At 49.8% G+C, this 54,961-nt stretch carries 63 protein-coding genes, 2 tRNA genes and 1 pseudogene (2 of these 66 only partly in view); 39 read left to right on the top strand and 27 right to left on the bottom strand.

Annotated elements, in window-relative coordinates; translation table 11 throughout:
- From EOS97_RS23245 to pagD, 5 genes are all read right to left on the bottom strand, one after another.
- Positions 1-445, bottom strand: the 5' portion of a protein-coding gene (locus EOS97_RS23245) for a hypothetical protein (protein ID WP_001033393.1). It extends 344 nt beyond the left edge of the window; the window shows 445 of its 789 coding nt (coding positions 1-445); its start codon is at positions 443-445; its stop codon lies beyond the left edge, outside the window.
- A 486-nt stretch (positions 446-931) separates the two neighbouring features.
- Positions 932-1,171, bottom strand: coding sequence for a virulence protein MsgA (gene msgA / locus EOS97_RS23240; protein WP_000497457.1), 240 nt, complete (start codon positions 1,169-1,171; stop codon positions 932-934).
- A 180-nt stretch (positions 1,172-1,351) separates the two neighbouring features.
- Positions 1,352-1,873: an RICIN domain-containing protein gene (locus EOS97_RS23235; RefSeq protein ID WP_001805124.1), complete on the bottom strand. Its 522-nt coding sequence runs from the start codon at positions 1,871-1,873 to the stop codon at positions 1,352-1,354.
- Between the two features lie 415 nt (positions 1,874-2,288).
- On the bottom strand, positions 2,289-2,501 hold the full coding sequence (gene cspF / locus EOS97_RS23230; protein WP_001537306.1) for a cold shock-like protein CspF: 213 nt from the start codon (positions 2,499-2,501) through the stop codon (positions 2,289-2,291).
- Positions 2,502-2,632: 131 nt separating this feature from the next.
- Complete coding sequence (gene pagD, locus EOS97_RS23225) at positions 2,633-2,896, bottom strand: virulence protein PagD (RefSeq protein WP_001805125.1); 264 nt, start codon at positions 2,894-2,896, stop codon at positions 2,633-2,635.
- A gap of 298 nt (positions 2,897-3,194) precedes the next feature.
- Here pagD and EOS97_RS27400 point away from each other — a divergent pair, with 298 nt between their 5' ends.
- From EOS97_RS27400 to EOS97_RS23205, 3 genes are all read left to right on the top strand, one after another.
- A complete protein-coding gene (locus EOS97_RS27400; RefSeq protein WP_001805126.1) occupies positions 3,195-3,323 on the top strand; it encodes a hypothetical protein in 129 nt (42 codons plus the stop codon).
- 379 nt (positions 3,324-3,702) lie between these two features.
- On the top strand, positions 3,703-4,260 hold the full coding sequence (gene pagC, locus EOS97_RS23210) for a virulence membrane protein PagC (RefSeq protein ID WP_000789472.1): 558 nt from the start codon (positions 3,703-3,705) through the stop codon (positions 4,258-4,260).
- Positions 4,261-4,665: 405 nt separating this feature from the next.
- Positions 4,666-4,742: transfer RNA gene (locus tag EOS97_RS23205), tRNA-Arg, on the top strand.
- A 754-nt stretch (positions 4,743-5,496) separates the two neighbouring features.
- Here EOS97_RS23205 and EOS97_RS23195 read toward each other — a convergent pair.
- On the bottom strand, positions 5,497-5,841 hold the full coding sequence (locus EOS97_RS23195) for a c-type lysozyme inhibitor (protein ID WP_000977728.1): 345 nt from the start codon (positions 5,839-5,841) through the stop codon (positions 5,497-5,499).
- A 702-nt stretch (positions 5,842-6,543) separates the two neighbouring features.
- Between EOS97_RS23195 and EOS97_RS23185 the strand changes: the two genes are divergently transcribed.
- From EOS97_RS23185 to EOS97_RS23170, 3 genes are all read left to right on the top strand, one after another.
- The gene (locus tag EOS97_RS23185; RefSeq protein ID WP_077677844.1) at positions 6,544-6,768 is read left to right on the top strand and encodes a hypothetical protein; all 225 of its coding nucleotides are present in this window, start codon (positions 6,544-6,546) and stop codon (positions 6,766-6,768) included.
- A gap of 200 nt (positions 6,769-6,968) precedes the next feature.
- Entirely contained in the window at positions 6,969-7,436 is a 468-nt protein-coding gene (locus tag EOS97_RS23180) for an Hsp20 family protein (RefSeq protein ID WP_001218118.1), read from the top strand.
- Positions 7,437-7,774: 338 nt separating this feature from the next.
- The gene (locus EOS97_RS23170) at positions 7,775-8,818 is read left to right on the top strand and encodes an exo-alpha-sialidase (protein WP_000761752.1); all 1,044 of its coding nucleotides are present in this window, start codon (positions 7,775-7,777) and stop codon (positions 8,816-8,818) included.
- An 82-nt stretch (positions 8,819-8,900) separates the two neighbouring features.
- Here the strand turns inward: EOS97_RS23170 and EOS97_RS23165 are convergent, their stop codons facing one another.
- Positions 8,901-9,431 (bottom strand): cytochrome b, encoded by a 531-nt coding sequence (locus EOS97_RS23165; protein ID WP_000929974.1) that lies wholly within the window; start codon positions 9,429-9,431, stop codon positions 8,901-8,903.
- Between the two features lie 148 nt (positions 9,432-9,579).
- Positions 9,580-9,894, bottom strand: coding sequence for a TRL-like family protein (locus EOS97_RS23160; RefSeq protein WP_000182479.1), 315 nt, complete (start codon positions 9,892-9,894; stop codon positions 9,580-9,582).
- Positions 9,895-10,574: 680 nt separating this feature from the next.
- Here EOS97_RS23160 and EOS97_RS23155 point away from each other — a divergent pair.
- The 5 genes from EOS97_RS23155 to EOS97_RS23135 are packed head-to-tail and all read left to right on the top strand — an operon-like array spanning position 10,575 to position 15,360.
- Positions 10,575-12,209, top strand: coding sequence for an ABC transporter substrate-binding protein (locus EOS97_RS23155; RefSeq protein ID WP_000946091.1), 1,635 nt, complete (start codon positions 10,575-10,577; stop codon positions 12,207-12,209).
- Positions 12,209-13,183 carry an ABC transporter permease gene (locus EOS97_RS23150; protein ID WP_001805128.1) on the top strand — a complete coding sequence of 325 codons (975 nt, stop codon included), beginning with the start codon at positions 12,209-12,211 and terminating at the stop codon, positions 13,181-13,183. Before EOS97_RS23155 ends, EOS97_RS23150 begins: the two co-directional genes overlap by 1 nt.
- On the top strand, positions 13,173-13,985 hold the full coding sequence (locus EOS97_RS23145) for an ABC transporter permease (protein WP_000966636.1): 813 nt from the start codon (positions 13,173-13,175) through the stop codon (positions 13,983-13,985). Before EOS97_RS23150 ends, EOS97_RS23145 begins: the two co-directional genes overlap by 11 nt.
- The gene (locus tag EOS97_RS23140) at positions 13,979-14,776 is read left to right on the top strand and encodes an ATP-binding cassette domain-containing protein (RefSeq protein ID WP_000950205.1); all 798 of its coding nucleotides are present in this window, start codon (positions 13,979-13,981) and stop codon (positions 14,774-14,776) included. Before EOS97_RS23145 ends, EOS97_RS23140 begins: the two co-directional genes overlap by 7 nt.
- Positions 14,770-15,360: an ATP-binding cassette domain-containing protein gene (locus EOS97_RS23135; protein ID WP_058799984.1), complete on the top strand. Its 591-nt coding sequence runs from the start codon at positions 14,770-14,772 to the stop codon at positions 15,358-15,360. The genes EOS97_RS23140 and EOS97_RS23135 overlap by 7 nt, the downstream gene beginning before the upstream one ends.
- An 81-nt stretch (positions 15,361-15,441) precedes the next feature.
- On the opposite strand, the gene EOS97_RS23130 is transcribed toward EOS97_RS23135, so the two are convergent.
- Positions 15,442-16,575 carry a mechanosensitive ion channel family protein gene (locus EOS97_RS23130; protein ID WP_000456075.1) on the bottom strand — a complete coding sequence of 378 codons (1,134 nt, stop codon included), beginning with the start codon at positions 16,573-16,575 and terminating at the stop codon, positions 15,442-15,444.
- Between the two features lie 193 nt (positions 16,576-16,768).
- Between EOS97_RS23130 and EOS97_RS23125 the strand changes: the two genes are divergently transcribed.
- The 6 genes from EOS97_RS23125 to EOS97_RS23100 all read left to right on the top strand — a co-directional run bounded on the left by EOS97_RS23125 (position 16,769) and on the right by EOS97_RS23100 (position 20,491).
- Positions 16,769-17,095, top strand: a complete 327-nt coding sequence (locus EOS97_RS23125) for a four-helix bundle copper-binding protein (protein ID WP_001183699.1) — start codon at positions 16,769-16,771, stop codon at positions 17,093-17,095.
- An 8-nt stretch (positions 17,096-17,103) separates the two neighbouring features.
- A tRNA-Arg gene (locus EOS97_RS23120) sits at positions 17,104-17,180 on the top strand.
- Positions 17,181-17,291: 111 nt separating this feature from the next.
- On the top strand, positions 17,292-17,939 hold the full coding sequence (gene zinT / locus EOS97_RS23115; protein ID WP_001537483.1) for a metal-binding protein ZinT: 648 nt from the start codon (positions 17,292-17,294) through the stop codon (positions 17,937-17,939).
- A 108-nt stretch (positions 17,940-18,047) separates the two neighbouring features.
- Positions 18,048-18,836, top strand: a complete 789-nt coding sequence (gene aadA / locus EOS97_RS23110; protein ID WP_000175804.1) for a cryptic aminoglycoside nucleotidyltransferase ANT(3'')/ANT(9) — start codon at positions 18,048-18,050, stop codon at positions 18,834-18,836.
- Positions 18,837-18,980: 144 nt separating this feature from the next.
- Positions 18,981-19,574: a helix-turn-helix transcriptional regulator gene (locus EOS97_RS23105; protein ID WP_023204994.1), complete on the top strand. Its 594-nt coding sequence runs from the start codon at positions 18,981-18,983 to the stop codon at positions 19,572-19,574.
- Between the two features lie 68 nt (positions 19,575-19,642).
- Positions 19,643-20,491, top strand: coding sequence for a MerR family transcriptional regulator (locus EOS97_RS23100; protein WP_000190263.1), 849 nt, complete (start codon positions 19,643-19,645; stop codon positions 20,489-20,491).
- 254 nt (positions 20,492-20,745) lie between these two features.
- Here the strand turns inward: EOS97_RS23100 and EOS97_RS23095 are convergent, their stop codons facing one another.
- Positions 20,746-20,994: a biofilm/acid-resistance regulator YmgB/AriR gene (locus EOS97_RS23095; protein ID WP_000208086.1), complete on the bottom strand. Its 249-nt coding sequence runs from the start codon at positions 20,992-20,994 to the stop codon at positions 20,746-20,748.
- A gap of 78 nt (positions 20,995-21,072) precedes the next feature.
- Positions 21,073-21,227, bottom strand: a pseudogene (locus EOS97_RS27305) (hypothetical protein).
- A gap of 82 nt (positions 21,228-21,309) precedes the next feature.
- On the opposite strand from EOS97_RS27305, the gene EOS97_RS23090 reads away from it, so the two are divergent.
- The 6 genes from EOS97_RS23090 (at position 21,310) to EOS97_RS23060 (ending at position 24,845) form a co-directional block, all read left to right on the top strand.
- Entirely contained in the window at positions 21,310-21,855 is a 546-nt protein-coding gene (locus EOS97_RS23090) for a chorismate mutase (protein ID WP_000617988.1), read from the top strand.
- A 197-nt stretch (positions 21,856-22,052) separates the two neighbouring features.
- Positions 22,053-22,691, top strand: coding sequence for a leucine efflux protein LeuE (gene leuE / locus EOS97_RS23085; RefSeq protein ID WP_000457190.1), 639 nt, complete (start codon positions 22,053-22,055; stop codon positions 22,689-22,691).
- Positions 22,692-22,864: 173 nt separating this feature from the next.
- Complete coding sequence (yeaR, locus tag EOS97_RS23075) at positions 22,865-23,227, top strand: DUF1971 domain-containing protein YeaR (protein ID WP_001248993.1); 363 nt, start codon at positions 22,865-22,867, stop codon at positions 23,225-23,227.
- A gap of 2 nt (positions 23,228-23,229) precedes the next feature.
- Positions 23,230-23,412: a DUF1869 domain-containing protein gene (locus EOS97_RS23070; protein WP_000513733.1), complete on the top strand. Its 183-nt coding sequence runs from the start codon at positions 23,230-23,232 to the stop codon at positions 23,410-23,412.
- Positions 23,413-23,641: 229 nt separating this feature from the next.
- Positions 23,642-24,283, top strand: coding sequence for a hypothetical protein (locus EOS97_RS23065; protein WP_001669273.1), 642 nt, complete (start codon positions 23,642-23,644; stop codon positions 24,281-24,283).
- Positions 24,284-24,596: 313 nt separating this feature from the next.
- Complete coding sequence (locus EOS97_RS23060; protein ID WP_000512149.1) at positions 24,597-24,845, top strand: GlsB/YeaQ/YmgE family stress response membrane protein; 249 nt, start codon at positions 24,597-24,599, stop codon at positions 24,843-24,845.
- 138 nt (positions 24,846-24,983) lie between these two features.
- On the opposite strand, the gene EOS97_RS23055 is transcribed toward EOS97_RS23060, so the two are convergent.
- On the bottom strand, positions 24,984-25,082 hold the full coding sequence (locus EOS97_RS23055; RefSeq protein WP_001589065.1) for a YoaK family small membrane protein: 99 nt from the start codon (positions 25,080-25,082) through the stop codon (positions 24,984-24,986).
- Positions 25,083-25,277: 195 nt separating this feature from the next.
- On the opposite strand from EOS97_RS23055, the gene EOS97_RS23050 reads away from it, so the two are divergent.
- Complete coding sequence (locus EOS97_RS23050) at positions 25,278-25,529, top strand: DUF333 domain-containing protein (protein ID WP_000673492.1); 252 nt, start codon at positions 25,278-25,280, stop codon at positions 25,527-25,529.
- Between the two features lie 68 nt (positions 25,530-25,597).
- Positions 25,598-25,909, top strand: a complete 312-nt coding sequence (locus EOS97_RS23045; protein WP_000487131.1) for a hypothetical protein — start codon at positions 25,598-25,600, stop codon at positions 25,907-25,909.
- On the opposite strand, the gene EOS97_RS23040 is transcribed toward EOS97_RS23045, so the two are convergent.
- Positions 25,895-26,242, bottom strand: a complete 348-nt coding sequence (locus EOS97_RS23040) for a DUF488 domain-containing protein (protein ID WP_001222532.1) — start codon at positions 26,240-26,242, stop codon at positions 25,895-25,897. The two genes, EOS97_RS23045 and EOS97_RS23040, sit on opposite strands and share 15 nt — an antisense overlap.
- A 118-nt stretch (positions 26,243-26,360) precedes the next feature.
- Entirely contained in the window at positions 26,361-27,545 is a 1,185-nt protein-coding gene (locus EOS97_RS23035) for a CynX/NimT family MFS transporter (RefSeq protein ID WP_000205342.1), read from the bottom strand.
- Positions 27,546-27,645: 100 nt separating this feature from the next.
- Here EOS97_RS23035 and EOS97_RS23030 point away from each other — a divergent pair, with 100 nt between their 5' ends.
- Entirely contained in the window at positions 27,646-28,440 is a 795-nt protein-coding gene (locus tag EOS97_RS23030) for a helix-turn-helix transcriptional regulator (RefSeq protein WP_000579798.1), read from the top strand.
- Here EOS97_RS23030 and EOS97_RS23025 read toward each other — a convergent pair.
- Complete coding sequence (locus EOS97_RS23025) at positions 28,420-28,866, bottom strand: DUF441 domain-containing protein (protein WP_000460698.1); 447 nt, start codon at positions 28,864-28,866, stop codon at positions 28,420-28,422. The genes EOS97_RS23030 and EOS97_RS23025 overlap by 21 nt on opposite strands.
- 205 nt (positions 28,867-29,071) lie before the next feature.
- Between EOS97_RS23025 and yoaI the strand changes: the two genes are divergently transcribed.
- Positions 29,072-29,179, top strand: a complete 108-nt coding sequence (gene yoaI / locus EOS97_RS23020; protein WP_000272239.1) for a small membrane protein YoaI — start codon at positions 29,072-29,074, stop codon at positions 29,177-29,179.
- Here yoaI and EOS97_RS23015 read toward each other — a convergent pair.
- On the bottom strand, positions 29,176-29,694 hold the full coding sequence (locus tag EOS97_RS23015; protein WP_162491924.1) for a YbaK/prolyl-tRNA synthetase associated domain-containing protein: 519 nt from the start codon (positions 29,692-29,694) through the stop codon (positions 29,176-29,178). The genes yoaI and EOS97_RS23015 overlap by 4 nt on opposite strands.
- A gap of 49 nt (positions 29,695-29,743) precedes the next feature.
- Positions 29,744-31,237 (bottom strand): diguanylate cyclase DgcJ, encoded by a 1,494-nt coding sequence (dgcJ, locus tag EOS97_RS23010; protein WP_001048655.1) that lies wholly within the window; start codon positions 31,235-31,237, stop codon positions 29,744-29,746.
- 293 nt (positions 31,238-31,530) lie between these two features.
- Here dgcJ and EOS97_RS23005 point away from each other — a divergent pair, with 293 nt between their 5' ends.
- On the top strand, positions 31,531-31,728 hold the full coding sequence (locus EOS97_RS23005; RefSeq protein ID WP_001805136.1) for a hypothetical protein: 198 nt from the start codon (positions 31,531-31,533) through the stop codon (positions 31,726-31,728).
- A 149-nt stretch (positions 31,729-31,877) separates the two neighbouring features.
- Here the strand turns inward: EOS97_RS23005 and EOS97_RS23000 are convergent, their stop codons facing one another.
- On the bottom strand, positions 31,878-33,164 hold the full coding sequence (locus tag EOS97_RS23000; RefSeq protein ID WP_000219714.1) for a YeaH/YhbH family protein: 1,287 nt from the start codon (positions 33,162-33,164) through the stop codon (positions 31,878-31,880).
- A gap of 122 nt (positions 33,165-33,286) precedes the next feature.
- Positions 33,287-35,221, bottom strand: a complete 1,935-nt coding sequence (gene yeaG, locus EOS97_RS22995) for a protein kinase YeaG (protein WP_001518010.1) — start codon at positions 35,219-35,221, stop codon at positions 33,287-33,289.
- Between the two features lie 426 nt (positions 35,222-35,647).
- On the opposite strand from yeaG, the gene EOS97_RS22990 reads away from it, so the two are divergent.
- From EOS97_RS22990 to EOS97_RS22980, 3 genes are all read left to right on the top strand, one after another.
- Entirely contained in the window at positions 35,648-36,394 is a 747-nt protein-coding gene (locus EOS97_RS22990) for a MipA/OmpV family protein (protein ID WP_127836207.1), read from the top strand.
- Between the two features lie 289 nt (positions 36,395-36,683).
- Complete coding sequence (locus EOS97_RS22985; protein WP_000029236.1) at positions 36,684-37,880, top strand: anaerobic sulfatase maturase; 1,197 nt, start codon at positions 36,684-36,686, stop codon at positions 37,878-37,880.
- A 96-nt stretch (positions 37,881-37,976) separates the two neighbouring features.
- Positions 37,977-38,834 (top strand): aldo/keto reductase, encoded by an 858-nt coding sequence (locus EOS97_RS22980; RefSeq protein WP_000843751.1) that lies wholly within the window; start codon positions 37,977-37,979, stop codon positions 38,832-38,834.
- A gap of 98 nt (positions 38,835-38,932) precedes the next feature.
- Here the strand turns inward: EOS97_RS22980 and EOS97_RS22975 are convergent, their stop codons facing one another.
- A complete protein-coding gene (locus EOS97_RS22975) occupies positions 38,933-39,817 on the bottom strand; it encodes a D-hexose-6-phosphate mutarotase (protein ID WP_000608657.1) in 885 nt (294 codons plus the stop codon).
- Positions 39,818-40,151: 334 nt separating this feature from the next.
- Complete coding sequence (gapA, locus tag EOS97_RS22965; protein WP_000153505.1) at positions 40,152-41,147, bottom strand: glyceraldehyde-3-phosphate dehydrogenase; 996 nt, start codon at positions 41,145-41,147, stop codon at positions 40,152-40,154.
- Between the two features lie 341 nt (positions 41,148-41,488).
- On the opposite strand from gapA, the gene msrB reads away from it, so the two are divergent.
- Both msrB and EOS97_RS22955 read left to right on the top strand, forming a co-directional pair.
- Positions 41,489-41,902: a peptide-methionine (R)-S-oxide reductase MsrB gene (gene msrB / locus EOS97_RS22960; RefSeq protein WP_001537757.1), complete on the top strand. Its 414-nt coding sequence runs from the start codon at positions 41,489-41,491 to the stop codon at positions 41,900-41,902.
- Between the two features lie 41 nt (positions 41,903-41,943).
- Positions 41,944-42,222 carry a YeaC family protein gene (locus EOS97_RS22955; protein WP_001046864.1) on the top strand — a complete coding sequence of 93 codons (279 nt, stop codon included), beginning with the start codon at positions 41,944-41,946 and terminating at the stop codon, positions 42,220-42,222.
- A 352-nt stretch (positions 42,223-42,574) separates the two neighbouring features.
- Here EOS97_RS22955 and pncA read toward each other — a convergent pair whose 3' ends face one another.
- The 3 genes from pncA to sppA form a co-directional block, all read right to left on the bottom strand.
- The gene (gene pncA, locus EOS97_RS22950) at positions 42,575-43,231 is read right to left on the bottom strand and encodes a bifunctional nicotinamidase/pyrazinamidase (protein WP_000184697.1); all 657 of its coding nucleotides are present in this window, start codon (positions 43,229-43,231) and stop codon (positions 42,575-42,577) included.
- Positions 43,232-43,257: 26 nt separating this feature from the next.
- On the bottom strand, positions 43,258-44,274 hold the full coding sequence (ansA, locus tag EOS97_RS22945) for an asparaginase (RefSeq protein ID WP_001170134.1): 1,017 nt from the start codon (positions 44,272-44,274) through the stop codon (positions 43,258-43,260).
- 95 nt (positions 44,275-44,369) lie between these two features.
- Positions 44,370-46,226 (bottom strand): signal peptide peptidase SppA, encoded by a 1,857-nt coding sequence (gene sppA, locus EOS97_RS22940; protein WP_001259884.1) that lies wholly within the window; start codon positions 46,224-46,226, stop codon positions 44,370-44,372.
- 173 nt (positions 46,227-46,399) lie between these two features.
- On the opposite strand from sppA, the gene EOS97_RS22935 reads away from it, so the two are divergent.
- The 3 genes from EOS97_RS22935 to topB all read left to right on the top strand — a co-directional run bounded on the left by EOS97_RS22935 (position 46,400) and on the right by topB (position 50,066).
- Complete coding sequence (locus tag EOS97_RS22935) at positions 46,400-46,951, top strand: NAD(P)H nitroreductase (RefSeq protein ID WP_000339313.1); 552 nt, start codon at positions 46,400-46,402, stop codon at positions 46,949-46,951.
- A gap of 117 nt (positions 46,952-47,068) precedes the next feature.
- On the top strand, positions 47,069-48,112 hold the full coding sequence (gene selD, locus EOS97_RS22930) for a selenide, water dikinase SelD (RefSeq protein ID WP_001294888.1): 1,044 nt from the start codon (positions 47,069-47,071) through the stop codon (positions 48,110-48,112).
- A gap of 4 nt (positions 48,113-48,116) precedes the next feature.
- Positions 48,117-50,066 (top strand): DNA topoisomerase III, encoded by a 1,950-nt coding sequence (gene topB / locus EOS97_RS22925; RefSeq protein WP_001235877.1) that lies wholly within the window; start codon positions 48,117-48,119, stop codon positions 50,064-50,066.
- Between the two features lie 29 nt (positions 50,067-50,095).
- Here the strand turns inward: topB and gdhA are convergent, their stop codons facing one another.
- Positions 50,096-51,439: an NADP-specific glutamate dehydrogenase gene (gdhA, locus tag EOS97_RS22920; RefSeq protein WP_000372865.1), complete on the bottom strand. Its 1,344-nt coding sequence runs from the start codon at positions 51,437-51,439 to the stop codon at positions 50,096-50,098.
- Between the two features lie 238 nt (positions 51,440-51,677).
- Between gdhA and EOS97_RS22915 the strand changes: the two genes are divergently transcribed.
- Positions 51,678-51,953 (top strand): YnjH family protein, encoded by a 276-nt coding sequence (locus tag EOS97_RS22915; protein WP_000336846.1) that lies wholly within the window; start codon positions 51,678-51,680, stop codon positions 51,951-51,953.
- Here the strand turns inward: EOS97_RS22915 and EOS97_RS22910 are convergent.
- Both EOS97_RS22910 and xthA read right to left on the bottom strand, forming a co-directional pair.
- Positions 51,913-52,329, bottom strand: coding sequence for a pyrimidine (deoxy)nucleoside triphosphate diphosphatase (locus EOS97_RS22910; RefSeq protein WP_000592136.1), 417 nt, complete (start codon positions 52,327-52,329; stop codon positions 51,913-51,915). The two genes, EOS97_RS22915 and EOS97_RS22910, sit on opposite strands and share 41 nt — an antisense overlap.
- A gap of 72 nt (positions 52,330-52,401) precedes the next feature.
- Positions 52,402-53,208 carry an exodeoxyribonuclease III gene (xthA, locus tag EOS97_RS22905; RefSeq protein WP_000673951.1) on the bottom strand — a complete coding sequence of 269 codons (807 nt, stop codon included), beginning with the start codon at positions 53,206-53,208 and terminating at the stop codon, positions 52,402-52,404.
- A gap of 445 nt (positions 53,209-53,653) precedes the next feature.
- Between xthA and EOS97_RS22900 the strand changes: the two genes are divergently transcribed.
- On the top strand, positions 53,654-54,880 hold the full coding sequence (locus EOS97_RS22900; RefSeq protein ID WP_000059488.1) for an aspartate aminotransferase family protein: 1,227 nt from the start codon (positions 53,654-53,656) through the stop codon (positions 54,878-54,880).
- On the top strand, positions 54,871-54,961 hold the 5' end (the start) of the coding sequence (astA, locus tag EOS97_RS22895; protein WP_001263890.1) for an arginine N-succinyltransferase. 944 nt of this gene lie beyond the right edge of the window; 91 of the gene's 1,035 nt are visible here — the first part of the coding sequence; it begins with the start codon at positions 54,871-54,873; the stop codon falls past the right edge of the window. The genes EOS97_RS22900 and astA overlap by 10 nt, the downstream gene beginning before the upstream one ends.

Raw genomic sequence — 54,961 nt, 5'->3', positions numbered from 1 at the left:
AATTGATCGAGTCGAATTTGAATAAAGCTTCTTTTAGTGCTTCTTGTTTTTGCTCCTCTGTTATAGTGCCAAAGATGGTTAAGTTGACAGGCGAAGGTCCCCCCCAGTAGCCGTTGTTAAATTTAAACATCTCTACTTTAGCAGGGGTGTTAACACTCTGTCGAATGAATGAATACCCTCCCTTGAAGAAACGGACTTCAATAATCGCAAGATTGGCTCCACCTTTTGCGTTGATATTGGCAATAGCTTTTTGCATTTTGGCTTTGTCGTAAAAGAACATTGATTGCTGGTGCTCTTTTTGCTGGATTTCTTGCATGTATTTCTCTTGATTTTTTTCAGCTTCCGCCATGGCATCTTTATCGTTATCACAGGCGCTAATTAGAGTTGCCGCGATGAAGGTAATCGGAAGTAAGAGATTTTTATATGTAACATGTATTTTATTCATGTGAAGTATTTCCCTTTTTTATATAAAATAGATGCCTTGACTGGTCGAGACTATCCTGGAAACATAGTAATAATGCGTGTGCATATCTGCAGTAAGTTTTAGTTATGCTGGTTTTATTTCGGATTTTTACCTGTTACTTTTTGTTCGTAAATAGGTATTTTACGTATTGATGATAAGTTTAGAACCTATCCCAGTAGGCGTAATCGTTAAAGCCAGTTTGGCGAATAAAAGAGTCTAATGGGATAGGCTCTTAATAAACAAAAAACCAAACGTTCTTTCAGAGTTCAGGCTGGAATGCGCATAGCTGATTGTTGATAAGGGCTACTCATACAGACAGGCCAGTGAAGCGATGAATGTCGGTTCCACATACCGGTCTGAGGTATCAACAACGACATGTTCTGAGTGGTGGCGTTTGCGTTATATCGTACAGACAGCGCCTCAGGGCGCTGTTTTCGATCGGACATGTCGCTTTCGCAGGAGGGGACGTTATTCGGCGATCAGCCACATATCAGCCTCTTCAAACATCTCTTCCAGCATACGGTGCAGCCGTTCTCTCTCGGTTTTTGTACAGTCACTGTTTAATGCGTTCGCCTGCATTGGCTTAACTTTCACTTGCGCGTCGGGAAAAAGTTGATGTACGCGTTTTGTGAGTTCATTGGGGATGATTTCGCGTGCGCCTGGCAAACCTTCAACATTTCGCTTGTCATAAACGAGTTCGACGAACATCGCCATTTCCTTTTTACTGGTTGGATGACCAGTATTTAAGCTGGGTATATAACTGGTGTCAAGGTTTAGCCGCCGTTTTGTCATCCTGACGTTGCGGACGTGACCGCACGTGGAAGTAAAGGTCGCTAACCTGTTGTTGTGTCATGAGGTTAGCGGCCCTCTCTTCACAGCGATGTCCTGCTACCTGATGGTAAATTCCAGGGCGCGACTAAAATCGCAATCGGCCAACACAACAGGGTCGCCTTTTCTGACAATAATGCTATTTGTGCCCAGGCATTTTCGGCTCTGTTTCCCCTTAATTTTGTTATCATCAGTGAGCCAGCGCTGGTTATCATTACCCGTGCATGAATAAAGAATGATTGGTGTGCCTTCTTTTGTACCTTGTCCTGCGGCATCCAGACATTTCTCACCCTGCGTGATTCTGTCTCGGTGAAATGAGAAAAGCTGAGATTGCACATGCTTACACTCCCGCAGCGTCAAACGATTCTGTTGATCTGAGCCTGTATCAAGGCACAGACCATCAGTTGTCCGAATTTGTTCCGCGTCATTTATGTAATAACCACCGGAATTAATTTGGTTTTGTGTAATGACCGGGAACGACAAATTAATACTATAAGGTGCGGGTAAGCCGTTCGCCGTACATCCACATAAAATAGAGGAGAGGCAGAGAACCAGTGTGGTTTTTCCTGAAAGCAAAGTCATTCAATTATTACCCTAAAAATAAATAGCGTTACAACTATATTGGCGATTTATACCCACTGAATATGACGTAGCATTGAGCGACAATAGAGATAATTCCGATAGAATCACATAAATACTTCGGTTAATGCGCGCAGCCAGCCACTCCTGTGACGATGGGTATATAGCGTTAAATACTTTTGCAATATTAGATGCTATCACAGTGAAAAACGGCTGTACATTTCTTCACGTTAAACAAATTGAGAAGGGGGGGGACACACGATATATGATAAAAAAGGTCACAGGAGTCATTAGCAAAATAAATCCTTTAGATTTTCGCTACTGAAAACATTCTGCAGCCTTTCAGGCAAAGCCTCATAGCAGGCTGCGGAGGTATACGTACTCGCTAAATTTTTCTGAAAAAATGCCGAGTGACGAATTATGAAAGATAAACGTTGGCGGCGGTAGGTCCGCGGAGGCCATTAATACGACAAAACTCAACGCGTATACCGGGGATAAGCGCTTCTGTTTCGTGTTGGCGACATGCTGAAATGTGGACCTGAACATCTTTGCGTCCATCGGAGGGGGTGATGAGACCTTTACCGCTCTTACAATCAAAGGTTTTGACAATTCCTGTCATTTTACGAGACAAACAAATTCCTTAATGGGGATAACGAGGCGCACTATACACGTCAGGAAAAATAATGCCAGCTATATTTGATGGCAATCAAGATTTCCGGATGGCTAAAAGTAGTCGTTCGGCACCATTGTAGATAAATAACATTATGTTCTGGAGAAAGTATTCCCTTTCCTGGCGTCGTTGGTTGGTGCGGACATCATGGGTTTTGTCGTCGGGCAGGATGGTGAACCAACCTGCCTGGCTTGCTTTTTATCAGTATTTGTAGGTGGTTGCGGGGTTTTACTACCAAAATCGTAGATAAAAATATCCCATGATGCCTGTTGTAAACCAGGATAATGGCCTGAACTGGCCAAAACATGGGATGAAAAAATAAGTAATGACCAAAGCATAAAAGCATGATGTTTCATAGCACCTCCTGTTATATGTAATGACTTGTGAAGTTCATCTAATGAATTATGGAACGTCATTGGCATTTTTTATTCAACGAAGAGTTAACCACTCTTAATAATAATGGATTTTATAGCGAAATAGACTTTTTTATTGCGTGTTCAATATTTGCGTCTGTTATTATTTTTCTGGAATGTAAATTTTCTCTCAACACGGGTGATATTTATGTTGGTATTGTGGTGTTGATTCTATTCTTATAACAAGAAATGTTGTAACTGATAGACATATTAAAAGATTAAATCGGAGCGGGAATAAATCGTGCTAAGCATCATGGTGAATATGATTACAGCGCCTGCGATGGCATATAACGGTATTGTGGCTGAAGCGTCACGTGAGGACTGTGAAGCACAATGCGATATGTTCTGGTTATATGGTGAGTTTGCTTAATGACATGGTTTTAGCCGATCGGCGTCAGGTTTCTTAATGTGGTTGTGAGATTTTCTCTTTAAATATCAAATGGTTGTATAGATTGTTTGTTGTTCTATAGTGGCTAAACACTTTATGGTTTCTGTTAAATATATATGCGTGAGAAAAATTAGCATTCAAATCTATAAAAGTTAGATGACATTGTAGAACCGGTTACCTTAATGAGCGATAGAGCGCTTTGGTAGTAAAAATATCTTTCAGGAAGTAAACGCATCAGGAGCGATAGCGGTGAATTATTCGTGGTTTTGTCGATTCGGCATAGTGGCGATAACTGAATGCCGGATCGGTACTGCAGGTGTTTAAACACACCGTAAATAATAAGTAGTATTAAGGAGTTGTTATGAAAAATATTATTTTATCCACTTTAGTTATTACTACAAGCGTTTTGGTTGTAAATGTTGCACAGGCCGATACTAACGCCTTTTCCGTGGGGTATGCACAAAGTAAAGTTCAGGATTTCAAAAATATCCGAGGGGTAAATGTGAAATACCGTTATGAGGATGACTCTCCGGTAAGTTTTATTTCCTCGCTAAGTTACTTATATGGAGACAGCCAGGCTTCCGGGTCTATTGAGCCTGAAGGTATTCATTACCATGACAAGTTTGAGGTGAAGTACGGCTCTTTTATGGTTGGGCCAGCCTATCGATTGTCTGACAATTTTTCGTTATACGCGCTGGCAGGTGTCGGCACGGTAAAGGCGACATTTAAAGAACATTCCACTCAGGATGGCGATTCTTTTTCTAACAAAATTTCCTCAAGGAAAACGGGATTTGCCTGGGGCGCGGGTGTACAGATGAATCCGCTGGAGAATATTGTCGTTGATGTTGGGTATGAAGGAAGCAACATCTCCTCTACAAAAATAAACGGCTTCAACGTCGGGGTTGGATACCGTTTCTGAAAAGCATAAGCTATGCGGAAGGTTCGCCTTCCGCACCGCCAGTCAATAAAACAGGGCTTCTTTACCAGTGACACGTACCTGCCTGTTTTTTCTCTCTTCGCCATACTCTCTTCGTCATAGTGACGCTGTACATAACATCTCACCAGCATAAGCACAGATAAAGGATTGTGGTAAGCAATCAAGGTTGCTCAGGTAGGTGATAAGCAGGAAGGAAAATCTGGTGTAAATAACGCCAGATCTCACAAGATTCACTCTGAAAAATTTTCCTGGAATTAATCACAATGTCATCAAGATTTTGTGACCGCCTTCGCATATTGTACCTGCCGCTGAACGACTACTGAAAAGTAGCAAGGTATGTATTTTATCCAGGAGAGCACCTTTTTTGCGCCTGGCAGAAGTCCCCAGCCGCCACTAGCTCAGCTGGATAGAGCATCAACCTCCTAAGTTGATGGTGCGAGGTTCGAGGCCTCGGTGGCGGTCCAATGTGGTTATCGTATAATGTTATTACCTCAGTGTCAGGCTGATGATGTGGGTTCGACTCCCACTAACCACTTCAGTTTTGAATAAGTATTGTCTCGCAACCCTGTTACAGAATAATTTCATTTATTACGTGACAAGATAGTCATTTATAAAAAATGCACAAAAATGTTATTGTCTTTTATTACTTGTGAGTTGTAGATTTTTCTTATGCGGTGAATCCCCCTTTGCGGCGGGGCGTCCAGTCAAATAGTTAATGTTCCTCGCGAACCATATTGACTGTGGTATGGTTCACCGGGAGGCACCCGGCACCGCAATTTTTTATAAAATGAAATTCACACCCTATGGTTCAGAGCGGTGTCTTTTTACATCAGGTGGGCAAGCATAATGCAGGTTAACGTGAAAGATACGAGAAATAGCAGAGACCAGTGATTTCGTTTATGGCCTGGGGATTTAACCGCGCCAGAGCGTATGCAAGACCCTGGCGCGGTTGGCCGGTGATCGTTCAATAGTGCGAATATGAATGGTTACCAGCCGCTGCGAATTCTACCTGGGTCACTTAATAAAGCAAAACATTTAAACGCTCAACAACGACAATTCAGACAGTTCGAACTTTTCTTTAAAAATAGGATTAACCATGTTCAAAAGTGGTTACTAATTAGCCATTATACTATGGTAGTGATTCACATATTCTTTAACGTTACGTTACAGAAAGGTTGAAGTGGAAATGCCTGATGAGCCTTCAGGCATTTCTTAAGGTTAGTTAGCTAAGGAACAGTTACTGAGAACAGGTTTATCATCACCTTCCACCAGTTCAGCCGTTTTGCCTTTGGTATAAAGTTTATAAGTATAATTTTTGTCTATGGCTTCGTAATTTGCTCCGGAGGCCATTTTCATTAACCGCATCGGGATCATCTCGTTTACCTGACTGATAATCGCATAGGCGTTTCCAGCCTCGGTGTTGACGTAAATCACCTCCATAACCTGGTTATCATTACAGGTGTATATAGATTTAGAAATCTCCTGCGAAGCTGCTATAGATGTGGAACTGGCGCTAAGTGTCGCGAGAAAGAGGGTAAATGGGATCAATTTACGTTTCATCATTAGTATCCTTTGTGCATAAAATTGTCGTTAATTCCCTGAAGAACGGGAGATAAGGCGGCATCAATACGATGAATGCTGTAGTATTCCTGTTTACTGACGAAAAGTGCGCCAGAAAAGCGTATTATAATTTATCCATCACTGGCATATGTGATGAGTAGACAAATCTTAAAATCATAAACTATAGGCTGCAAATCATTATGGTGCGATAGAAAATGATTGTCACCACTGCTCAATACTATGGCATAAAAATCGAAGAAAACGGTACTGTTCACTGTCTCGTTTCATACGGTATCTGTCAGTGAAACTATTTCTTCAAATGATGGTCTTTTTATTATCGATCAGATAATGGCATCAACAGGGGTTATTCAGGAGTATATGTGAAAAAGTGGCTTATAGGAGGGATATTGATCGCAAGTTTTCTGACCGGTTGTCTGATGTGGCACAACATTGATAAATGGTTTAATAAAGATATCGAATTTTTCTACGTCGGAGACGATAGCTAAAATTCCAGTCAGTTGGCAACGGGAGTCATATCTTCAGGTATGGCACCCGGAGTAGCCGGGCGCAAATTGTAGGTGTATAAATGTCATTTCATTAAAATTTTAGCGACAACATGGACAGTCACTACCGCGTGCTAGCGGCCCTCTGAAGTCACAAGATGAATAAGCCAGTTTTTTGTTTCAGCGGTGACTGAAACATATTTTGCTCCTGGTGGGCTTACCGCCAGTTGCTGAAAAAGACAACGATGATGTAACTGTTGCAGAGACTGACGAATACGACGACCGTGAATTTTATTTTTGGCGACCATATTTCCTCCCAAAAGGCCGCCCGAAGGCGGCGCTGGGTTTGATAATGGAGAAGGGCGTTGGTCACTGCCATAACCAACCTGTATACACTAATGCAATTGATAATCATTATCAATTGTGATGGTGAAGAAAAATTGTAAAGATGAAGGGACAGCGGAAATGGCAATGAACGGGATGAGACTTTTCGTTAACTACTTAAATTCGTGACTAAAAAAAGGCTTTTATAGACTTGAAAATGTTTTTTCCGTCCCTATGTAGTCAGTGGACAAGCAATGCTTGCCTTGATGTTGAACTTTTGAATAGTGATTCAGGAGGTTAATGATGGCACTCAGAACCTTGTCAGCACTTCCCGTGTTTGCTGATTCTCTTTTCTCTGACCGTTTCAACCGTATTGATAGACTTTTCAGTCAATTAACAGGAGATACGCCAGTCGCTGCGACGCCAGCTTACGATCTGCAAAAGCGCGATGCGAATAACTATCTGCTTACCGTGAGCGTTCCTGGCTGGAAAGAGGAAGAGCTTGAAATTGAGACGGTTGGCGGCAACCTGAATATTACGGGTAAACACACTGAAGAGACGGTAGAGGATCAGACGCACTGGATTTATCGTGGTATTCGTAAGGCGGACTTCCAGTTGAGTTTTTCTTTGCCTGAACATGCTAAGGTGAATAATGCGAAACTGGAACAGGGCCTCTTGTTGGTCGAGATTTACCAGGAGATCCCTGAAAGCGAGAAACCGAAAAAAATTGCCATAGAAAGCAAACCAAAGGCGATTGAACACAAATCATAATCGCGTTAATGAAGGCCCGTTTAGACGGGCCTTCATTGCCTGTAGCGAAAAGTATCCCGTCATGCTTGTAGGCACAGATCGCTAAATATTATAGCCCTGACCTCTATATTATCCCGTGCCACTGACCTCGTCGCCATTGGACGGCGGTAAGTTGGAATTATCCGCGAGGTCAGTCCAATTTTTGTCCACTCTCGACATTCTGCCTGTTATGGGCGCGATATCTGAACATAAATTCGTATAGCGGTTCATCGTTTTCACCGCGTTGATGCTATTTCTGCTAACACTACTTTCATACATAAAAAAGCTGATGCTTTTTACCTTATTTAATAGAGGCAGGTATGAAATTAGCGCTCGTCAATCGGCAGGTCATTTTACCGGAAAGCAGAACCGAGTCCTTCCAGTGCCATGCCTCTACGCTTGTTCGCTTACCGTGCGGTACGCTCGTGGCCGCATGGTTCGCGGGGTTGCGCGAAGGAAGCGAAGATACAGCCATCTGGCTATCTCGCTATGAACATAATATCTGGACAACACCGCAGCGAGTGGCGGCACGCGAGGGGGAAGCGCACTGGAATCCGGTGTTATTTTACCCGTCGGATAAATTGTGGTTATTTTATAAAGTAGGCAGCGACGTACACGTGTGGAAAACCTGGTTTATCACCTCCAGCGATCGAGGATTTACCTGGAGTACGCCAGCTCCGTTGGTTAACGATGATATTTTGCCGCGCGGTCCCGTAAAAAATAAACTCCTGCTGGCATCAAATGGCGCCTGGATTGCGCCAGGGTCGATTGAAAGTCCTGAACGGTGGAGGGCATTTGTGGATCGATCCTCTGACGAAGGAAAACACTGGAATATCTCTTTTGTTCCGCTGGAGCCTGATAACGCTATTTCCGGGACAAACGTAGCGTTGTGGGATGGTGTAAAAAAGGGGATGTTGTGGGAATGTTGTCTGGAAAACCTCCTGCGCTGGGATGGCGTTATTCAGCCTACGCTGTGGGAGTCTTCTCCGGGGCATATCCATATGTTGTTACGAAGCACTCGCGGGGCAATTTTTCGCAGTGATTCAATCGACTATGGCGCTACCTGGTCTGTTGCCCGCGCGACATCTTTACCGAATAATAATAGTGGTATCGATCTGGTTAGTATGCAGGACGGTACGCTGATTCTTGCGTTAAATCCGGTCAACGGCAACTGGGGAAAGCGCTATCCGCTTTCACTGATTGCTTCCCAGGATAATGGCGAATCATGGCTACCGCTACTGGACCTGGAAAGTGACCACGGTGAGTATTCTTATCCCGCTATTATTAGCGAGGGCGGCGTCGTACATATCACCTACACGTGGAACCGGAAAAATATCGTATATTGTCGATTACAAACGGTGTAAGGCGCTATCAGTCGAAACCGATAGCGCTGGAATAATAATGCCTTGCCCGGCGTGCTCTCTCACGCCGGGATGGCCGAAATAGTCATGATTTACCGGGTAACATCCTTGAAAATGTATCGTCTTTTTGTATGTAATGGTGAAACAACGCCGCTGCTGCATGCATGGCAATCAGGAAATAGCCGATATTGGCCAGCATTTCATGAATACGCTTTATATCCGATTTTAGGGTGCTATCTGGCGTCAAAAATACCGGTACAGTAAAACCAAAAAAGCTCCAGCTTTTCCCGCCTGACGCCATCATCGCGACGCCCAGCAGCGGCAAGGCGAGAAAAGTGAGATAAAGCGCGATATGCATTAATTTAGCGGCTACGTGCTGCCAGTGAGGAGGGGGAGGCGTAATGACCGGATCCGGGTATTTGTGTTTAAGATATAACCGTAAAAACATCAGCGCCCAGACCAGAACGCCCATGTCATAGTGCATGTCTTTCATAAACAGGTAAACGCTGGAGCCTTTTGGCGCCCACCCCCGTAACTCAATAGCCGCATATGCGATGCCTGTCAGGAGCAGTGTTAACCAGTGAAGCGTTATTTGCAGTCTTGAGAAATGTGCCATTATTATTATCCTTTATTAACAACTGCTTGTAGGGTATGCGTAAAATCTTAACAGAACCTTAAAGCGGGGGCTGAGTCGCAAGGAACAGACAGAGATAGCGGCACGTAAAATGGGATAAAAAGCCGGCGGCATCGCCGGCTTACTGTTGTTATTGTCCTCTTACGACAACACAGGTTTTACCATAAAACGGATATGAGCCTGTAGTTTCATAATCAACACTCGACACTAAAGAAATATCGCCCGCTTTTTTCGCTGAATCAATAGATGCGTCGCCGGTATTTACAATACCCAATACCGTTTGCGCACACGCTTTACCGGTTTTGGTTGCCGGGAGACTCGTGGCAGTAATTGGCCCTTTAACATCCGTATATAAGCCAATCCCTGTCGGTGATGGTCCTGTAGCACACCCCGTTAAAAGAGAACCAATAAAGATAATTGAAAAAATGTGTTTTTTATTTGTCATGGGATTAGTCCATTATAAATTAATAGAAAACTTACCGTCCGAAAATGTCCGGACAGTCATTTAAAAAGTGGTGTATATTAAATATGCGATATTACTCTTTGCACCCTCCTGTTGATGTCGTACCTGATGGACAAATATCCGTTGAAGCCGGATATATTCCCCATGCCGTGTTTTTATAACTTGCGCATCCTGTCAGCAATGAGAACAGTACGGCTAAAAAAATCATCACGAGCCCTGGCGGCGTTAACATTTTTCGGTTGGACTCCATAGCATGTCATTTCATCGGGTTGCCATATGACTGGCGTTCTGCTGGTAAGTTTCATTAACGCCCGGTTCGTTTAATATTGGTTTAGGTTTAAAGCCAGGAAGCGCTAATTACGATACCTTCTTACGTTTCAGTACTGACTAATAACGTTGAGAAAATGAACAACGTCGGATGGGAAGACGTAATACAGAATAGAAAGGAAATAAGAGAATAAGATGGCGTTAATTAACCCGGTATTCCTGGCGTCATTTCCCTTGCGTTTTATCCCCGTCAAAAGCGGCCTTTAGCCCACGTTGGCGCTCCCGACGTTTGTGCGTATGATGTTTTTAAAAGATCGTCATACTTTCTGTTCTGCGTCATTTTTTCATTACAAATGCTCGCCATAATGCCGTCCTCAGGAGGTCTCCCGACGTTTATGCTGCGCCGGGAGAAACAAAAACAACGCATAATCTGGGACAAATTGATGATTAAAGGCAAACTGGCGCTCGTGACGTGCGCGCTGACTCTGGTATTCACTTCGTCGCTTTTTGCCGCGTCGGACACGGCAGACGGTCGTACCCTGAAGCTGGCCATTGGCCCTGAGCCAACGGAAGGCTTTGATCCTATGCTGGGCTGGAGCCACGGCAGTTACTTATTGCTTCATGCGCCGTTGCTCAAGCAAAACGCCGATATGAGTTGGGGTAATTTACTGACGGAAAAAGTGGATACCAGCCCCGATGGTAAAACCTGGATACTGACCTTAAAACCCGATCTGAAATTCTCCGATGGCTCGCCATTAACTGCCGAAGATGTCGTTTTTACATACAACAAAGCGGCGAAGAGCGGCGGTAAAATTGACATGGGCAACTTTAGTCATGCGCGAGCGCTGGATGCGCGCCGAATTGAGATGACGCTGAGCCATCCGCAGAGTACCTTTGTGAATGTATTAGGATCGTTAGGGATTGTTCCGGCCAGCCGTTATGATGAAAAAACGTTTGCCCGCGAACCGATAGGCGCCGGTCCATACCGACTGGTCAGCTTTCAGCCGGGTCAGCAACTGATCGTTGAAGCTAATCCCTGGTATGCGGGTAAAAAGAATGACTTTAACCGGCTGGTTTTTGTCTTTCTGGATGAAGATAATGCTTATGCCGCCGCGCGCAGCGGACAGTTAGGTCTGGTGCGCATTGCCCCTTCTATGGCGGTGGCCCCGCAGCAGGATAATCTTAAACTCTGGGTACGCGATAGCGTTGAAAACCGGGGCATTGTCTTCCCGATGGTGCCTGCCGGTAAAAAGGATGCTAACGGTTATCCTGTCGGCAACGATGTGACCGCTGATGTCGCTATCAGACGCGCAATTAACTATGCCATTAATCGTAAGCAACTGGCGGAACAGGTGATGGAAGGCCATGCGATACCCGCCTATAGCGCGGTGCAGGGATTGCCGTGGCAAAATCCTTCAGTGATATTCAGCGATGGCGATATTGCAAAAGCGCGCGCCATCCTGGAAGAGGCTGGCTGGAAGATAAACCGCGCGGGCGTGCGTGAAAAAGCAGGTAAAGAAGCGCGTCTGACCTTATGGTATGCCAGTGGCGACAGCACCCGACGGGATCTGGCCGAGGCGGTGCGCGCCATGTTGCAGCCTTTAGGCATTGTCGTCTCGTTGCAATCGGGAAGCTGGGAAACTGTAGAGCGCCATATGCACGCTAACCCTACGCTGTTTGGCTGGGGAAGTCTGGACCCGATGGAACTCTTCCATCACTACAGTGGGAAAGCCGCTGGTGTGGAATATTATAACCCGGGCTATTACAGCAACCCTGCGGTAGAAGCACATCTGAAACAGGCTATAGATGCGCCTGACTGGCAAAAGGCGATTCCTTTCTGGCAGCAGGTTGAGTGGGATGGGAAGCAGGGCGCGGGCGTCCAGGGCGATGCGGCATGGGCATGGCTGCTTAATATTCAGCATACCTATCTGGCCAACCCCTGTATTGATCTGGGAAAAGGCGCGCCAGAAATCCACGGTAGCTGGTCGGTGTTAAACAATCTTGATGACTGGACCTGGACCTGTCGGTGATGAAATTGTTCTTCAGTCATTTTTTGCGGCTGATTATTCTGTTGATGCTGGTGGCTGCCGGCACCTTCATTTTGCTTAGCTTTTCGCCCGTTGATCCTATCCGCGCTTATATTGGCAACGATCTGCTCCATGTTCCGCCAGAACAATATGCGCGGATTGCGGCGCGCTGGGGGCTTGACCAGCCGCTGTGGGAGCGTTTCGGTCACTGGTTTTGGCGTTTGCTCCAGGGTGACATGGGGTATTCCATGCTGTTCAACATGCCTGTCGCCAGCGTGATCCGGGAACGTTTTGCGACGTCATTCGCGCTGCTGGCAGGCGCCTGGCTATTGTCTGGTGTGTTGGGCGTGACATTGGGTTTTCTGGCCGGACGTTTTCTCCACCGTTGGCCGGATAAGATGATTTGCCGTATCAGCTACTTATTGTCATCGTTGCCCACTTTCTGGATAGCAATGCTGTTGCTGGCGCTGTTTGCCGTCCGCTGGCCGGTATTACCTGTTTGTTGCGCCTGGGACCCCGGAAATAATGCAGGAACAGCTCTTTTATCGGAACGTTTACGCCATCTTGTGTTGCCGGTATGTGCGTTAAGTCTGTTGGGTATGGGGCAAATTGCGCTGCATACGCGAGAAAAAATAGCCAGCGTAATGAAGAGCGAATTTATTCGTTTTGCGCGCGCTCAGGGGGATAAAGGATGGTCGCTGTTACGTCACCAGGTGTTACGTCATGCGATTACCCCAGCACTCTGTTTACAGTTTGCTTCTCTGGGCGAACTGATGGGGGGGGCGTTACTGGCAGAAAAAGTCTTTGCGTATCCGGGACTGGGACAGGCCACTATCGATGCCGGCCTGCGTGGCGATGTCCCGCTACTCATGGGGATCGTTTTATTCTGTACGCTATTAGTGTTTGCCGGAAATACGATTTCAGCCTGGCTTGTGGTGGTGCTTAATCGATCGCTGGAGCGTCCCGATGCTCTATAATCCTGCCCCGACGTTGTTTCGTCTGATCCTCTCCGTTACCTGTCTGCTGTTTATTGCCGGATACGGTTATGCCACGTTGAGCCAGCCGCCAGAGGTTAATCTGCTTGCCCGGCATCTGTCGCCTGATATCCAGCACTGGTTTGGCACCGATAATCTGGGGCGTGATGTATGGCTTCGTTGCTTTCAGGGGGCCTTCACCAGTTTACAAATTGGCGTTGGCGCCGCGCTGTGCAGCGGCGTTATCGCGCTAGTGATGGCGGCAGCGGCGCGCATTCATCCCCGGCTGGACCTCCTGATGCGGCTGATAACCGATGCCATGCTCGCCATGCCGCATTTACTTTTGCTGATCCTTATCTGTTTTACGCTCGGCGGCGGTAAAAGCGGCGTCATTGCGGCCGTAGCGTTAACGCACTGGCCCCGTCTGGCGCTGATTCTGCGCGCCGACGCGGAGCGGGTAGCGCAGAGTGACTACCTGACATTGACCTATCGTCTGGGGCATGGACACCTTTATTGCTGGCGATATCACTATTTTCCGGCGCTATTGCCGCAATGGTTGACGGGAACGTTATTGATGTTTCCTCATGCGGTATTGCACAGCGCGGCGTTAAGTTTTCTGGGGTTTGGGCTGGCGCCGCATGAGCCTTCGCTGGGGCTGTTGCTGGCGGATGCGTTACGGTTTATTAGCCATGGAAACTGGTGGCTGGTGCTGTTTCCCGGCCTAATGTTATTCACGCTGGTGATGCTCTTCGATCAGTTTGCGCGCGCCATTCAGCGGCTGTGGCTAAGGAGTGACGTATGCTGAGTTTACAACAGGTTACGCTGGAAAGTGCGCGTTATCGCTGGTATGGCGCGAGACGCTGGTCGCCGTTATTACAGAATGTCTCTTTTGATATCGCGCCCGGCGAAATGGTGGCATTGGTTGGCGGCAGCGGGGAGGGCAAAAGTCTGCTGCTGCAATGTCTGCTCGATCTGCTGCCGGAAAATTTACGCTTTCGGGGGGAGATTACGCTTGATGGCAACCGGCTGGACAGACATACCATTAGGCAGCTTAGGGGCAATACGTTTAGCTACGTGCCGCAGGGGGTACAGGCGCTTAATCCCATGCTGAATATCAGAAAACATTTGAACAGAGCATGTCATCTGACCGGACGCGCCTGGGATGAGACGCAAATGGTACAGCTATTACAGCAAAGCGATCTTGCACCGACAGTCCTGGAACGCTTTCCCCGCCAGCTCTCCGGTGGGATGGCTAAACGAATTCTGGCGTGCCACGCCTCGCTTAGCCAGGCACGTTATATTCTCGCGGATGAGATCACCGCCTGGCTTGATACGGCGCTGGCAAACCAGTTGCTTGAGCACTTGCGAGGTCTCTGCGAGCGGGGATGCGGCGTGCTGTGGGTGACTCATGACCTGCTGCTGGCGGCGCGGTATGCCGATCGCATTGTGGCGCTGCATCAGGGTTATATCACGGACAATATCCGCTGCGAGCAGTTACAGCCGGAAGAGATGAGTGAGCCGTTAAAACGGCAATGGCAGGCATTGCCTGAACTAAACCCGTTATTTATGCCGACCGGAGAGGGAATAGAATGCTAAGCTGCCGCGACCTCGTTATTCGTCAGGGCGGGAAAGTCTTATGGCAGAACCTGACGTTTACGATTTCTGCCGGTGAACGGGTAGGAATTCATGCGCCAAGCGGAACGGGGAAAACAACGTTGGGGCGCGTCCTGGCCGGATGGCAAAAGCCGACGGCGGGCGACGTTCTGCTGGACGGCAGCCCGTTACCCCTGCATCAGTATTGTCCGGTACAGCTTGTTCCCCAGCATCCTGAACTGACGTTTAATCCCTGGCGAAGCGCCGGAGACGCTGTGCGTGATGCCTGGCAGCCTGACTCGGAAACGATGAGGCGTTTGCATGTGCAGCCCGAGTGGCTGACGCGTCGGCCAATGCAGCTCTCAGGCGGGGAGTTGGCGCGTATTGCGATACTGCGCGCGCTTGACCCGCGAACGCGTTTTCTGATTGCCGACGAAATGACGGCGCAACTCGATCCGTCTATTCAAAAAGCGATATGGGTATACGTGCTTGAGGTGTGCCGCAGCCGTTCATTAGGGATGTTGGTGATTAGTCATCAGTCTGCGCTACTTGATCAAGTCTGTACCCGCCATTTACAGGTGGAATAGCCGCAAGTCGTTTCTCCGCATTGCCGTGTCGCCGTTAACGCACCGGGAACCCATGGGTTCCCGGTATTGTCGGCAGAGATTTTACTGCATGACGCGTTTATCTGCGTTTTTTGCATCAGCGGTATTACTGTAGTCCCTGGTCTCTTCAACCTGTACAGGGGCTCTGACGACCAGACTTGGCAGCGCCAGTTCGATATCATTCTCAATGAGTTTTTCAATAATACGGATATTTATCTCTTGCTGAATATCCATGTATTTATTGTAATCCGCGGTATTGACGATATGCACCACCTCATAGGTCAGCCGATCCTGACCAAAGGCCAGTAGATGGGCGCGGTCGAATTGTGTTTCGCCGACATCGGTAATAATCTTTTTCACCATATCGCCGATGAGGCGTAACTTTTCCGGCGGTGTCGCAGTGGCGACGCCAAAAGTAAACACGATACGACGCGTTTGCATTCGCTTATAGTTATGTATGGTTTGCTGCAACAACTGCGCGTTCGCACAAACGATCTGTTCGCCGCTGAGGCTACGGATGCGAGTGGTTTTCAAACCGATATGTTCAATCGTACCGGCTACATCATTAAAGACGACGAAATCGCCGATCTCGAAGGGCTTATCGAAACCAATCGACAGCGAAGCGAAGACATCGCTCAGAACGGTTTGTACCGCCAGGGCAATAGCAATACCGCCCACGCCGAGGCTGGCTACCAGTGCGGTAATATCCACGCCGACGTTCGCCAGGATGGAGAGCAACATCATAGACCAGACGAGCACGCGCAAAATCATACCAAGAATGACTAACGTCACCGGGTTTTTATTGGAGCCTGGGGCATACAGTAAATGACGCATCCATGACTGTACGCCCTGATCAAGCCAAATCGCCATTTGAATCGCAACCACTAAAAACCAGGCGTGAGAGAGGGTAGAGAATAACCGGTCGGGCAGGGCGACAAAGCGCAGGCTAAAGAGAAATGCGGCAAAAAAGATTAGCATCTTACTGGTCTTTTTCAGCATCTCGAAAACAATAGGCCGCAGCCGCCCATGAGCATCATCCTTTTTATTCGGGCGTTGTAGCGCTTTATAGACCACATTAAGTAGCCAGTTGATGAGCCAGTAAGTAATGAGGGTGACGAAAAAAACGACCGCCAGATTGATCCAGAACGTCGTTGACATCAGCATCGCAACGATATTTAGTCGTGCTAAATACTCCATTTTACCTCCGATGAAAAGCAGATGAACATTACAGTATAGACGTCACATCACGGAGGCCGATTTCCGGCTTTACTATTGCTGTTTTATTCAGCACTTTTGTTCAAAAAGTATGAAAAAGAGGGGTAGCCGTTTGGCTATCCCGGCGTTTCTGTGCAGACTTATCTACTCCTCTTAATAAAATAAGGAGTCATTTATGCAACAAGAACATCGTGAGTGTATTGAGCAGTGTTATGAATGCGCGGCGGCGTGTGATATCTGCGCCTCTTCTTGTCTGCGTGAAGATAACGTCGAAATGATGAAGCACTGCATCCAGTTAGATATGCAATGTGCGGCCATTTGTCGCCTGGCGGCGCAATTTATGGCATTGGAAAGCGAGTACTCACAAAAATTATGCCGCCTGTGCGCGGATATCTGCAAAGCCTGCGCCGAAGAGTGTGCAAGGCACGATCACGACCATTGCCAGAATTGCGCGCGGGCATGCAGCCAATGCGCAGACGCCTGCCTTAAAATGGCCGCGTAATTTTTCTTCCGCCATTAGCTCAACCGGATAGAGCATAGAGCTTCTACCTCTAAGGTTCGGGGTTCAATTCCTCGATGGCGGACCAGTTGATATCAAAAAAGGCCACCAGCGCGGTGGCCGCTGAGTTTCTGTTGAAATAAATGCAATGTTATAATATAACAATCATCTTTCTAAGAAAGATGAGGGTAACGTTTTGGTGATTCATTTAAAAAAACTGACAATGCTTCTGGGAATGCTGTTGGTAAATAGTCCTGCCTTCGCGCATGGTCATCATGCTCATGGCGCGCCGATGACGGAGGTTGAGCAAAAAGCGGCAGCGGGCGTGTTTGATGACGCCAATGTACGCGATCGCGCGCTCACCGACTGGGATGGTATGTGGCAATCCGTCTATCCTTACCTGGTCAGCGGCGAGCTGGACCCTGTCTTCAGACAAAAGGCGAAGAAAGACCCGGAGAAAACGTTTGAGGATATTAAAGCGTATTATCGCAAAGGATACGCGACGAATGTTGAGACTATTGGCATTGAAAATGGCGTTATAGAATTCCATCGCGACAATAACGTTGCATCCTGTAAATACAATTATGCCGGCTATAAAATTCTGACTTACGCATCGGGTAAAAAAGGGGTGCGCTACCTGTTCGAATGTAAAGATGCGAATAGCAAAGCGCCTAAATATGTTCAGTTTAGCGATCATATCATTGCCCCGCGCAAATCGGCGCACTTCCATATCTTTATGGGAAATACCTCGCAGCAGGCATTGTTGCAAGAGATGGAAAACTGGCCTACCTATTATCCTTATCAGTTAAAGGCGAATGAGGTCGTTGACGAAATGCTACATCATTAAGTCTGATTGCAATGTTAAAAGCTCGCTATGAATAGCGAGCTTTTTTTCTGCCGTTATGCCATATTTCTGGCAATCAATATAAAAAATACCTGCGCCCCCGGAGCGATGATGACGCTGTCCATACCGCCCTCGATTCAATGCCAAACGGAAGCGGCATGTCGCCTGATTACTCGTGTCACAGGCGATACGTTGCGTGCTATTCATTTATATGGTTCCGCTGTCGCGGGCGGTCTGAAGCCAAACAGCGACATTGATCTGCTGGTGACAATATGCCAGCCGCTGACGGAGGCCCAACGCGCAACGCTGATGCAGGAATTGCTGGCGCTTTCATCGCCGCCGGGGGCGTCAGCAGAAAAACGCGCTCTGGAGGTCACTGTCGTGCTTTATTCGCAGCTGGTTCCCTGGTGTTTTCCACCTTCCCGGGAAATGCAATTTGGCGAGTGGCTAAGAGAGGACATTTATCAGGGGATTTATGAACCAGCGCAACAGGACTGGGACATTGTGTTATTGATAACCCAGATTCTGGAAACCAGTATACCGCTAAAGGGAGAACGCGCGGAACGGCTGTTCACGCCAGCCCCTGCGGCGCAGTTGCTGAAGGCCTTGCGTTATCCCCTCGACCTTTGGCAATCCACGGCAGATGTGCAGGGAGATGAGTATCATATTGTTTTAACCCTGGCGCGTATCTGGTACACCCTTTCTACCGGGAGATTTACCTCTAAGGATGCGGCGGCTGACTGGCTGTTACCTCAGTTGCCGGAAGATTATGCTGCTACGTTGCGTGCGGCGCAGCGTGAATATTTAGGTCTGGAGCAGCAGGACTGGCATATTTTGCTGCCTGCGGTCGTACGCTTTGTGGATTTTGCCAAAGCGCACATCCCCACGCAGTTCACATAAGATGCCCCAGGACGTCTGTCAGGTTGCGCAAACGGCGTTCCTCAACTACTACTTAATAGGTTCTCATCGCTGAAGTAAGCAGATGATCTTATGCGGGCCATCGAATGGATATTTCCACATGGCTCTCGTTTTGTTGAGGTGGATATGACTGGTTCCGCATCATCTGTTTTAAAGACAGATACAAGACTATTGAGCGAAAACCTGTTTCTTAATTATGGTCTGGAGTTCTTATTTAAGGACGTCGCAATAATAGCTGGTAACGTAAATTATATTATTTTTGATATCGACGATTACTACACCGTACAGCAGTATATTACTTCCGCATTTAAAACGGTACTCATTGGAATTGTTACCCATAATGAATATAACTTTATTGATGAACATCATGCCATATATCGAATAAAGGTCGATGCCTCTATTGCTGAGTGGCGTGAGTTACTGATTTTGGCCGCTGCTGGTCAATTTTTTCCCAGGTCAGAGAAAGTCAGATTAACGGCGAATGAAAGAAATGTTTTGGCGATGCTTGTTAAAGGAATGGATATCCGACAAATAAGCTGTGAGCTAAATGTACATTTAAAAACTATTTACTCAGTACGCTACCATGTTCTGACTAAATTAGGTTGTAGAACAGTTCTGGATTATCAAATACTGTCCGTCTCTAAAGCTTTTATGCACTGGCTTACAATAAATAATGTTGATAATGTAATTTCCCGTGTAAATAGTAAGGTCATTGCTTAATAATGATTTGCTTCTGATGGCGTTTAGGTTCACTATGCTTTCTTACATCATCATGAGGCCAGACAGGCATGGCTACTTTTAGTATTAGCGCAATGGCGGCACAGTGTGGTGTCACAACAGCAAATATCAGGTCCTGGGAACGCTATGGCCTGCTTCAACCTACCAAAGATGAAGCTGGCAATCGTTTTTATTGCATAGAAGATGCTATCAGAATACAGCATATTATCGACGCGTTAAGCAAAGGCTTCTCATTAAAAGAGATTAAACCTGCACTCTATGGTGAAGAAACGCATTGCCGCTCGGGATGGTTATTTTACCAGGAAGAGATTTTAGCGCAGTGTAGAAAATTCGAACCCGCCAAATTGCGGAAATTACTCTGGCGTTATGGTCGGGAAATTCCGCCGTGTATCGTAATTGAGTCAATACTGCGTCCTTTACGGCTGTGGTTGTCCGCAGGCGATGATGATGCACGCCGATTTGAAAAGGCATTACTGGATACTGCGATTATTGAATACGCCACATTCCAGCTAAGTAGCGTACGAAAGGCGCCAGCAGGCACAATGCTTATTGCTGCGTTTTCGCTGAACGACCCCATTGAGCTATGGCTGGAAACGATTAAATATTGTAGTGAAGGTATGCGAGTTGAAGTCATCCCCTGGCAGGCGCCGATGCCCGATCTTTTATCAACGTCTTTCGAGCATATTGTTCTGTGGCATGATGAGACATTAACTCCCGCGCAGGAAAATCTTATTCAGGCTTTAAAAGAATCGGGTAAATTTAGTCTTCATGTGAAAAATGGTTCAGGTTTAACATTACTGCCAGCCGTATACCGGCAGCATGAGATGCCAGAAAGCATGCAGCATGTTGCACCGCAAATCCATGCAAACGGCTACGAAAAATCAGGCACCGCACGTTGAGGCATCTGCATTATTAACGAACAGGGGAGGAGTAACCCCCTCCCTTGTTTATACCCTTCATACTTCAAGTTGCTTATGTGTTGGCTACGGATTACTCGGCCCATCCATGGGCCTCGCCCTGACGGGCCGTCGCACGCGACGTTCAAATCTGCTCCCGGCAGATTTGTCGTTCACCCCAGTCACATAGTTATCTATGCTCCTGGGGACTGACTCCCTTGCCGCCTTTAAGCAACTCGAATTATTTTGGGTATATATTAGATGTCGTCAGGTGTCTGAAACAAAACGGCTTCTAAGGCATTACGGTAAATATCAAGCTGCACTACGTCTTTTTCTGTTTCCAGTTTTTCAATAAGTTTGGCGATGATATCCTTATTTGAGACATGCTGCTGCGATTGCAATAGTTCGTAAGTAATTTCCTGAATAGCTCGCTGTTCACATAACATATGTGCAGAAAAAGGATTGCCAGTACTATTTTGTTCGTTGACTAGTGTAATGGTAGTCATATTTCACCATATTCGATGTAAATTGAAGCCGATCTCCCTGAGCGGGGGAGAGAAATTAGTGACCTATTAAAATTAGACCTATATCATAAAACCGTAATAAAAAATCATAAAAACGTGATGCGCATCACATTTGTGTGATTTGTTGTATATTTTATACACTTTAAGTGAAGGTGAAGATTCCGTAGAATCAACGGCCTGTTCTTTTTATCACTCCAGTTTAAACGAATAAGCATTAATACCAATCCGTAATAATTACTTAATGTTATCTTAATAAAGGTAAATTACTGTCAGGCCTCCGTAAAAGGAGGTTGATTAATGATTCGTCATATCGCCATTTTTCTTTGTTCTTTATTGATGTGCAGCACCACTTTTGCCGATTCGGTAACGTCGGTATCGCTTGGCGCGCTCTTAACCGCGCTCAATGAACGCATGTTATTAATGAAAGATGTGGCTGCTTATAAAATGAAGCACCATCTGCCGATAGAGGATTTCACGCGTGAACAAAATGTTTTTGCCGAGGCCGAAGAAGAAGCGAAAAATAACGGTCTGGACCCGCATTCGATAACCCCTTTTATTCGTTCGCTAATGGATGCCAGTAAAGCGATACAGTACCGCTATTTAGCGCAGTGGCGAACCGGCTCAGAACCCTCCTTTCCGATACAAACCTTGTCGGTCACCCGGCAACGTATTCGACAACTTGATAATCAAATGTTGATCATTATCAGCCAGCGCTTGATGGTCGGCGCTTTCAGCCACGAGGATATGGTGTGGCTGAGAGCGAAGTTTAATGCGCCGAATCTGAATGAGAGCGATATCAGTGATGTGTTGGCAGCCCTATCTTTGGTACGACGCGCGCGTTAATTCCCCATGAGGAAACGTGGGCCAATACCGGGTGATTGCCTGCGGAGGTAGCGATAAAAGAACGCTTTTAGGTGATGTGGATATAAGCGTGGCGGAATAGCGGCCTGGAGAGACGTGGTTTCGCTTCCCATCTTCCGGTGCATTCGTTAGCATACTGTTTCGCAGCTAAGCGTAAATGTTTTCAGGAAGAGGTTAATGTGTTCGCGGAGTATGGTGTTCTGAATTATTGGACGTACCTGGTCGGGGCGATTTTTATCGTTCTGGTGCCGGGGCCGAATACGCTTTTTGTGCTTAAAAACAGCGTAGGACGCGGGGTTAAAGGAGGATATCTTGCCGCATGCGGCGTGTTTATCGGCGATGCGATATTAATGTTTCTGGCGTATGCGGGCGTGGCGACGCTGATCAAAACAACGCCGGTTCTGTTTAACATTGTTCGCTATCTCGGCGCGTTTTATCTGCTCTACCTTGGCGCAAAAATCCTTTACGCTACGCTGACCTCAAAGGGGCGTGCGGCGACGGAAACGGTAGTTCCTTTTGGCGCTATTTTTAAGCGTGCTTTAATTCTTAGCCTGACGAATCCTAAAGCTATACTTTTTTATGTTTCCTTTTTTGTGCAATTTATTGACGTTACTGCGCCGCATACTGGGGTGTCATTTTTTATTTTGGCCACCACCCTTGAAATCGTCAGTTTTTGCTATCTGAGCTTTTTAATTCTTTCTGGCGCTTTTGTAACCCACTATATTGGTACCAAAAAGAAACTGGCAAAAGTGGGCAATTCTTTGATTGGCCTTCTTTTCGTCGGGTTTGCCGCCCGGCTGGCAACGCTCCAGTCTTAACCCTCCCGGACCCGTCGACAACGGCGGGTCATTGCTCTCCTTTCGGTTTTATTGCGTGGAAAACAGCAAAATAGTAACCAATAAATGGTATTTAAAATGCTGTTTTTGGAGCGTAACCTTTTTACGACAGCGATGAGATTATCGCTGAGTAACCTGCGGGAAGAGGGAAGCAAATGCGGCAAATTCCACAAAATCATATCCATACACGTTCCACGCCCTTCTGGAACAAAGAGACGGCGCCTGCCGGAATTTTCGAACGCCACCTTGATAAGGGAACGCGACCCGGCGTTTATCCTCGTCTCTCGGTGATGCAGGGGGCGGTCAAATATCTCGGATACGCTGATGAACATTGCTCTGAGCCGGAAGAGATCATGGTGATCAATGCCGGCGAGTTTGGCGTGTTTCCTCCGGAAAAGTGGCACAATATTGAGGTCATGACGGATGATACCTATTTTAACATCGACTTTTTTGTCGCGCCGGAAGTACTGATGGAAGGGGCGACCTCACGAAAAGTCATTCATGCCGGGAGAGAATAATAATGGGAAAAGCTACTTATACCGTCACGGTCACGAATAATAGCAACGGCGTCTCTGTGGACTATGAAACGGAAGCACCGATGACGTTGCTGGTACCTGAAGTTGCAGCAGAAGTTGTGAAGGATTTGGTCAATACCGTGCGTTCCTACGATACCGAAAACGAACACGACGTTTGCGGTTGGTAAGGGTATTGTAGTATCTATTTGATATAAAGTGATTTTTTAAATCAGAAGCCGCATCGCGCGTCGCCAGCGTGATGCGGTTTTTGCGTATTGAAAAGCGCTGTTTATTTACATCAGACATGGGTTGAAAAGAAACATTAAGAAAACATTAAGAATATCGCATTGTTTGCTAATGAGAGCGTATTCATAAAACTTATGATTGGGTATTAAAAACCAGAAGAGTCTTATGATCATGAAACTCGATACCCGATTAACTTCGTCAGCACTTACTCTTGCGCTTGCCGCTGTGGTCATCCCGTTTACGGCGGACTGGCAATTGCCTTTGCTTAACGGCGTGGTGGTCCGATGGATTGAAAACGGACAAGCGTTATGGTTACTGTTTGGGGCGCTATTTACCGCCTGGTATATACGGCCACTTTCCCGTCCCGAAGGGGCAAAGCAGTTTTGGCTATGGGCTGTTGTCTGGTGGGTGGTGCTGTTGGGTAGAAGCACTAGTTGGGGGCGTGACTATTTCCCTGACGAGCCGCGTATGCTGTTCAGAACGATTTCAGTGCTATTAATTGCTGCGTTGGTATTGCCAGTCCTGTTTTCTGCCGGGCTACGTAAGGAGATTGTTCGTCGTCTGCGGGACGTTCCTCTGCCATTGTGGCTGTTTACCGTGACGGCATGTTCATATCTGATTTCCGACACTGTCGAGCATCATCGGTGGTTGTCGCCGATATTCCTGCATAACGCTCGTTACACAGATTTGATTGAAGAGCTTTATGAAGTGCCATTTATGATCGGTTTGTTTATGGTGACCGTGGTGTTTATGCAGCAGGACAAGCAGGATGAATGTACGGCGCTGGAGATGACCCCGTATCACGCAAAATAGCGCGGCTGAAAAAGACCATGAATTCGACATGGGATAGATAGCGGTTAGCAAAAAAAGCCCGCACTCGGTGAGGCGGGCAAATAATACTGGAAGCAATGTGAGCAATGTCGTACCGAACAGGTGGGTTATAAACTCAACCACTCGGTGTTGATAAAGATAATCGTTATCATTAATGATTGCAACCCTGATATTTATGCGCTTTTATCCACGACGCTAAAAGGTGATGGACATCACAAACTTCACTTTCCTGACGATGTGCTATTCTTTTTAACGGCAAATAAACCGCTAACGTAAAGACATAAGTGAGGAAAAAATGGGCATTCTTTCATGGATTATTTTTGGACTTATTGCGGGTATTTTGGCTAAGTGGATCATGCCAGGTAAAGATGGCGGCGGATTCTTTATGACGATCATTCTGGGGATCGTTGGTGCGGTAGTCGGAGGATGGATCAGTACGTTCTTTGGCTTTGGCAAAGTGGATGGTTTCAACTTCGGCAGCTTTGCAGTCGCGGTGATCGGCGCGATTGTCGTGCTGTTAATCTACAGAAAAATCAAAAGCTAAACGCAGAACTTTCAGAGATAATAAAGGCTACGACAGGTAGCCTTTATTATTCAAAATGAATTTACCACCAGCCCAGTTCGGTACCCGCCGCCGCAATTAGCGCGATGCCCATCAACACCATCGTTGTTTTCCTCATGGTTATGCTCCTGGCGCGGCGTAACCGCCAATAAAAAACCATGCCAAAAATAATATTGCCGTAATGAAAATGACGACAGGGAAGAGGATACCCACTCTCATGCTATTACCTTCACTGTTCAGGGGGCGCCAGAATAGCAGGGTTTTCTCAGCGACAAAAGGTCGGTTGCTTTGTGACAGGGCGTGGCTATTACTGACTTAACCCGGGATAAACACCCGCTAAAGCGCTGACAGAAAGTATGGAAATAGCGTACCCGCCAGGTTATCCTGGACAAAATATCGCTTTAAGGAGTCGTTATGAAATTTACGTGGATTGCGTTGCCAGGCGTATTGCTGCTGAGCGCTTGTTCATCGTCGCAACCCAACGCCCCCAGGCCGCCGCGTATTGGGATGCCTAATCCGGCAGCCGTCTACTGTGAGCAACAGGGCGGTACGCTGATGCCGGTGCAGACCCCACAAGGCGTGCGTTCCGATTGCAAATTGCCCAATGGCGAAATCATTGATGAGTGGACATTATGGCGCAGAGAGCACCCTGATACGAAAAAGTGACAACCTGCGGTCCGACGGGATATGATTAAGAACAATCTGATAATGAGTTTCATGCGGCGCAAGAAAATATGTTTCAGTTAAAGCCGGGCGCGTTGGCAATAGTTATTGGCGCTAAAACACCCGCCGGACGGCGGAATATTGGTAAGTCGGTTGAGCTATTTTGCCTGTGCCAACCCGGAGATGAATTCATTAACCCGGTAAATGGACACGTCACCTTACTGCCGAAAGAAGCGCCTCGGGCGCTGTGGCTGGTTACGGGCGACGTAGCCTCCGCCGATGGTCAGCACGGTTTTGCCTGGGTGCGGGAAGAACATTTGATGCCGTTGTCCCCGGACAGACAACCAGGCCAGGCGGCGGCACGACAATCACAGCTCTCTTAGCCACTCTGCCAGCACAATGGCATGGTTCTGGCGAGTATCTTTAGCGGCGTATAGCAACGTTAGCGGCTGGTGTCGGGCAATATCCGCCAGCCGTTTGCCTTCTTGATGCTGTTGCGCAAGTTCTGCCCGGTATTGCTGCGCGAAGTGGTTAAAATCAATCAGTTCGCTATGAAAGGCTTTGCGCAATTCGGTTGAGGGCGTAATGGCCTTATTCCATTCATCATAGACCAGCGCCGATTTTTTAATGCCTCGTGGCCATAGCCTGTCAACCAATACCCGATAACCATCGTCTTTTTCCGCCGGGAAATAGACGCGCTTACACTGGATTCGCATTTTTCCCTCCTGTGATGGTGTCGCTTACGGTACTTTTGTCGGATAGCGGTAATGATTTTAATGGATCAGGCCTGATAAACGAAGCGTCATCAGGCATTCAAGTGGGTATCAGGTTTATTTATGACGCTATCTCTCGATCGCGTCCGGCGTAGAGGCCGAAAATCGCCATGATGATAGCCAGAACCGTCACGCCTGACAGCGGTAGATACCAGCTACCGCTGGCATCATGAAGTTTTCCCATGACGGGCGGCCCACATGCCGCCAGTAAATACCCGACCGACTGCGCCATGCCGGAAAGCGCCGCCGCCTGATGCGCCGAACTGGCGCGCAGGCCGATAAACGTCAGGCCGAGGATCATCGTCGCGCCTGAACCGAAGCCGAACAGTAGCGTCCAGATGACAGCCTGGCCCGGCACAAACCAAAGCCCCGCCGCGCCCACCGCGCACAAGAGTGAGACCAGCGCGGCAATCCAGCGTTGATCGTTAAAGCGATGCAAAATAAGCGGAATGGCTAACCCAGGCGCCGCGGTCGCCAGTTGCAGCAGGCCATGTAGCGATCCTGCCTGTGCTTCGCTGTAACCGTGGCTGATGAGTATTGTTGGTAACCAGCCGATAATCACATAATAAATCAGTGAGTTAAGTCCCAGAAACAACGTAACTTGCCAGGCTAAAGGCGAACGCCAGATACCGCGTTCATGTAATGCCCGGGAGCTACTCAGGTTAGCTGAGCGGGTAGTGCGCCACTGCGGCAACCAGATAAGAAACGCCAACAGCGGAAACAGCATCAGCATTAACAGCGCGCCGCGCCAGCCAAAACCGTGCAACGCCAGCGGAACCACCAGCGCAGACCCCAACGCGGCGGCGGCGCCCATCGTCAATGAATACGCGCCCGTCAGCCTGGCGACATGTTGTGAAAAATCGCGCTTAATCAATCCTGGTAGCAGCACATTACCCAGCGCTATCCCGCACCCAATAATGGCCGTTCCGGCAAACAACAATGCAGCGGAGGGCAGGGAGCGGAGGGCAATACCCGCGCAAATCAGCAGCATTGCGGCAAACAGACTGCGTTCCATCCCAAACCGGCGGGCAATACCGGCCGCCAGCGGCGAAACCAGCGCAAACGCCAGAAGCGGCAAGGTTGTTAGCAGGCCCGTCTGGGCGGTGGAAAGACCGTAATCCGAACGGATTGTCTCCAGCAACGGCGCAGCGCCGGTAAATGTTACACGTAGCGTAGTGGCTATCATCAAAATACCGGCAATCAGTAAAGCGCCCTGTTTGCCGCGTGGTGAAAGGGCTGTCGTCATCGTTTTCTCATCTCGTCAGGCGAGGCGATACCTTAACAGTTTTTACTGTTTGGATGAATCAAGCTAAAATGACAATTTATCGCTAAAATCGGACAATATAATGATTGGCCTGAGACTGGACGGTTACGATCCCGACCTTCACCACGATGCCGCTGTGGCCTTTTGTATTCGCGCCAGGGATGATGAACTGTTTAGCCCTCGCCATCAGCATCGCAAGGGACAGTTGATTCTCGCTCTGCACGGCGCGATTACCTGCGAGGTGGAAAATGCGATGTGGATGGTTCCGCCCCAGTATGCCGTCTGGCTCCCTGGCTCGCTGCCGCACAGTAATCATGTGACCGCAGGGGCGGAGCTGTGCTTTTTATTTATTGAACCTGCAGCGGTCGTCATGCCGGAGCGTTGCTGCACGCTGAAAATTTCGCCGTTATGCCGGGAGTTGATTTTGTCGCTGGCGCGCAGAACCGATTCCGAAAGAGCGCAAATGCCAACGCAGCGCCTTATTCAGGTGTTGTTTGATGAACTGCCGCAGCAGCCGCAGGAACAATTGCAATTACCGGTATCGGGGCATCCGAAAATTCGCCAAATGGTTGAGACAATGGCGCAGGAGCCCGCTCGATGGAATACGTTAGGGCAGTGGGCCAGCGTATTCGCGATGAGCGAGCGTAACCTTGCCCGGCTGGTCGTCAAAGAGACGGGACTAAGCTTTCGTCGCTGGCGTCATCAGTTGCAATTAATCCTGGCGCTACAAGCGCTGATCGCGGGACGTAATGTACAACAGACGGCGCAAATGCTGGGTTATGATTCCACCACGGCATTTATTACCATGTTTAAAAAAGGCCTGGGGCAGACGCCAGGCCAGTATCTGACGGGCGAGTTACTGCTTCCCCACAATTAAAGAGACCAGCCCCGCCGCAATCAGTGGGCCGACCGGCACGCCGCGAAACAGCGCGACGCCAAGTACCGTACCGACCAGCAGCCCGGCGACGAGCTGCGGTTGGTTTCCCATCAGCGTAATGCCGCGACCGCCCAGCCAGGAAACGAAAACGCCGACGGCAATCGCGACCAGCGATTTCCAGTTCACAAAAGAGTGGATCAATGTGGAGGGCGGTAGGGTTCCGCTGGCGATGGGAGCCATCACGCCGATGGTCAGAATGATAATCCCGACGGTGAGCCCCTGTTTTTCAATCCAGGGAAAAAAGGTATTCAACGGGGTTACGCGGACAATAATCAGCACCAGAATTGAGACGGCGACAGTGGTGTTGTGGCTGATAAATCCCAGAGCTGCCAGTCCGAGCAGGATCAGCAGAGTGACATCAAACATCATGGTTTCCTTGCCAAAAAGTAAGCCTGACTACTTTACGCCCAAACGGCAAAGCGCACAGGCCTTTTTAACGATTGATGCGGATTTCAGGCAACTGCCTGAAAGACAATCTCTACGTGAAAAACGGCGTTGTCATTAAATTGCCATCAACGCCGCGTATTGCTAACAGGTGAACCGTCATTGTTGTCTTCCTGAGGATACAATTATGTACGATCCACCGTTTCTTGAAGCGCTGATGATTACGGCGTCGTTTTTCGCCATTTTTATCATCATCGTTGTGTCTGTATTGCTCCTTGAAGGGGAAGGGGACTAAGCCGTTGGCGATGACTGAAAGCGGCGGAAGACTGCCAGTTCTGGTCGGGCGATGCGCAGATAGTCCTGTGTATTCATAATGACTGATTTTTCCAGCAGGCCGGCATTAAAGGCAATTTCATCGAAACGCTCAAACAGGAGCGGATCGGCGATCAGTTTCAGATTGGGGTGAAAACTGAAAGGCGGGATCGCGCCAAAAACGCAGCCGGTCAGCATATCGACTTCCGCCGGGCTGGCAAGGGAAGCGCGTAAGCCGCCCAGATGTGAAGCAAGCTGAGAGAGGTCGGCTTGCTGATCGGCCGCCAGAATAGCAAGAACGTGCTGGTTGACGCCGTTGCCTTTGACTTTACAGACCAGCGCTTTTGCGCCCTGGCCCAGCGCAGTACCGCGTATTTTAGATACCGCTTCACATTTTCCTACCGCTTCATGGCTAACCACACGATAGCGCGCGTTCTCCTGCGTTAATAAAGCCACTAAACGTTGGTGTGTAGCGACACCCTTCGCGACTTCAGTCATTTCGGCCATTTCTCACTCCTGGTGCAATATGAACATTTACTGCGAAGCACTATGATGAACGATGTTGTTTTTGTTGTTTGTTCAGATAGAGCTGCGCATCGGAAGCCTGGTAGGCATCATTAATCGTATCATTGGGCTGCATATTATAAATCCCGGCAGAAAAATGGACTGTCTTATCCGGTGCGATAATTTGCAGGTTACGAATAATACGCTCCGGCAGATGGATAGCCAAATCCGCCGCGTAATCAACAAGAATAATACAGAACTCATCGCCGCCGAGGCGAATGGCGTAATCGCTTTTACGAATCGATGTTTTAATCGCTTTCGCCAACAGGGTAATAATTCGGTCGCCTTCCTGGTGCCCCTGGGTATCGTTGATCAGTTTTAACCTATCGCAATCAATAGCGACAAATGTCACCGGCGTCCCGGCATTGACCAGGCGTTGCAGTCGCTGCTCCAGCACCGGTGTTAATATTTTACGGTTGTAAAGCCCGGTCATGGCATCGCTAATATTTTCGCGTGTGACGTTGCGATAAAGCCGAAAGTGCATCCGTACCATATTAAGCAGGAGCGCCGTTGCCAGTAAGTAAAAGGCCAGCGCCTTCCAGGACGAGACAAGGAAATAGGTAAAATCAAGGGACAACGAAACGCGCAGCCCACCAGGGATATCATGGCTATAATTCACATATTGAAACAGATTATTTTTGCTTTGATTAATAATAATTTCTTTTCCGGAGTCCATATCCTTTAGTGTTACGTTAAGATAACGCCAAACCAGCGGACGATCCTGGGTATAAAAAATATTTTTTAAATTATCCTGGTTAACATCCACCATCACGATACCTTTTAACGTTCCCGCCAGATAGACTGGCGTTAAAAAGCTCATGACGTTTTCCTGGGTAATATCATCCATGTAAATACTTGAAATAACCGTACGGCCGGTAAAAAGTTTATCTATATCTTTTCTGTTAATACCCATTGTGCCTTTTTGTAAAAAAGTCCAACGATGCATGGCGAAGCGCCGTGAGTTGATTAAATCATAGAAATAGACATAATGTTTATTTAAATCAACGTAATAACGGAATTTAAGCTCCAGTGTGCCCAGCCCGTGACTGTGGTCGTCCTGCGAACGGTTGATGCTTACCGCCTGATCAAACGCAGGCAGTAAAAGGGCGTCATCAAGATTATCGGTACATTGTGTAGCGGCAGTTTGCAGGGTGCCATGTAGCGCCGGGTAATTATGCCGGGTCAGGTTGACACCGTGCGTACCGTTAATAGCCTCAAAGGCGTCGCAAAACGCGCGGCGTTTTTCTGCGGTGACGGGGTCTCCCGGCGCTTCAAAAGTTCGCATCAAATGTGCGGCGATGCTTTGATTCTGGTACTTATCGTACAAAAACGACGAATCGGCTCTCTCCATGATATAACGCATATAGGCATTCATTGCCCTGTCGCTGGCAATAAGTTCGTAAATCAGGAAGGACGATGTCAAAACGATGACGCTTGCCGAGATAAAGTGCCTGAGCGCTTTATGATGCAAATTCATGATGAACTACAGCCCTGAAAGTCGGATGCGTTAGTTTACCATAGCGATGAGAATTCCTCTAATAGACTGTTTAAAAATAAAACGTGTTGATGTTATGAAATAAAAATCATTCTCGATTTAATAAATTCAATAATATATGGTGTTGATATTTTCAGTCGTGACTATTGTCGCAAAAAGTAAATTGTTAATTAACGGCATCGATTTAACACTAACGAAAATAGAATAGCCTTTATTATTACGCGAAAGGAGTGTGAAGTGGTAAGGATAATAATGTACTTCCGTTCGGAGGCACTATGAAACGATTTAAAGAAATGGCAACAATTTTTCTTTTTGCATTGCTGGCTGCGGGGTTCACGTCGTCTGCTATGGCAGCGTCGGGTAGTGATAGTCCGTGGGATTTTGATTTTTCGGGTCCATGGCTTTTTTGTAAGCTGCAAAAACCTGATTCTCTGCAATTACCGCCACCTTTTGGTGAGTATTGCTGGCATTAATAAATCCATAGTATTTCAGTGATAAGTCGGCGCATGTAAGGTTAATCCAGTCAGGAGATATACAGGTTTACGGCTATTATAGTGGTAGTATGTATAATTGCCTTGTTAGTGATAAATCAGCCCGTGACTCATTACGGGCTGATTTATGGTTATGCACTTTGATTGGCGCTCTGTTTCTGAAACAATTCGCGGAATACCGGGTAAATATCCTCCTGATCGCGAATATGCTGCATGGCGAAGTTATCGAACGTCGCCTGCAGATGTTCATACTCGCGCCATAAGGTCTGGTGGGCGCGGCGGGTAATCTCGATATAGCTGTAATAGCGCACTACCGGCAGCAGCTTTTTCGCCAGAATCTCATGACACAGCGGTGAATCGTCGGCCCAGTTATCACCGTCTGACGCTTGCGCCGCATAGATGTTCCACTGCCCCGGGTCGTAGCGCTCTTTAACCACTTCATCCATGAGTTTAAGCGCGCTGGAGACAATCGTCCCCCCGGTCTCTTGCGAATAAAAGAACTCATGTTCGTCCACTTCCTTCGCCTGGGTATGGTGGCGGATATAAACCACTTCTACGTTCTTATACGTTCGGCTCAAAAACAGATAAAGCAGAATGTAAAAACGCTTGGCCATATCTTTGGTTGCCTGGTCCATCGAACCCGAGACGTCCATCAGACAGAACATCACCGCCTGGCTGGAGGGCTCAGGCCGTTTTTCATAATTTTTATAGCGTAAATCAAAGGTGTCGATAAACGGCACTCGTTCGATTTTAGCCCGCAGTTCGGCAATCTCCCGACGTAACCGCTCCTCTTCAAGCAGTTGCGCTGGTTCGCTGTGGCTGATGGTCTCCAGTTCCGTTTCCAGCGCGTGCAGTTCGCGGCGTTTTCCTGCCGTCATTGCTGTACGGCGCGCCAGAGAGTTTTGTAGCGAACGTACCACGCTGATATTGGCCGGTACGCCGTTTGAGGTGAAACCGGCGCGGTGAGTTTTATACTCGTTAAGCTGGCGATGCTGGTTTTTCTTCAGATTAGGCAGCGCTAAATCTTCAAAGAGCAGATCCAGATACTCATCTTTTGAAATCTGAAAAACAAACTCATCCTGGCCTTCACCGTCCTGGCTGGCCTGACCTTGACCGCTGCCGGAACCGCCGCCGCCACCGCCTTGCGGACGCTCAATGCGATCATTCTGGATAAAGTGATCGTTACCCGGATGGACGCGATGGCGCAGACCGCCGCGCCCCTGATGAAACATCGGTTCGCTAATATCATCGGTTGGAATAGAGACGGACTCTCCGCTGTCGACATCGGTCACAGAGCGTTTATTAATCGCTTCGGAAATCGACTGCTTAATTTGTGCTTTATAACGACGCAAAAAGCGCTGGCGATTCACCGTGCTTTTATTTTTGCCGTTAAGACGTCGGTCTATGAACCAGGTCATATGCCCCCCGTACTGCCAACTGAGCGCCTGTTCTGTCAGTGCCGGATAGCGCTAACGCTTAGCCAGTCTACAGAACATTACTTTGTAGGCCCAGTAAGCGCAAGCGCCACCGGGCATTAACATCACGACGATTTACGCACGCGCAGGTACCACTCACACAGCAAACGAACCTGCTTACGGGTATACCCTTTTTCCATCATCCGATCGACAAAGTCGTCATGCTTTTTCTGCTCGTCAGTCGACGTTTTGGCGTTAAAAGAAATGACCGGCAACAGCTCTTCAGTATTAGAGAACATTTTTTTCTCAATCACCGTGCGCAGCTTCTCGTAACTGGTCCAGTTTGGATTACGGCCGCTATTGTTGGCTCTGGCGCGCAGGACAAAGTTTACTATCTCATTACGGAAATCTTTCGGGTTACTGATACCCGCTGGTTTTTCAATTTTTTCCAGTTCGGCGTTCAGCGACTCGCGATCGAACAGTTGACCGGTATCCGGGTCGCGATACTCCTGATCCTGAATCCAGAAATCCGCATAAGTCACGTAACGATCAAAAATGTTCTGCCCGTACTCAGAATAAGATTCGAGATAGGCCGTCTGGATCTCCTTGCCGATAAATTCGGCGTATTTCGGGATCAGGTAGCCTTTCAGGAACTCCAGATAACGCTCAGCCTGCTCCTGTGGGAACTGCTCGCGCTCGATTTGTTGTTCCAGAACGTAGAACAGATGTACCGGGTTTGCCGCCACTTCCGCATGGTCGAAGTTGAATACGCGGGAGAGGATCTTAAAGGCGAATCGGGTGGAGAGACCGTTCATCCCTTCATCCACGCCCGCGTAGTCGCGATACTCCTGGTACGATTTGGCTTTAGGGTCGGTATCTTTCAGGCTTTCGCCGTCATAAACGCGCATTTTCGAGTAAATACTGGAATTTTCCGGCTCTTTCAGGCGGGAAAGAATCGAGAAGCGCGAAAGCGTTTCCAACGTGCCCGGCGCGCAGGGCGCATGAGCCAGCTCGCTATGATTAAGTAGTTTCTCGTAGATTTTGATCTCTTCGGAGATTCGCAGGCAATAAGGCACCTTCACGATATAGACACGGTCGAGGAACGCTTCGTTATTTTTATTGTTACGGAAAGTCACCCATTCAGATTCGTTTGAGTGGGCAAGTATGATGCCATTAAAGGGCAGGGCGGAAATACCTTCCGTACCATTGTAGTTACCTTCCTGAGTTGCGGTCAGCAAGGGGTGCAGCACCTTAATAGGCGCTTTAAACATCTCGACGAACTCCATGATCCCCTGGTTAGCGCGGCATAGCGCGCCAGAGTAACCATACGCATCCGGATCGTTCTGGGCGTGGTGTTCGAGTTTACGAATATCCACCTTGCCGACCAGCGCCGAAATATCCTGGTTGTTTTCATCGCCGGGTTCCGTTTTGGCGATGGCAATCTGCTCCAGAATGGAGGGCCAGACTTTCACCACGCGGAATTTAGTAATATCGCCGCCAAACTCATGCAGGCGTTTGGCCGCCCACGGGGACATAATCGTACCGAGATAGCGGCGCGGAATACCGTACTCTTTTTCCAGAATCTGCGCGTCTTCCTGCGGATTAAACAGGCATAACGGATGATCGTTGACCGGACTACGCTCGCCGTTGGCGCTTAAAACATAAATTGGCACGCGCTGCATTAGCGATTTCAGCCGTTCAGCGAGCGATGATTTGCCACCCCCCACAGGTCCCAGCAAATAGAGAATTTGCTTCTTCTCTTCCAGCCCTTGCGCCGCATGTTTCAGATAAGAGACAATCTGTTCAATCGCGTCTTCCATGCCGTAAAACTCTTCAAACGCAGGATAGCGAGCAATAACCCGGTTGGAGAAGAGTCGGGAAAGTCGGGGTTCCTGGGCAGTGTCGACCATATTAGGCTCGCCGATAGCCATTAATAGCCGCTCTGCCGCGTTGGCATAAGCACTGCGATCTTGCCGACAAATGGTAAGAAAATCCTGCAGTGTGAACTCTTCGTCCTTGGCAGCTTCGTAACGCTGGCGATAGTGATCGAATATATTCATGATATGCCATCCTTTCGTTTTTTCGCACATGTTAAGAGCCGTTCATATGAATAGTAGAGGCTCCCGGAAGAGGTAGACTGAACGCCGTCTCTGCTAAGGAAAAAAAAGCAACTCTCATGCCATTTTATTGGTCAGAAGATCAACGTGTCCGGTGATACACCTTCTTAACATTAAGCGTAGATGGCATTTGCAAAACTTGCCTGTACGCGCCAGTGGATTTCGATGACATATCAATAACTCATCAGGTAGAAAAGGCTGGTGGATATCAGAAAAAGCGTTCCCGGTCACATAACGATCATCAGCCGATCATCTGAAAATAATCGGTTGTGGTGATATTAAACGGTTACATTGTGTAAAATAGTTGGGCTTACAGGTATTGGCGGTTACACTTTTGCCGCAGAACATTTGAATAAGGAATTATGGATTGTGACCAAACTTAAACTTCTGGCTCTTGGCGTGTTTATTGCAACATCCGCCAGCGTCGCGCACGCTGAAAGCAACCTGACGTTGGGCGCAGGCGTTGGTGTGGTTGAACACCCTTATAAAGATTACGATAGCGACGTTTATCCGATACCGGTCATCGCTTATGAAAGCGAAAACTTCTGGTTCCGTGGTCTGGGCGGCGGGTACTACTTGTGGAATGACAATGCCGATAAGTTGTCAATCATGGCATACTGGTCCCCGATGTACTTCAAACCGGGCGACAGCGATGACCAGCAGTTGCGTCGTCTGGACAGGCGTAAAAGTACTATGATGGCGGGCGTTTCTTACGCGCATCACACCCAGTATGGATTCCTGCGTACCTCACTGGCAGGGGATACGTTAGATAACAGTAACGGTATTGTCTGGGATCTGGCCTGGCTGTATCGGTATACCAATGGCGGGCTGACCTTAACGCCAGGTATCGGGGTTGAATGGAATAGCGAGAACCAGAACGATTACTATTACGGCGTATCACGTAAAGAATCTTCGCGTAGCGGCCTGCGCGGCTATAACCCGAACGATAGCTGGAACCCGTATCTTGAACTGAGCGCTAACTATAATTTCGCCGGTAACTGGAGCGTATATGGTACTGCGCGCTACACCCGCCTGTCGGATGAAATTACCGACAGCCCGATGGTGGATAAATCCTGGACCGGTATCCTTTCTACTGGCGTGACCTATAGATTCTGATTGATTGAATTTGCCGGAAAAACCATGACAAAGCCTGCGTTATGCGGGCTTTGTGCTGTCTGAAACGCGAACATGACGGCTTGCATAAATGCGCTGTTGACCGGGTATGGCGCAGCCTTATGTGATTTATACTTTGTTACATCAATTTAAAAAACTAGCCTTTTATATGAAAAATCCAGGTGATTACAACTGCGCTAACAATTAGCGTAATAATTGTTGCAATGCTGGCTGATATCGCCCTGTCACGTCCCGCTTATGCTATACCCATTCTTCACAGCGAGTAAGACGAATGAGCATAGTATTCAATACCGTAGCCAAGCCCAGCGGCAGTCTGTGTAACTTATCCTGCAAGTACTGTTTCTATCTTGATAAACCCCGGGGCCAGCGCGTCATGTCTGACGATGTGCTGGAGATGTATATCCGCCGGGTAATTGATGATACGCCATCATCAGAGGTCTCGTTTTGTTGGCAGGGGGGAGAGCCGACGCTATGCGGTCTTTCTTTTTACCAAAAAGTGGTGCGCTTGCAGCAACGCTATGCCAACGGCAAAACTATCTACAACAGTCTGCAAACCAATGGCGTATTAATCAATGAAGAGTGGGCGGCTTTCTTTGCGCAGCACCAGTTCCTGATTGGTATATCGATTGATGGGCCGCAAGTCGTTCATGATAATTACCGGAGAACGCCGTCAGGGCGGGCGTCTTTTTCCCGAGTCGTTAATGCTATCCGCCTTCTGCAGGCAAATGATGTCGAGTTCAACACACTCACTGTCGTGAATGATGCGTCATGCCGTCATGGCAACGCTATTTATCATTTTTTGACGCAGGAACTGGAAAGTAAACATCTGCAATTTATTCCCATTGTTGAGCCGCTCGCGCAAAAAGCGCAGCGTTCTTTGACGTTATCTGACAATGAGGATTCGCCTTCGCTGATGCCCTTTTCCGTCACGCCTGAAGGGTGGGGCGCCTTTATGTGCGATGTTTTTGATCAATGGATACGTCACGATGTCGGACGCATATTCGTACAGCTTTTTGACAACTTACTTGGCGTCTGGATGGGGGAGCCCGCCACGCTTTGTACGATGCAGTCGACCTGCGGACAAAGTTTGCTGGTGGAGCAGAATGGCGACGTGTTTAGCTGCGACCATTTTGTTTTTCCCGCCTATAAACTGGGCAATCTGCAGCAACACTCTTTAGAAGAAATGGCGGCCTCTCCTTTTCAGCAGCAGTTTGGCGCGGCTAAAGCAAACCTTTCCTCACGCTGCCAGAACTGTACGTGGCGCTTTGCCTGTCACGGCGGTTGTCCGAAACATCGAATTTGTATGGACGGCGGCGAACGGCAAAATTATCTCTGTAAAGGATATCTGGAGTTCTTTCAACATGTGACGCCCTATATGAATGTGATGCGTCAATTATTACTGAATCAGCGACCCGCCGCGCATATTACTCGCATCGTCGACATGATTGCGGATGACGTTCGTCAGTGACAAGAAAATCGCCCCCTTGCGCGGTATGATGCCGGACATTACCGTAGGGGCTAAGAGTCCTGTATTGTTTTACCGTCGAGTGACATTGAAAAGGAAATGAAATCAGTGAAAAACGTAACGTTTTGCGGGCAGGTGACGCTTCCTGCCATAGGACAGGGAACATGGTATATGGGCGAGCGCGCGGATCAACGTCAGCGCGAGGTTTCGGCGCTGCGCGCGGGGCTGGATTTGGGGTTACGCCTTATTGATACGGCGGAAATGTATGCCGACGGCGGGGCGGAAAAGGTCGTGGGCGAGGCGTTAGCAGGGCGACGCGATGAGGCATTTCTGGTGTCAAAAGTGTACCCGTGGAACGCTGGCGGCCAGAAGATAGTTGCCGCCTGTGAGGAAAGCCTGCGTCGTCTGAAAACAGATTATCTCGATCTCTATCTATTGCACTGGGCCGGAAGCTTTTCATTCGAAGAGACCGTTGAAGGTATGGAGCGGCTAATCGCGCAGGGGAAAATTCGCCGTTGGGGAGTCTCTAATCTTGATTATGACGATATGCAGGCGCTGTGGCGCATCCCTGGGGGACAGCAATGCGCGACAAATCAGGTGCTCTATCATCTGGCGTCACGTGGTATTGAGTATGATTTATTGCCGTGGTGTCAACAACAGCGAATGCCAGTGATGGCCTATAGCCCGCTGGCGCAGGCTGGCCGGTTACGTAGCGGTTTACTGAATCATCCAGTGGTGAATGAAATTGCGCAAGCGCATAACGCTACGGCGGCGCAAATCTTACTGACGTGGGTGATTGCGCATCCGGGCGTGATGGCGATCCCGAAAGCCGGAAGTACAGAACACGTGAAGCAAAATGCGGCGGCGCTTGAGATCGCCTTGTCAGCAAACGAACTTGCCTTACTGGACAACGCCTGGCCTGCGCCAAAAGGGAAAACCGCGTTGGATATGGTGTGACGCCGGATAAAATGTGTAAGCGCCGCCATCCGGCAGGTTATGCCTGATGGCGGCTGACGCCTTTCAGATCCTATAGCACCGCCGTTATCCATTCACTTTTAGCGTTTAGCGACGCAGATAGTCTGCGCCAGACGAGAGGGTTTTTCTTCTGTGGCTTGTTGCGGCGCAGTAGCGTAAACCGTTTCAACGCAGACAAACGTTTTATAGCCGTCATCCGGCATGTCGCCCATGCTGACGGACAACGCCGGGCCAGGGTTCCAGCCTACGACGTTAAGGTGATGGTGGTGGACCACATCAATCGTGCGGTTTAATGTCGCATCGTGGATCACGCTACATGCTTCAGGATTGAGGTAAACGCGATCGGTACGGTCCGGAAAGGTTTGTATACCGTCGGCCAGGACATCTTCTTTAGCGTCGTTAACTTTATCAATAAACCGATCGCCGAGTCCGCTGACCTTAACGTTGGCGATGTCGCCAACGTTAAAATAGCTGTGGAGCGCGGATGTGGTTGCAAACTCGCCATGCGCTTCCAGTTCGATTTCACAGGTTTTGCCCACTTTAAAACGTGCCAGCAGCGTGAAATCGTGCGGCCAGTATTTCCGGGTGGCCTCACTGCTTTGCAGCTCAAATGTCAGCATTACGCCATTATCATCTTCATTATGCGCTTTTAGCGCCCACGGTAGATTACGCGCAAAGCCGTGTGACGGCAGACCCTGTTGAGCCGCAGGTCCAAACCAGGGCCAGCAGATCGGTACACCGCCGCGTAGCGCCACGCCGGTTTTGAAAGGCGTATTATTACTGAGCCACAATACCTCTTCCTCGCCAACGGGTTTCCAGGAGAGAAGGTGCGCGCCCTGTAATGCAAAAGAGGCTTTAACCTGCGGATGGTCAACGACGATCAGATCCAGGTCATCAAGCTGACGACGGGAAAGGACAGGGGTAAGCTGTTCGATAACCGGGAGGGCAAAAATTTTATTAATCATTACGCAATCCTCTTAACCCTAAATAATTCGAGTTGCATGACAAGGCGCTTGTGCCTTGACCAGTGCTTGCGCTGGCCCGTAGAGGCGAGGCCGCAGGCCGAGTAACGCGGCAAGTGAACGACAAATTCATCGGGAACGAATTTGAACAACCGTAGGTAATCTCCGGCCAGGGACATGGACATCCCTGATTCATCCCGATAAGTTCGACTTCCGTCAGTGATTCGGGTGAGAAAGCATAGCCAACACACCTGCAACTTGAAGTATGACGGGTATATCTTTAAGCAAAAAAAAGAGCGACCTGAGTCGCTCTTACCAATGACTGTGTCATCTCAACTTATTTGGAGATGTGAGCAATCAGGTCCAGTACTTTGTTGGAGTAACCGGTTTCGTTATCGTACCAGGAGACCAGTTTCACGAAGTTGTCGTTCAGCGCGATGCCTGCTTTAGCATCGAACACGGAAGTGCATACTTCGCCGTTGAAATCGGTAGATACAACGTCGTCTTCGGTGTAACCCAGAACGCCTTTCATTTCGCCTTCGGCAGCAGCTTTAACAGCAGCTTTGATCTGCTCGTAGGTAGCCGCTTTTTCCAGACGAACGGTCAGGTCAACAACGGATACGTTCGGAGTAGGAACGCGGAACGCCATACCGGTCAGTTTGCCATTCAGTTCTGGCAGTACTTTACCTACCGCTTTAGCAGCGCCAGTAGAGGACGGGATGATGTTCTGAGATGCGCCGCGGCCGCCGCGCCAGTCTTTGTGAGACGGGCCATCAACGGTTTTCTGGGTTGCGGTAGTCGCGTGAACAGTAGTCATCAGACCTTCGATGATGCCGAAGTTGTCGTTGATAACTTTAGCCAGCGGCGCCAGGCAGTTGGTGGTGCAGGAAGCGTTGGAAACGATGTCCTGGCCTTCGTATTTGTCAAAGTTAGCGCCTTTAACAAACATTGGGGTGTTGTCTTTAGACGGACCCGTCAGAACCACTTTTTTCGCGCCAGCGGTGATGTGTTTACGCGCGGTTTCGTCAGTCAGGAAGATACCGGTAGCTTCAGCCACTACGTCAACACCAACTTCGTCCCATTTCAGGTTAGCCGGATCGCGTTCAGCGGTAACACGGATTTTTTTACCGTTAACGATCAGATGACCGTCTTTCACTTCAACAGTACCGTCGAAACGGCCGTGAGTGGAGTCATATTTCAGCATGTATGCCATGTACTCTGCGTCTAACAGGTCGTTGATTGCAACGATCTCGATGTCAGAACGTTTCTGAGCAGCACGGAAAACAATGCGACCGATACGGCCAAAACCGTTGATACCTACTTTGATAGTCATATATTCCACCAGCTATTTGTTAGTGAATAAAAGGTTGCCTGTAAAATTACAAAAACCTTACGCAGCGTCAAGCGGAATCGTGTCAATCATTGCGACAAATCAATCCTCTGCACAACCTTTGCGCGGCTGATTCGCCTCACTCTTCCTTTCGGCTTGAAACCACATGGGGGCGCCGCCCCGAATTTTAAAGGGCAACCGAGATAATAATGTGACATCAGTCACGATTCGTGAGCCGCCATTTCGCAATGATCAAGTTTAGAACAAAAGTTGGTACTGAGGTGTTAATGTTTTGTTAGAATCGGTCAGGCAATGTGAGCACGTTTAAAGTGAGATGTGAGCAAATGGCTAACCAACCTTCAGCAGAAGAACTCAAGAAAAAATTGTCCGAAATGCAATTCTATGTGACGCAGGATCGTGGCACAGAACCGCCATTTACCGGACGCCTGCTACATAATAAACGCGATGGGGTTTATCACTGCCTGGTCTGTGATATGCCGCTTTTTCACTCCCACACCAAATACGATTCAGGCTGCGGCTGGCCTAGCTTTTACCAGCCTGTCAGCGAAGAGGCGATTCGTTACATAGACGATTTTTCTCATGGCATGCAGCGTGTCGAAATTCGTTGCGGTAACTGCGATGCGCATCTCGGACACGTTTTCCCGGACGGGCCGCAGCCAACCGGTGAGCGCTATTGCGTTAATTCGGCCTCGCTGGCCTTTTCTGACGAGAAAAACGGCGATCAACTGAAAGGCTGAAAAAACGATTCAGCAAATTATTCCACAGGAGCGGACACATCATGAATCTTGATGAGATCATTAACAGCATGACGCCGGAAGTGTATCAACGTTTATCCACCGCCGTTGAGCTGGGTAAATGGCCGGATGGCGTGGCGTTGACACCGGAACAGAAAGAAAACAGCCTACAGCTGGTGATGCTATGGCAGGCGCGGCACAATACCGAAGCGCAACATATGACGATCGATACTCACGGTCAGATGGTGATGAAAAGCAAGCAGCAGCTCAAAGCGGATTTCGGTATTACGTCAAAGCCGATTGCGACATTGAAAATGCAGTAACGGGGAGCCGGATAAGAGGTAGTCGCCATCTGGTGGTTTAATTGCCAATGCGTTGTGCTTACCGGGCCTGCTCATTGCTGTCAGGCACAGGCCCGCCATATTTTTACCCATTAACGCTGAATGTCCAGCGAGTCCGCCAGCTGTGTCGCTAACTGATTATTGTCATCGGCGGCCTATTCCCAGAACATTGCGCCGGCCAGCCCGCGCTTTTTAATCTGTTTCGTTAGAAGCGCTCTCCAGCCTGCGTTGAGCTTTGCCTGGTAGCGACGCTGACGTGACGTATCCGGCCCAAAGATCTATGCAATGGTCTCACCGTTGCGAGATGTATTGACCGGATACGATACCTGCTCCGCTACCTGGCGACAGCCTGGCCCTGCGTCTCTTCCCAGTCTGCCAGCGTATACAGCGTCGCGCCTGCCGCCGCCATCTCCATAAACGCGTGTGCGCTATCCTGCGGGTGAATATTCACGCCGCGACAGCCATCGGTGATAACGTTAACGGCATAGCCCAACTCTAGCGCATCCAGCACCGTAAATTTTACGCAGTAATCGGTCGCCAACCCCATCACGATAAGCTCGGTAACGTCATGCTCGCGAAGCCAGGTATCAAGGGTAGTTTTCTGCCGATGTTCGTTGTCAAAAAACGCGCTGTAGCTATCAATCAGCGGGTTTTCACCCTTATAGATGCAGGCGTCAATCGCATGTTGGTTAAGCAGGGGATGTAACGCCGCGCCGTCGGTATGTTGAACGCAGTGATCCGGCCAGAGCGTTTGCGGCAGCCCGTCCAGCTTTCCCTGACTATAGGGTTCCGCCTGATGCTGGCTGGCGAAGCTGCCATGCTGCGCGGGATGCCAGTCCTGGCTGGCCAGCACCGGAATCTGCCGGGGCTGGCACCAGTCAATAATAGCGTTGGCGATGTCGATGGTGCTGTCGCCTTCCGCGACAGCCAGCGCGCCGCCGGCGCAAAAGTCATTTTGCAAGTCGACCAGTAATAAGGCACGGTTTGTCATTATCTTCTCCTTGTCGTCGGGATTGTTTAATCATCCGGCGTCAATTCACCACGCAAGTTTTGCGCCATCGCGCTACGAATCGCCTGAGTGTCCAGACCCTGGCTTAACAAATAATGCAGTTTGGTTAAGGTGGCTTCGACGGTCATATCGGCACCGCCAATCACGCCAGCGTGCGCCAGCGCATTACCGGTAGCGTACCCGCCCATATTGACTCGCCCTGACATGCATTGCGTCAGGTTAACCACCACGATGCCGCGCGAACTGGCCTCTTTCAGCTCCTGTAAAAACGCTTTATTTTGCGGCGCGTTGCCTACGCCATAAGAGCGCAGAATCAGCGCTTTTACCGGCTGACGCAGAAAGTTACGTACTACCTCGGCGGAAATCCCCGGATAAATCGTCACTACGCCTATCGGCTGCGGCGTAATAGGGTGAACGATTAATTCACCAGAACCGTAGGGCGCGGGAGGCGTATTTAAACGGCGAATGTGAATTCCTGCTTCCAGCAAGGGCGGCAGATTGGGAGAGGCAAAAGCGTCAAACCCATCCGCATGGGCTTTGGTCGTGCGATTACCGCGGAACAGACGATTATTAAAAAACAGCGTTACTTCATTAATAGGGTAGTTGGCGGCGACATAAAGCGCATTCAGCAAATTAATTTGCCCGTCGGAACGCAGCTCAGCCAGCGGAATTTGTGACCCTGTCACAATAACCGGTTTACCCAGATTTTCCAGCATGAAAGAGAGCGCCGATGCGGTAAACGCCATCGTGTCGGTGCCGTGCAGAATAACAAAACCGTCATACTCATCGTAGTGCGCTTTGATATCTGCAGCGATATGCTGCCAGTCTTCCGGCGTCATATCTGATGAATCCATCAGCGGGGCATATTCATGGATGGTAAAATCCGGCATCTCCGGGCGGTGGAATTCCGGCATCAGCGCCAGCTGACGCTGAAGGTGCCCGGATACCGGGATATACCCTTTATCTGAGCGCTGCATACCGATAGTACCGCCGGTATAGGCAACGTAAATTGATTTCTTTTGCATGATAATGTTCAGTCGTGTCGCGAAGGACGTATTAATGATTATCGGATGGCGGCTATGAGCAGACGCCGCCATCCGGTATGGCTATTGATGAAGCATTAGCGAACGTTCGCGCAAGTCAAACAGAACGCATAACGGTTTTGCGGATCGTTAAATGCCGCCAGTTTATCCCCCTCGGCCTTCACCGTGTTGGCGGCGGAAACGAGCGGCGCCGGGAGCATCGCCTGAATGGCCTCCGGCAGCATGGCGCGTACTGATCCGGTCATACTGTCCATGACCATATCAAGGACCGTCGGTTCGTCCTGATAGTAATCAAGATGCCACTGTTTCAGTTTCGCCAGCTCCGCCGCTTTGGCGACGGCGTCGTCAAAGTCGCCGAGACTGTCCACCAGACCATTGGCTTTCGCGTCTTCTCCGGTCCAGACATGGCCTTGTGCGATTTTATCAATCTGCTCCGGCGTACGCTTACGCGCGTCTGCCACCAGCGTGATAAAGCGTTTGTAGCCGTACTCAATACTGAGTTGCATCATCTGCTGCACTTCCGGTGACAGCGCTTTGGTCATCGAAATATCCGCCAGCGGCGAGGTGGAAACGCCGTCGCTGTGTACGCCAATCGACGACAGGCTGTTTTCTACCGTATTGATGACGCCGAAGATGCCAATTGAACCCGTCAGCGTGCTGGGGCTGGCCACGATATAGTTTGCCGGCGTAGAGATCCAGTAACCGCCGGAGGCCGCCATACCGCCCATTGAGACCACCACCGGTTTGCCAGCCGCTCTTGCTGCCGCCAGTTCGGCGCGGATAACTTCGGAGGCGTTGACGCTCCCGCCTGGGCTATTGACGCGCAGCACAATCGCTTTCACTTTAGGATCAAGGCGTGCGTCGCGGATCTGCGATGCCGTAGTGTCGCCGCCGACATTCCCTGGCGTTTCTTCGCCATCCATAATCGCGCCATTGGCGAAAATAACCGCAATAGTACCGCCGGTATCCGCAGGCGTTTTCAGCGAATAATCGTAATAGCTGATCGCGCGATAGTTATTTTCGGTTTTGCTCCAGCCAAACTGCTTCGTCAGCGCTTTTTCAACATCTGCGCTGGAGGCGAGGGCGTCCACCAGTTTATGGTCGAGCGCATATTTGGCGGTGTCGCCGCCCACGCTGGTTAACCCGTCGATAATAGCCTGCGCGCCGGGGAAGAGTTGTTGCGGCGAAATCTGGCGATTGGCGGAAACGGTATGCAGGTAGTTCTGCCACAGTTCGCCTATCCAGCGGCTGTCGGCCTCGCGGGCGGCGGGCGACATATCGTCGCGGATAAACGGCTCGACGGCGGATTTATAGGTGCCGACCCGGAAAACGTGGGTAGAGACCTTCAGTTTATCCAGCAGCGTTTTGTAGTACAGGCCATTCGTAGCGAAGCCGTGAAGATCTACCTGACCCTGTGGGGAAAGCCAAATTTTATTGGCGAAACTGGCGAGGTAATACTGACCCTGGCTGTAGTTTTCACCCACGGCGAAAACCGGTTTGCCGCTGTCGCGGAATTCGCGCAGGGCTTTACCGATATAGCGCATTGACGGCTGATCGGCGCCGGTGAAGTTTTTCAGATCCAGAACGATACCCGTGATGTTACGGTCATCTTTCGCCTGACGAATAGCGTTGACGATGTCAAACAGGGAGTTTTCCTGCAGACGGTCGGAGCTGGCGCCAAATAACTGGCGTCCCAGCGCGCCCAGACGGTGATTGGTGGAGGGTTTATCCACAATGACGCCGGAAATATCCAGCAGCAAAGCGCCGCGCGCCGTTTGCTCACTGTTGCTGCCGTTACCGATCTGCATCCAGATCCCAACGCCCACCAGAACCAAAAAAATAAAGAACAGGTTGAGTACCATTTCACGGACGAGGTTCAACACTCGCCACGTCCATTTAAAAAATCCGGCAATAAATCGCCACAGGGTTCGCATGTATTCTCCCTATCTGAGTAACAACGCTTATACCTTGGTGAGGATAAAGCATTAAGATGTGGCTATCGTAATGACCCATCAGGCAGTTGTCAGCAGGAATCACTGCCTGCGCTGTAACAAAATCCGCTCCCGTGTTAATTTTGTGAATAAATATCATTGCTGGAGTTAATCAAATGGATGCACTAGAACTGCTGGTCAACCGTCGTAGCGCCTCTCGTCTCGCAGAACCGGCGCCTGTCGGCGAGCAATTACAGAACATTCTGCGGGCGGGAATGCGTGTTCCCGATCATAAATCTCTACAGCCGTGGCGTTTTTTTGTGATTGAAGGAGAGGGGCGCGACCGCTTCAGCGCCGTGCTTGAACAAGGCGCTGTCGCTGCCGGGGGCGATGAGAAAGCGATCGAAAAAGCGCGTAATGCGCCGTTTCGCGCGCCGCTGATCATTACCGTGGTGGCGAAATGCGAAGAAAACCATAAGGTTCCAGTGTGGGAGCAGGAGATGTCTGCCGGATGCGCGGTGATGGCGATGCAAATGGCGGCGATTGCGCAAGGGTTTAATGGTATCTGGCGTAGCGGCGCATTAACGGAGAGCGCTATCGTGCGGGAAGCCTTTGAGTGCCGCCCGCAGGATAAAATTGTTGGTTTTCTCTATCTCGGCACGCCGCAGCTCAAAGCGTCAACGACGATCAGTACCCCCGACCCCACGCCGTTTGTGCGTTATTTCTGACGCTGAGGGATAAAACTGTCTGGATTCTGAGCAAAGGCGCGGTAATTCAGACAGTGATACTTACCACATCAGGGAATGAGCGCTACCATAGCGCGAATGCAATGACAGGAGATGTCCATGAGCGAGCAAGCCATTCGTTTAACGCAATACAGCCACGGCGCTGGTTGCGGTTGTAAAATTTCCCCTAAAGTGCTGGAGACTATCCTGCATAGCGAGCAGGCGAAGTTCGTCGACCCGAACCTGCTGGTGGGTAATGAAACCCGCGATGATGCGGCGGTTTACGATCTGGGTAATGGCACCAGTATTATCAGCACCACCGACTTCTTTATGCCGATAGTCGACAACCCGTTTGATTTTGGCCGCATTGCGGCAACAAACGCCATCAGCGATATTTTTGCGATGGGCGGCAAACCGATTATGGCGATCGCGATCCTTGGCTGGCCGATTAATACCCTGTCGCCCGATATTGCGCGTGAAGTGACCGAGGGGGGGCGTTTTGCCTGCCGTCAGGCCGGTATCGCGCTGGCGGGCGGACACTCTATTGACGCCCCGGAGCCGATCTTTGGTCTCGCGGTCACAGGCGTAGTGCCGACCGAACGGGTGAAGAAAAACAGTACCGCGCAGGCGGGATGCAAACTCTTTCTGACCAAACCGTTGGGGATTGGCGTGTTGACCACCGCCGAGAAAAAATCGCTGCTTAAGCCTGAACATCAGGGGCTGGCGACGGAAGTCATGTGTCGGATGAACATTGCTGGCGCGGCGTTTGCCAATATCGACGGCGTAAAAGCTATGACTGACGTTACCGGTTTTGGCCTGCTGGGGCACCTGAGCGAGATGTGCCAGGGCGCAGGCGTGCAGGCGCTGCTTTGCTATCAGGACATCCCTAAACTGCCGGGCGTGGAAGAGTATATTGCTCTGGGCGCCGTACCGGGCGGCACAGAGCGCAACTTCGCCAGCTATGGTCATCTGATGGGCGACATGTCGCGTGAAGTTCGTAGCCTGCTGTGCGATCCGCAAACGTCAGGCGGTCTGTTGTTGGCGGTAACGCCGGACGCCGAAGACGATGTTAAAGCCACCGCGGCGGAATTTGGTATCGATCTGACCGCGATTGGCGAACTGGTCGAGGCCCGCGGCGGTCGCGCTATGGTTGAGATTCGTTAACCTGATGCGGTTGTTTATTGCCGAAAAACCGAGTCTGGGGCGCGCCATTGCGGATGTGCTGCCAAAACCGCACCGTAAAGGCGATGGTTTTATTGAGTGCGGAAACGGGCAGGTCGTCACCTGGTGTATTGGTCATTTGCTGGAACAGGCGCAGCCGGATGCGTATGACAGCCGTTATGCGCGCTGGAATCTGGCTGACCTGCCTATCGTGCCGGAAAAATGGCAGCTTCAGCCTCGTCCTTCCGTCACCAAACAGCTCAATGTGATTAAGCGCTTTTTGCATCAAGCCGGTGAAATTATTCACGCCGGCGACCCGGATCGCGAAGGGCAGCTTCTGGTTGATGAAGTGCTGGATTATCTCCAGCTTCCTGCCGAAAAGCGCCAGCAGGTGCGGCGTTGTCTGATAAACGACCTTAACCCGCAGGCGGTCGAGCGTGCTATCGACAGGCTTCGGGCGAACAGCGACTTCGTGCCGCTGTGCGTCTCGGCGCTGGCGCGAGCGCGAGCGGACTGGCTGTATGGCATTAATATGACCCGCGCTTACACGATCCTGGGCCGTAATGCCGGCTATCAGGGCGTGTTATCCGTGGGACGCGTGCAGACGCCGGTACTGGGGCTGGTGGTGCGGCGAGACGAAGAGATTGAGAACTTCGTCGCCAAAGACTTCTTTGAAGTAAAGGCGCACATCGTTACGCCTGCCGAGGAGCGTTTTACCGCTATCTGGCAGCCGAGCGAGGCGTGCGAACCTTATCAGGATGAAGAGGGGCGCTTGCTGCATCGTCCGCTGGCGGAGCATGTAGTGAACCGAATCAACGGTCAGCCCGCGCTGGTAACCAGTTATAATGATAAACGGGAATCAGAATCCGCGCCGCTGCCGTTTTCGCTCTCGGCGCTACAGATTGAAGCCGCCAAACGCTTTGGCCTGAGCGCGCAAAACGTGCTTGATATTTGTCAGAAGCTATATGAAACCCACAAACTGATTACCTATCCGCGTTCCGACTGCCGTTATCTGCCGGAAGAACACTTTGCCGGACGGCAGGCGGTCATGAACGCGATTAGCGTCCACGCCCCGGATTTACTGCCGCAGTCTGTGGTTAATCCTGATACGCGCAATCGCTGCTGGGATGACAAAAAAGTGGATGCGCACCACGCGATTATCCCGACGGCGCGCAGTTCTTCTGTCCATCTGACGGAAAACGAAGCGAAAGTGTACACCCTGATTGCGCGTCAGTATCTGATGCAGTTCTGCCCGGACGCGGTGTTTCGTAAATGCGTTATTGAACTGGAAATCGCCAAAGGGAAATTTGTCGCCAAAGCGCGTTTTCTGGCGGAGGCCGGTTGGCGGACGTTATTGGGCAGTAAAGAGCGCGACGAGGAAAACGACGGTACGCCGCTGCCGGTTGTCGCCAAAGGTGATGAGTTGCTGTGTGAAAAGGGGGAAGTGGTCGAGCGTCAAACCCAGCCGCCGCGTCATTTCACCGATGCGACATTGCTTTCCGCGATGACCGGAATTGCCCGCTTCGTGCAGGATAAAGATCTGAAAAAGATCCTGCGCGCGACCGATGGGCTGGGGACGGAAGCCACGCGCGCCGGGATTATCGAGCTGCTGTTCAAACGTAGCTTTCTGACCAAAAAAGGGCGCTACATTCATTCTACCGATGCTGGCAAAGCGTTAATACATTCGCTGCCGGAAATGGCGGCCCGTCCAGATATGACCGCGCACTGGGAATCTGTTTTGACGCAAATCAGCGAAAAGCAGTGCCGTTACCAGGATTTTATGCAACCGCTGGTCGGCACGTTATATCAGCTGATCGATCAGGCTAAGCGCACGCCGGTGAAGCGCTTCAGAGGGATAGTCGCGCCAGGCGGCGGAGAAAAGAAAAAGAGCGCGCCGCGTAAGCGAGCGGGCAAAAAAATCCCGCCTGCTGAGGAGACAGGCCGTCAGACCGAATAAGCGTAAAGCTATCTGGCCTGACGACGGGATTAAATGACGCCCTGCGCCAGCATGGCGTCGGCGACTTTCACGAAACCGGCGATGTTGGCGCCCTGAACGTAGTTGGTATGCTTATTGTCGCCGCCGTACTCGACACAGGCGTGGTGGATGTCCAGCATAATGTGATGCAGACGGGCGTCCACTTTCTCGGCTTTCCAGCTCAACCGCGCGGCGTTCTGCGCCATTTCCAGCCCCGATGTCGCCACGCCGCCCGCGTTGGCGGCTTTACCCGGCGCAAACAGTACGCCCGCTTCAAGGAAGAGATCGGTCGCTTCAATCGTGGTTGGCATATTTGCCCCTTCCGCCACGGCTTTTACGCCATTGGCAATCAGTACGCGCGCGGCGTCAACGTCCAGTTCGTTCTGCGTCGCGCATGGCAGGGCGATATCCACCGGTACGCTCCAGGGCTGCTGGCCTTCCAGATAGGTTAAGCCAAACTCACGGGCGTAGTCAGCGACGCGACCGTCACGGCTGGCTTTAATTTCACACAGACGCGCCAGCTTCTCTGGCGTGAAGCCACTTTCATCGACCACCGTCCCGCTCGAATCCGACGCGGTAACCACGCGCGCGCCAAAGGCCATCGCTTTCTCAATGGCGTATTGCGCTACGTTGCCGGAGCCGGACACGGCGACGCGCATCCCTTCGAAACCGAGACCATGACGTTTAAGCATCGCTTCGGTGAAGTAGACCAGGCCATAGCCCGTCGCCTCCGGACGAATCAGGCTGCCGCCGAAGGAAAGGCCTTTGCCGGTGAAGACGCAGGCGCTGTTATTGGAAAGCTTGCGCATCATTCCCGCCATAAAGCCCACTTCGCGCCCGCCCACGCCGATATCCCCGGCAGGCACGTCGGTATCCGGCCCTAAATGGCGATACAGTTCAGTCATCAGCGCCTGGCAGAAACGCATCACTTCGCCTTCGCTTTTCCCTTTCGGATCGAAATCGCTGCCGCCTTTACCGCCGCCCATCGGCAACGTGGTGAGGGCATTTTTAAAGGTTTGCTCAAAGCCGAGGAACTTAAGGATGGAAAGGTTTACCGAAGGATGGAAGCGCATACCGCCTTTATAGGGGCCGATAGCAGAGTTGAACTGCACGCGCCAGGCGCGATTTACCTGCACCTGGTTTTTGTCGTCCAGCCACACTACGCGAAACTGAATTACGCGCTCTGGTTCAACCAAACGTTCCAGTAAAGACATGTGGCGGTAACGGGGGTTTTGTTCAAGAAACGGCCACAGGGTGGTCATGACTTCACGGACGGCTTGCGCGAACTCGGTTTGATGCGGGTCGCGCTTTTGTACATGGTTGAGGAACGATTCCAGAGAACATGTCTGATCCATAGATATAAAAACCTCTTATATATTAATGTGGTTGTATTTGCGTTTTATCAGAATATGTATTTGCAGTTTTCGACTATACCATCAGCAATGTGACGGTAAGCAAGAAAAAAATGACGCTGCTAAGTAAATTCATAACGGGGCGAGGGTCATAACTAAAAGCGATGACAAAAGAAGATTAAAGTTTTCACGGCGGCTTACCGTTATACTGAGAATATACTTAGAAAAATAAGGAAATCCTATGTGCCGAAGCCTCGTGGTCGCCGTGATGGCGATAATGCCAATGGTCGGGCTGGCAAACCAGAACAGTCGTCCTGATATTCAGGTGAATGTCCCGCCGGAAGTTTTCAGCACGCGCGGTCAGTCGTCCCAGCCCTGCATTCAGTGCTGCGTTTACCAGGATCAGAATTACTCCGAAGGCGCGGTAATAAAAGTGGAAGGCGTCTTGCTCCAGTGCCAGCGTGACGAAAAAATCATCAGCACGAATCCGTTAGTCTGGCGTCGCGTAAAGCCATAAACGCCTGCAATAGCGGAATATCCGCCGGGGCGAGGGGGTACTCCAGCGCCTCTTCCGGCGTACACCAGGCTAATGCCTGATGTTCCAGCGCACGTATCAGACCGTTAAACGCAGGCACATGCCAGGCGTGCAAATGAATTCGTCGGCCAGACACGTCGCGTTGATGGCTGGCGATATAGACGCCGGGCGTGGCGTCAATCCCTAACTCTTCGCGTAGCTCGCGGATAAGCGCCTGCGGCTGGGTTTCGCCGGGTTCGACTTTACCGCCGGCAAACTCCCATAAACCGGCTTGATCCGCATGAGCTGGGCGCTGGGCCAGCAGAATTTTGCCGTCGCGTTCAATGATGGCGGCAACAACATCGAGTTTTTTTATCATTGTCGTTAAGGTCGTTATTCCTGCCGGGAAGCGTCGCGCTATCCCGGCCTTACGGTTAATCAGAAAGCGGAATCAAACACGAAACGTCGCCCAGACCGGCGCATGGTCGGAGGGTTTTTCCATACTGCGAATGTCGTAGTCTATACCGGTTTCTGCGCAACGTTCCGCCAGCGGAGCGCTTGCCAGCAAGAGATCGATGCGCAGTCCGCGATTATCCACGAAACCTTTTGAGCGGTAATCAAACCACGAAAATTTATCCATCGTTTGCGGATTCGCCTCACGGAACGTGTCCACTAATCCCCACTTCAGTAACCGTGACATCCATTCACGCTCCTCCGGCAGGAAGGAGCATTTACCGGTACGCAGCCAGCGTTTGCGGTTCTCTTCGCCGATGCCAATATCCAGGTCGGTCGGGCTGATATTCATGTCGCCCATAATTAATACCGGATTATCACACTTGAGTTCCGTTTCAAGATAGTTTTGCAAGTTCTGGTAAAACTGCGCTTTCGCGGGGAACTTCAACGGATGATCCCGGCTTTCCCCCTGCGGGAAATAGCCGTTAATGACGGTGATATTACCCAGCGGTGAGGGGATTTCCGCCATGATAATGCGGCGTTGCGCCTCTTCGCCATCATCCGGGAAACCGCGTCTGACGGAAATGGGCGTGGCTTTTGTTAGCAGCGCGACGCCGTAATGGCCCTTTTGTCCATGATAGAAAACGTTATAGCCCAGCTTCGCGACCTCTTCGAGCGGGAACATTTCGTCGTGGACTTTTGTCTCCTGTAGACCGATCACATCGGGCTGGTGTTTTTCGACAATCGCTTCAAGCTGATGGGGACGGGCGCGCAGGCCGTTGATATTAAAAGAGACAAATTTCATAGTCACTGCCACTTTGCAAGGTGAATCGTGTTGGGATGGTAACAGAAATTTTACCGGGTGACTGCCACTCATCGTCAGATTCGGCCAATGGAAGCGTATGGTGTTTTCTATAGCGCGAAAATGGCACGGTTTGCGTGCAGATGCGCCAGAACGGGGCGGTAATTTCCAGTAAATTTCGTATAAGATCACAATTCCAGAATTATATTTGGCAACTGAATAATATTTCGCTTTTTCCTCTTTTTAGCCACCGATTATGCGGAAATATTCACTTTTCATGCAGTAAAAGTGAATATCGCTACGCTGTAACCCATTGATTTACCGTTTATCACTTCTGTTTATGCAATGTTAACGCTGGCTGGCACGAATGCTGCAATCTACATTTACAGCGCAAACACTCACATTAATTAACATATAGATAACTTTATTTTTACCAAAAGAGGTCGCTATGTCTCTGTCAGTTACGCGCGAAAACTTTGATGAATGGATGGTGCCAGTATACATTCCCGCGCCTTTTATTCCTGTACGCGGAGAAGGCTCACGCCTGTGGGATCAGCAGGGGAAAGAGTACATTGATTTTGCTGGCGGGATCGCGGTCAACGCCTTGGGACATGCGCATCCGGCGCTGCGCGAGGCGTTAAATGAACAGGCGAATCGCTTCTGGCATACCGGGAACGGTTACACCAATGAACCGGCGCTGCGACTGGCGAAAAAACTGATCGACGCGACCTTCGCCGAACGCGTTTTCTTTTGTAATTCAGGCGCTGAAGCAAATGAAGCAGCATTAAAACTGGCGCGCAAATATGCCCACGATCGTGTCGGCAATCATAAAAGCGGCATTGTGGCCTTTAAAAACGCGTTCCATGGCCGCACGCTCTTTACCGTCAGCGCTGGCGGTCAACCCACCTATTCACAGGACTTTGCGCCGCTGCCGCCGGATATTCGTCATGCAGCCTATAACGATCTGAACTCCGCCAGCGCGCTCATTGATGACAATACCTGCGCCGTGATCGTAGAGCCTGTGCAGGGCGAGGGCGGCGTGATCCCCGCCACGAAAGCTTTTTTGCAGGGGCTGCGTGAATTGTGCGACCGGCATCAGGCGTTACTGATTTTTGATGAGGTGCAGACGGGCGTCGGACGTACCGGCGAACTGTATGCATATATGCATTATGGCGTTACGCCCGATATCCTGACGACCGCTAAAGCGCTGGGCGGCGGCTTCCCGATCGGCGCGATGCTGACCACGCAAGACTATGCCAGCGTCATGACGCCAGGCACGCATGGCACCACCTACGGCGGTAATCCGCTGGCGACGGCAGTTGCCGGAAAAGTACTGGATATCATCAATACGCCGGAGATGCAAAACGGCGTTAGACAGCGCCACGATGCGTTTATTGAACGTCTAAATACCATTAATGTACGTTTTGGCATGTTCAGTGAAATTCGCGGGCTGGGGCTACTGCTTGGCTGTGTGCTACAGACGGAGTTTGCCGGAAAAGCCAAACTCATCGCCCAGGAAGCGGCAAAAGCAGGCGTGATGGTGCTCATCGCCGGCGGCGACGTGGTGCGTTTTGCGCCAGCGTTAAATGTGAGCGACGAGGAGATAGCCACCGGGCTTGATCGTTTTGCCCTGGCGTGCGAACGCCTTCAGACGGGAGGCGCATCATGCGGGTGATTCGTCCTGTCGAACATGCGGATATCGCCGCGCTGATGCAGCTTGCAGGCAAAACGGGCGGCGGCTTAACCTCGCTACCGG

It is taken from the genome of Salmonella sp. SSDFZ54, from assembly GCF_004010735.1.
Classification (GTDB): Bacteria; Pseudomonadota; Gammaproteobacteria; order Enterobacterales; family Enterobacteriaceae; genus Salmonella; species Salmonella enterica.
This window is presented reverse-complemented; position numbering and strand designations above follow the sequence as displayed.

Excerpts from the sequence above, each read along its gene's own strand:
- EOS97_RS23195 (WP_000977728.1), bottom strand. The coding sequence starts at position 5,841 with ATGATGAAACGTAAATTGATCCCATTTACCCTCTTTCTCGCGACACTT.
- EOS97_RS23060 (WP_000512149.1), top strand. The coding sequence starts at position 24,597 with ATGGGCATTCTTTCATGGATTATTTTTGGACTTATTGCGGGTATTTTG.
- EOS97_RS23155 (WP_000946091.1), top strand. The coding sequence starts at position 10,575 with ATGCTGCGCCGGGAGAAACAAAAACAACGCATAATCTGGGACAAATTG.
- EOS97_RS23070 (WP_000513733.1), top strand. The coding sequence starts at position 23,230 with ATGGGAAAAGCTACTTATACCGTCACGGTCACGAATAATAGCAACGGC.
- EOS97_RS23105 (WP_023204994.1), top strand. The coding sequence starts at position 18,981 with ATGACTGGTTCCGCATCATCTGTTTTAAAGACAGATACAAGACTATTG.
- EOS97_RS23235 (WP_001805124.1), bottom strand. The coding sequence starts at position 1,873 with ATGACTTTGCTTTCAGGAAAAACCACACTGGTTCTCTGCCTCTCCTCT.
- EOS97_RS23180 (WP_001218118.1), top strand. The coding sequence starts at position 6,969 with ATGGCACTCAGAACCTTGTCAGCACTTCCCGTGTTTGCTGATTCTCTT.
- EOS97_RS22915 (WP_000336846.1), top strand. The coding sequence starts at position 51,678 with ATGTGCCGAAGCCTCGTGGTCGCCGTGATGGCGATAATGCCAATGGTC.
- EOS97_RS23160 (WP_000182479.1), bottom strand. The coding sequence starts at position 9,894 with ATGACAAATAAAAAACACATTTTTTCAATTATCTTTATTGGTTCTCTT.
- EOS97_RS23165 (WP_000929974.1), bottom strand. The coding sequence starts at position 9,431 with ATGGCACATTTCTCAAGACTGCAAATAACGCTTCACTGGTTAACACTG.
- dgcJ (WP_001048655.1), bottom strand. The coding sequence starts at position 31,237 with ATGAATTTGCATCATAAAGCGCTCAGGCACTTTATCTCGGCAAGCGTC.
- topB (WP_001235877.1), top strand. The coding sequence starts at position 48,117 with ATGCGGTTGTTTATTGCCGAAAAACCGAGTCTGGGGCGCGCCATTGCG.
- EOS97_RS22985 (WP_000029236.1), top strand. The coding sequence starts at position 36,684 with ATGAGCATAGTATTCAATACCGTAGCCAAGCCCAGCGGCAGTCTGTGT.
- gdhA (WP_000372865.1), bottom strand. The coding sequence starts at position 51,439 with ATGGATCAGACATGTTCTCTGGAATCGTTCCTCAACCATGTACAAAAG.
- EOS97_RS23030 (WP_000579798.1), top strand. The coding sequence starts at position 27,646 with ATGATTGGCCTGAGACTGGACGGTTACGATCCCGACCTTCACCACGAT.
- EOS97_RS23130 (WP_000456075.1), bottom strand. The coding sequence starts at position 16,575 with ATGGAGTATTTAGCACGACTAAATATCGTTGCGATGCTGATGTCAACG.
- EOS97_RS23145 (WP_000966636.1), top strand. The coding sequence starts at position 13,173 with ATGCTCTATAATCCTGCCCCGACGTTGTTTCGTCTGATCCTCTCCGTT.
- EOS97_RS23055 (WP_001589065.1), bottom strand. The coding sequence starts at position 25,082 with ATGAGAGTGGGTATCCTCTTCCCTGTCGTCATTTTCATTACGGCAATA.
- EOS97_RS22910 (WP_000592136.1), bottom strand. The coding sequence starts at position 52,329 with ATGATAAAAAAACTCGATGTTGTTGCCGCCATCATTGAACGCGACGGC.
- EOS97_RS23040 (WP_001222532.1), bottom strand. The coding sequence starts at position 26,242 with ATGCGAATCCAGTGTAAGCGCGTCTATTTCCCGGCGGAAAAAGACGAT.
- yeaG (WP_001518010.1), bottom strand. The coding sequence starts at position 35,221 with ATGAATATATTCGATCACTATCGCCAGCGTTACGAAGCTGCCAAGGAC.
- EOS97_RS23045 (WP_000487131.1), top strand. The coding sequence starts at position 25,598 with ATGTTTCAGTTAAAGCCGGGCGCGTTGGCAATAGTTATTGGCGCTAAA.
- EOS97_RS22955 (WP_001046864.1), top strand. The coding sequence starts at position 41,944 with ATGAATCTTGATGAGATCATTAACAGCATGACGCCGGAAGTGTATCAA.
- EOS97_RS22975 (WP_000608657.1), bottom strand. The coding sequence starts at position 39,817 with ATGATTAATAAAATTTTTGCCCTCCCGGTTATCGAACAGCTTACCCCT.
- EOS97_RS22980 (WP_000843751.1), top strand. The coding sequence starts at position 37,977 with ATGAAATCAGTGAAAAACGTAACGTTTTGCGGGCAGGTGACGCTTCCT.
- pncA (WP_000184697.1), bottom strand. The coding sequence starts at position 43,231 with ATGACAAACCGTGCCTTATTACTGGTCGACTTGCAAAATGACTTTTGC.
- EOS97_RS23000 (WP_000219714.1), bottom strand. The coding sequence starts at position 33,164 with ATGACCTGGTTCATAGACCGACGTCTTAACGGCAAAAATAAAAGCACG.
- EOS97_RS23140 (WP_000950205.1), top strand. The coding sequence starts at position 13,979 with ATGCTGAGTTTACAACAGGTTACGCTGGAAAGTGCGCGTTATCGCTGG.
- EOS97_RS23095 (WP_000208086.1), bottom strand. The coding sequence starts at position 20,994 with ATGACTACCATTACACTAGTCAACGAACAAAATAGTACTGGCAATCCT.
- EOS97_RS23100 (WP_000190263.1), top strand. The coding sequence starts at position 19,643 with ATGGCTACTTTTAGTATTAGCGCAATGGCGGCACAGTGTGGTGTCACA.
- EOS97_RS22935 (WP_000339313.1), top strand. The coding sequence starts at position 46,400 with ATGGATGCACTAGAACTGCTGGTCAACCGTCGTAGCGCCTCTCGTCTC.
- EOS97_RS23025 (WP_000460698.1), bottom strand. The coding sequence starts at position 28,866 with ATGTTTGATGTCACTCTGCTGATCCTGCTCGGACTGGCAGCTCTGGGA.
- EOS97_RS23015 (WP_162491924.1), bottom strand. The coding sequence starts at position 29,694 with ATGACTGAAGTCGCGAAGGGTGTCGCTACACACCAACGTTTAGTGGCT.
- EOS97_RS23090 (WP_000617988.1), top strand. The coding sequence starts at position 21,310 with ATGATTCGTCATATCGCCATTTTTCTTTGTTCTTTATTGATGTGCAGC.
- EOS97_RS23125 (WP_001183699.1), top strand. The coding sequence starts at position 16,769 with ATGCAACAAGAACATCGTGAGTGTATTGAGCAGTGTTATGAATGCGCG.
- yoaI (WP_000272239.1), top strand. The coding sequence starts at position 29,072 with ATGTACGATCCACCGTTTCTTGAAGCGCTGATGATTACGGCGTCGTTT.
- msrB (WP_001537757.1), top strand. The coding sequence starts at position 41,489 with ATGGCTAACCAACCTTCAGCAGAAGAACTCAAGAAAAAATTGTCCGAA.
- EOS97_RS23050 (WP_000673492.1), top strand. The coding sequence starts at position 25,278 with ATGAAATTTACGTGGATTGCGTTGCCAGGCGTATTGCTGCTGAGCGCT.
- EOS97_RS23150 (WP_001805128.1), top strand. The coding sequence starts at position 12,209 with ATGAAATTGTTCTTCAGTCATTTTTTGCGGCTGATTATTCTGTTGATG.
- EOS97_RS23005 (WP_001805136.1), top strand. The coding sequence starts at position 31,531 with ATGAAACGATTTAAAGAAATGGCAACAATTTTTCTTTTTGCATTGCTG.
- EOS97_RS23065 (WP_001669273.1), top strand. The coding sequence starts at position 23,642 with ATGAAACTCGATACCCGATTAACTTCGTCAGCACTTACTCTTGCGCTT.
- ansA (WP_001170134.1), bottom strand. The coding sequence starts at position 44,274 with ATGCAAAAGAAATCAATTTACGTTGCCTATACCGGCGGTACTATCGGT.
- EOS97_RS22900 (WP_000059488.1), top strand. The coding sequence starts at position 53,654 with ATGTCTCTGTCAGTTACGCGCGAAAACTTTGATGAATGGATGGTGCCA.
- EOS97_RS23135 (WP_058799984.1), top strand. The coding sequence starts at position 14,770 with ATGCTAAGCTGCCGCGACCTCGTTATTCGTCAGGGCGGGAAAGTCTTA.
- xthA (WP_000673951.1), bottom strand. The coding sequence starts at position 53,208 with ATGAAATTTGTCTCTTTTAATATCAACGGCCTGCGCGCCCGTCCCCAT.
- EOS97_RS23170 (WP_000761752.1), top strand. The coding sequence starts at position 7,775 with ATGAAATTAGCGCTCGTCAATCGGCAGGTCATTTTACCGGAAAGCAGA.
- EOS97_RS23035 (WP_000205342.1), bottom strand. The coding sequence starts at position 27,545 with ATGACGACAGCCCTTTCACCACGCGGCAAACAGGGCGCTTTACTGATT.
- yeaR (WP_001248993.1), top strand. The coding sequence starts at position 22,865 with ATGCGGCAAATTCCACAAAATCATATCCATACACGTTCCACGCCCTTC.
- selD (WP_001294888.1), top strand. The coding sequence starts at position 47,069 with ATGAGCGAGCAAGCCATTCGTTTAACGCAATACAGCCACGGCGCTGGT.
- pagD (WP_001805125.1), bottom strand. The coding sequence starts at position 2,896 with ATGAAACATCATGCTTTTATGCTTTGGTCATTACTTATTTTTTCATCC.
- msgA (WP_000497457.1), bottom strand. The coding sequence starts at position 1,171 with ATGTTCGTCGAACTCGTTTATGACAAGCGAAATGTTGAAGGTTTGCCA.
- pagC (WP_000789472.1), top strand. The coding sequence starts at position 3,703 with ATGAAAAATATTATTTTATCCACTTTAGTTATTACTACAAGCGTTTTG.
- sppA (WP_001259884.1), bottom strand. The coding sequence starts at position 46,226 with ATGCGAACCCTGTGGCGATTTATTGCCGGATTTTTTAAATGGACGTGG.
- aadA (WP_000175804.1), top strand. The coding sequence starts at position 18,048 with ATGACGCTGTCCATACCGCCCTCGATTCAATGCCAAACGGAAGCGGCA.
- gapA (WP_000153505.1), bottom strand. The coding sequence starts at position 41,147 with ATGACTATCAAAGTAGGTATCAACGGTTTTGGCCGTATCGGTCGCATT.